The 57,671-nt window shown below is 58.8% G+C and carries 51 protein-coding genes and 1 tRNA gene (1 of these 52 only partly in view); 25 read left to right on the top strand and 27 right to left on the bottom strand.

Going from position 1 to position 57,671, the window contains the following annotated elements:
• From rpsF to rnr, 3 genes are all read right to left on the bottom strand, one after another.
• Window positions 1-382: the 5' portion of a 30S ribosomal protein S6 gene (gene rpsF / locus NLU14_RS18780; RefSeq protein WP_275709445.1), read on the bottom strand. The gene continues 41 nt to the left of window position 1, outside the view; the window shows 382 of its 423 coding nt (coding positions 1-382); the start codon lies at window positions 380-382; the stop codon falls past the left edge of the window.
• 182 nt (window positions 383-564) lie between these two features.
• Complete coding sequence (gene rlmB / locus NLU14_RS18775; protein WP_275709443.1) at window positions 565-1,302, bottom strand: 23S rRNA (guanosine(2251)-2'-O)-methyltransferase RlmB; 738 nt, start codon at window positions 1,300-1,302, stop codon at window positions 565-567.
• Between the two features lie 3 nt (window positions 1,303-1,305).
• Window positions 1,306-3,927 carry a ribonuclease R gene (gene rnr / locus NLU14_RS18770; protein WP_275709441.1) on the bottom strand — a complete coding sequence of 874 codons (2,622 nt, stop codon included), beginning with the start codon at window positions 3,925-3,927 and terminating at the stop codon, window positions 1,306-1,308.
• A 273-nt stretch (window positions 3,928-4,200) separates the two neighbouring features.
• Between rnr and NLU14_RS18765 the strand changes: the two genes are divergently transcribed.
• A tRNA-Leu gene (locus NLU14_RS18765) sits at window positions 4,201-4,287 on the top strand.
• 120 nt (window positions 4,288-4,407) lie between these two features.
• Here the strand turns inward: NLU14_RS18765 and NLU14_RS18760 are convergent.
• From NLU14_RS18760 to mpl, 4 genes are all read right to left on the bottom strand, one after another.
• Entirely contained in the window at window positions 4,408-6,261 is a 1,854-nt protein-coding gene (locus tag NLU14_RS18760; protein WP_275709439.1) for a hypothetical protein, read from the bottom strand.
• A gap of 152 nt (window positions 6,262-6,413) precedes the next feature.
• Window positions 6,414-7,559 carry an acyl-CoA dehydrogenase family protein gene (locus tag NLU14_RS18755; RefSeq protein WP_275709438.1) on the bottom strand — a complete coding sequence of 382 codons (1,146 nt, stop codon included), beginning with the start codon at window positions 7,557-7,559 and terminating at the stop codon, window positions 6,414-6,416.
• 116 nt (window positions 7,560-7,675) lie between these two features.
• Entirely contained in the window at window positions 7,676-8,323 is a 648-nt protein-coding gene (locus NLU14_RS18750) for a flavin prenyltransferase UbiX (RefSeq protein ID WP_275709436.1), read from the bottom strand.
• A 38-nt stretch (window positions 8,324-8,361) separates the two neighbouring features.
• Window positions 8,362-9,756, bottom strand: a complete 1,395-nt coding sequence (gene mpl / locus NLU14_RS18745; RefSeq protein ID WP_275709434.1) for a UDP-N-acetylmuramate:L-alanyl-gamma-D-glutamyl-meso-diaminopimelate ligase — start codon at window positions 9,754-9,756, stop codon at window positions 8,362-8,364.
• A 154-nt stretch (window positions 9,757-9,910) separates the two neighbouring features.
• Here mpl and NLU14_RS18740 point away from each other — a divergent pair, with 154 nt between their 5' ends.
• Window positions 9,911-11,173: a 6-phosphofructokinase gene (locus NLU14_RS18740; protein WP_275709432.1), complete on the top strand. Its 1,263-nt coding sequence runs from the start codon at window positions 9,911-9,913 to the stop codon at window positions 11,171-11,173.
• An 83-nt stretch (window positions 11,174-11,256) separates the two neighbouring features.
• On the opposite strand, the gene NLU14_RS18735 is transcribed toward NLU14_RS18740, so the two are convergent.
• On the bottom strand, window positions 11,257-11,508 hold the full coding sequence (locus NLU14_RS18735) for a GrxA family glutaredoxin (RefSeq protein ID WP_275709430.1): 252 nt from the start codon (window positions 11,506-11,508) through the stop codon (window positions 11,257-11,259).
• A gap of 171 nt (window positions 11,509-11,679) precedes the next feature.
• Window positions 11,680-13,806, bottom strand: a complete 2,127-nt coding sequence (locus tag NLU14_RS18730) for a methyl-accepting chemotaxis protein (protein ID WP_275709428.1) — start codon at window positions 13,804-13,806, stop codon at window positions 11,680-11,682.
• A 106-nt stretch (window positions 13,807-13,912) separates the two neighbouring features.
• On the opposite strand from NLU14_RS18730, the gene NLU14_RS18725 reads away from it, so the two are divergent.
• A complete protein-coding gene (locus NLU14_RS18725; protein WP_275709426.1) occupies window positions 13,913-14,353 on the top strand; it encodes a YqaA family protein in 441 nt (146 codons plus the stop codon).
• Here NLU14_RS18725 and NLU14_RS18720 read toward each other — a convergent pair.
• Window positions 14,296-15,738: an ABC1 kinase family protein gene (locus tag NLU14_RS18720; protein ID WP_275709424.1), complete on the bottom strand. Its 1,443-nt coding sequence runs from the start codon at window positions 15,736-15,738 to the stop codon at window positions 14,296-14,298. The two genes, NLU14_RS18725 and NLU14_RS18720, sit on opposite strands and share 58 nt — an antisense overlap.
• Before the next feature lie 260 nt (window positions 15,739-15,998).
• On the opposite strand from NLU14_RS18720, the gene NLU14_RS18715 reads away from it, so the two are divergent.
• Window positions 15,999-17,087 carry a GGDEF domain-containing protein gene (locus NLU14_RS18715; RefSeq protein WP_275709422.1) on the top strand — a complete coding sequence of 363 codons (1,089 nt, stop codon included), beginning with the start codon at window positions 15,999-16,001 and terminating at the stop codon, window positions 17,085-17,087.
• Window positions 17,088-17,124: 37 nt separating this feature from the next.
• On the opposite strand, the gene lipB is transcribed toward NLU14_RS18715, so the two are convergent.
• The 11 genes from lipB to NLU14_RS18660 all read right to left on the bottom strand — a co-directional run bounded on the left by lipB (window position 17,125) and on the right by NLU14_RS18660 (window position 27,141).
• Window positions 17,125-17,763, bottom strand: a complete 639-nt coding sequence (gene lipB / locus NLU14_RS18710) for a lipoyl(octanoyl) transferase LipB (RefSeq protein WP_275709420.1) — start codon at window positions 17,761-17,763, stop codon at window positions 17,125-17,127.
• Window positions 17,764-17,767: 4 nt separating this feature from the next.
• Entirely contained in the window at window positions 17,768-18,037 is a 270-nt protein-coding gene (locus tag NLU14_RS18705) for an HP0495 family protein (RefSeq protein WP_275709418.1), read from the bottom strand.
• 24 nt (window positions 18,038-18,061) lie between these two features.
• A complete protein-coding gene (locus NLU14_RS18700) occupies window positions 18,062-19,228 on the bottom strand; it encodes a D-alanyl-D-alanine carboxypeptidase family protein (RefSeq protein ID WP_275709416.1) in 1,167 nt (388 codons plus the stop codon).
• Between the two features lie 31 nt (window positions 19,229-19,259).
• The gene (locus NLU14_RS18695) at window positions 19,260-20,129 is read right to left on the bottom strand and encodes a septal ring lytic transglycosylase RlpA family protein (RefSeq protein ID WP_275709414.1); all 870 of its coding nucleotides are present in this window, start codon (window positions 20,127-20,129) and stop codon (window positions 19,260-19,262) included.
• A complete protein-coding gene (gene mltB / locus NLU14_RS18690) occupies window positions 20,129-21,157 on the bottom strand; it encodes a lytic murein transglycosylase B (protein ID WP_275709412.1) in 1,029 nt (342 codons plus the stop codon). Before mltB ends, NLU14_RS18695 begins: the two co-directional genes overlap by 1 nt.
• Window positions 21,158-21,307: 150 nt before the next feature.
• Entirely contained in the window at window positions 21,308-22,450 is a 1,143-nt protein-coding gene (gene rodA, locus NLU14_RS18685) for a rod shape-determining protein RodA (RefSeq protein WP_275709410.1), read from the bottom strand.
• Window positions 22,450-24,342 (bottom strand): penicillin-binding protein 2, encoded by a 1,893-nt coding sequence (mrdA, locus tag NLU14_RS18680; protein ID WP_275709408.1) that lies wholly within the window; start codon window positions 24,340-24,342, stop codon window positions 22,450-22,452. Before mrdA ends, rodA begins: the two co-directional genes overlap by 1 nt.
• Before the next feature lie 9 nt (window positions 24,343-24,351).
• Entirely contained in the window at window positions 24,352-24,822 is a 471-nt protein-coding gene (gene rlmH, locus NLU14_RS18675; RefSeq protein WP_275709407.1) for a 23S rRNA (pseudouridine(1915)-N(3))-methyltransferase RlmH, read from the bottom strand.
• Between the two features lie 2 nt (window positions 24,823-24,824).
• Window positions 24,825-25,175 (bottom strand): ribosome silencing factor, encoded by a 351-nt coding sequence (gene rsfS / locus NLU14_RS18670; protein WP_275709405.1) that lies wholly within the window; start codon window positions 25,173-25,175, stop codon window positions 24,825-24,827.
• A gap of 70 nt (window positions 25,176-25,245) precedes the next feature.
• Window positions 25,246-25,896, bottom strand: coding sequence for a nicotinate-nucleotide adenylyltransferase (gene nadD / locus NLU14_RS18665; RefSeq protein ID WP_275709403.1), 651 nt, complete (start codon window positions 25,894-25,896; stop codon window positions 25,246-25,248).
• Between the two features lie 6 nt (window positions 25,897-25,902).
• Complete coding sequence (locus NLU14_RS18660; protein WP_420845077.1) at window positions 25,903-27,141, bottom strand: glutamate-5-semialdehyde dehydrogenase; 1,239 nt, start codon at window positions 27,139-27,141, stop codon at window positions 25,903-25,905.
• 199 nt (window positions 27,142-27,340) lie between these two features.
• Between NLU14_RS18660 and NLU14_RS18655 the strand changes: the two genes are divergently transcribed.
• From NLU14_RS18655 to NLU14_RS18645, 3 genes are read left to right on the top strand one after another with little or no spacing between them, the layout of a single operon-like run.
• Window positions 27,341-28,360, top strand: coding sequence for a GGDEF domain-containing protein (locus NLU14_RS18655; protein WP_275709399.1), 1,020 nt, complete (start codon window positions 27,341-27,343; stop codon window positions 28,358-28,360).
• Window positions 28,357-29,355: a GGDEF domain-containing protein gene (locus NLU14_RS18650; protein ID WP_275709397.1), complete on the top strand. Its 999-nt coding sequence runs from the start codon at window positions 28,357-28,359 to the stop codon at window positions 29,353-29,355. The genes NLU14_RS18655 and NLU14_RS18650 overlap by 4 nt, the downstream gene beginning before the upstream one ends.
• Window positions 29,352-30,842 (top strand): bifunctional DedA family/phosphatase PAP2 family protein, encoded by a 1,491-nt coding sequence (locus NLU14_RS18645; RefSeq protein ID WP_275709395.1) that lies wholly within the window; start codon window positions 29,352-29,354, stop codon window positions 30,840-30,842. Before NLU14_RS18650 ends, NLU14_RS18645 begins: the two co-directional genes overlap by 4 nt.
• Here the strand turns inward: NLU14_RS18645 and NLU14_RS18640 are convergent.
• Both NLU14_RS18640 and NLU14_RS18635 read right to left on the bottom strand, forming a co-directional pair.
• Window positions 30,839-31,417: an LON peptidase substrate-binding domain-containing protein gene (locus NLU14_RS18640; protein ID WP_338040808.1), complete on the bottom strand. Its 579-nt coding sequence runs from the start codon at window positions 31,415-31,417 to the stop codon at window positions 30,839-30,841. The two genes, NLU14_RS18645 and NLU14_RS18640, sit on opposite strands and share 4 nt — an antisense overlap.
• 56 nt (window positions 31,418-31,473) lie before the next feature.
• Window positions 31,474-32,730 carry an HDOD domain-containing protein gene (locus NLU14_RS18635; RefSeq protein WP_275709391.1) on the bottom strand — a complete coding sequence of 419 codons (1,257 nt, stop codon included), beginning with the start codon at window positions 32,728-32,730 and terminating at the stop codon, window positions 31,474-31,476.
• Between the two features lie 145 nt (window positions 32,731-32,875).
• Here NLU14_RS18635 and ilvD point away from each other — a divergent pair, with 145 nt between their 5' ends.
• Window positions 32,876-34,711, top strand: coding sequence for a dihydroxy-acid dehydratase (gene ilvD / locus NLU14_RS18630; RefSeq protein ID WP_275709389.1), 1,836 nt, complete (start codon window positions 32,876-32,878; stop codon window positions 34,709-34,711).
• 12 nt (window positions 34,712-34,723) lie between these two features.
• Here ilvD and NLU14_RS18625 read toward each other — a convergent pair whose 3' ends face one another.
• Together NLU14_RS18625 and NLU14_RS18620 are read right to left on the bottom strand one after the other, a co-directional pair.
• Complete coding sequence (locus NLU14_RS18625; protein WP_275709387.1) at window positions 34,724-35,143, bottom strand: peptidoglycan-binding domain-containing protein; 420 nt, start codon at window positions 35,141-35,143, stop codon at window positions 34,724-34,726.
• Window positions 35,144-35,224: 81 nt separating this feature from the next.
• The gene (locus tag NLU14_RS18620) at window positions 35,225-36,340 is read right to left on the bottom strand and encodes an AI-2E family transporter (RefSeq protein WP_275709385.1); all 1,116 of its coding nucleotides are present in this window, start codon (window positions 36,338-36,340) and stop codon (window positions 35,225-35,227) included.
• Between the two features lie 152 nt (window positions 36,341-36,492).
• On the opposite strand from NLU14_RS18620, the gene NLU14_RS18615 reads away from it, so the two are divergent.
• From NLU14_RS18615 to NLU14_RS18605, 3 genes are all read left to right on the top strand, one after another.
• Window positions 36,493-36,837: a hypothetical protein gene (locus NLU14_RS18615; protein ID WP_275709383.1), complete on the top strand. Its 345-nt coding sequence runs from the start codon at window positions 36,493-36,495 to the stop codon at window positions 36,835-36,837.
• Between the two features lie 118 nt (window positions 36,838-36,955).
• The gene (locus NLU14_RS18610) at window positions 36,956-37,204 is read left to right on the top strand and encodes a hypothetical protein (protein ID WP_275709381.1); all 249 of its coding nucleotides are present in this window, start codon (window positions 36,956-36,958) and stop codon (window positions 37,202-37,204) included.
• Window positions 37,205-37,326: 122 nt separating this feature from the next.
• Window positions 37,327-38,226, top strand: a complete 900-nt coding sequence (locus NLU14_RS18605; RefSeq protein WP_275709379.1) for a haloalkane dehalogenase — start codon at window positions 37,327-37,329, stop codon at window positions 38,224-38,226.
• A 31-nt stretch (window positions 38,227-38,257) separates the two neighbouring features.
• Here NLU14_RS18605 and NLU14_RS18600 read toward each other — a convergent pair whose 3' ends face one another.
• Window positions 38,258-38,851 carry a phenylacetic acid degradation protein PaaY gene (locus tag NLU14_RS18600; RefSeq protein WP_275709377.1) on the bottom strand — a complete coding sequence of 198 codons (594 nt, stop codon included), beginning with the start codon at window positions 38,849-38,851 and terminating at the stop codon, window positions 38,258-38,260.
• Window positions 38,852-39,236: 385 nt separating this feature from the next.
• Here NLU14_RS18600 and paaG point away from each other — a divergent pair, with 385 nt between their 5' ends.
• The 11 genes from paaG (at window position 39,237) to paaZ (ending at window position 50,785) form a co-directional block, all read left to right on the top strand.
• Complete coding sequence (gene paaG / locus NLU14_RS18595) at window positions 39,237-40,028, top strand: 2-(1,2-epoxy-1,2-dihydrophenyl)acetyl-CoA isomerase PaaG (protein ID WP_275709375.1); 792 nt, start codon at window positions 39,237-39,239, stop codon at window positions 40,026-40,028.
• Between the two features lie 3 nt (window positions 40,029-40,031).
• Window positions 40,032-41,552, top strand: coding sequence for a 3-hydroxyacyl-CoA dehydrogenase PaaH (paaH, locus tag NLU14_RS18590; protein ID WP_275709373.1), 1,521 nt, complete (start codon window positions 40,032-40,034; stop codon window positions 41,550-41,552).
• Window positions 41,549-41,995 carry a hydroxyphenylacetyl-CoA thioesterase PaaI gene (paaI, locus tag NLU14_RS18585; RefSeq protein ID WP_275709371.1) on the top strand — a complete coding sequence of 149 codons (447 nt, stop codon included), beginning with the start codon at window positions 41,549-41,551 and terminating at the stop codon, window positions 41,993-41,995. Before paaH ends, paaI begins: the two co-directional genes overlap by 4 nt.
• Entirely contained in the window at window positions 41,992-43,239 is a 1,248-nt protein-coding gene (pcaF, locus tag NLU14_RS18580) for a 3-oxoadipyl-CoA thiolase (protein WP_275709369.1), read from the top strand. The genes paaI and pcaF overlap by 4 nt, the downstream gene beginning before the upstream one ends.
• Before the next feature lie 60 nt (window positions 43,240-43,299).
• Window positions 43,300-44,607, top strand: coding sequence for a phenylacetate--CoA ligase PaaK (gene paaK / locus NLU14_RS18575; RefSeq protein WP_275709367.1), 1,308 nt, complete (start codon window positions 43,300-43,302; stop codon window positions 44,605-44,607).
• A gap of 326 nt (window positions 44,608-44,933) precedes the next feature.
• On the top strand, window positions 44,934-45,926 hold the full coding sequence (gene paaA / locus NLU14_RS18570; protein ID WP_275709365.1) for a 1,2-phenylacetyl-CoA epoxidase subunit PaaA: 993 nt from the start codon (window positions 44,934-44,936) through the stop codon (window positions 45,924-45,926).
• A gap of 17 nt (window positions 45,927-45,943) precedes the next feature.
• Window positions 45,944-46,225, top strand: coding sequence for a 1,2-phenylacetyl-CoA epoxidase subunit PaaB (gene paaB / locus NLU14_RS18565; RefSeq protein ID WP_275709363.1), 282 nt, complete (start codon window positions 45,944-45,946; stop codon window positions 46,223-46,225).
• 12 nt (window positions 46,226-46,237) lie between these two features.
• The gene (paaC, locus tag NLU14_RS18560; RefSeq protein WP_275709361.1) at window positions 46,238-47,002 is read left to right on the top strand and encodes a 1,2-phenylacetyl-CoA epoxidase subunit PaaC; all 765 of its coding nucleotides are present in this window, start codon (window positions 46,238-46,240) and stop codon (window positions 47,000-47,002) included.
• Window positions 46,986-47,555, top strand: a complete 570-nt coding sequence (gene paaD, locus NLU14_RS18555) for a 1,2-phenylacetyl-CoA epoxidase subunit PaaD (RefSeq protein ID WP_275709359.1) — start codon at window positions 46,986-46,988, stop codon at window positions 47,553-47,555. The genes paaC and paaD overlap by 17 nt, the downstream gene beginning before the upstream one ends.
• A gap of 13 nt (window positions 47,556-47,568) precedes the next feature.
• Complete coding sequence (gene paaE / locus NLU14_RS18550; protein WP_275709357.1) at window positions 47,569-48,648, top strand: 1,2-phenylacetyl-CoA epoxidase subunit PaaE; 1,080 nt, start codon at window positions 47,569-47,571, stop codon at window positions 48,646-48,648.
• Between the two features lie 91 nt (window positions 48,649-48,739).
• A complete protein-coding gene (paaZ, locus tag NLU14_RS18545; RefSeq protein ID WP_275709355.1) occupies window positions 48,740-50,785 on the top strand; it encodes a phenylacetic acid degradation bifunctional protein PaaZ in 2,046 nt (681 codons plus the stop codon).
• Window positions 50,786-50,849: 64 nt separating this feature from the next.
• Here paaZ and NLU14_RS18540 read toward each other — a convergent pair whose 3' ends face one another.
• The gene (locus NLU14_RS18540; RefSeq protein WP_275709353.1) at window positions 50,850-51,329 is read right to left on the bottom strand and encodes an Lrp/AsnC family transcriptional regulator; all 480 of its coding nucleotides are present in this window, start codon (window positions 51,327-51,329) and stop codon (window positions 50,850-50,852) included.
• A 157-nt stretch (window positions 51,330-51,486) separates the two neighbouring features.
• Between NLU14_RS18540 and NLU14_RS18535 the strand changes: the two genes are divergently transcribed.
• The 3 genes from NLU14_RS18535 (at window position 51,487) to NLU14_RS18525 (ending at window position 57,634) form a co-directional block, all read left to right on the top strand.
• The gene (locus tag NLU14_RS18535) at window positions 51,487-55,005 is read left to right on the top strand and encodes an indolepyruvate ferredoxin oxidoreductase family protein (RefSeq protein ID WP_275709351.1); all 3,519 of its coding nucleotides are present in this window, start codon (window positions 51,487-51,489) and stop codon (window positions 55,003-55,005) included.
• Window positions 54,998-56,182 carry an amino acid aminotransferase gene (locus tag NLU14_RS18530; protein ID WP_275709349.1) on the top strand — a complete coding sequence of 395 codons (1,185 nt, stop codon included), beginning with the start codon at window positions 54,998-55,000 and terminating at the stop codon, window positions 56,180-56,182. Before NLU14_RS18535 ends, NLU14_RS18530 begins: the two co-directional genes overlap by 8 nt.
• A 69-nt stretch (window positions 56,183-56,251) precedes the next feature.
• Window positions 56,252-57,634 carry a sodium-dependent transporter gene (locus NLU14_RS18525; protein ID WP_275709347.1) on the top strand — a complete coding sequence of 461 codons (1,383 nt, stop codon included), beginning with the start codon at window positions 56,252-56,254 and terminating at the stop codon, window positions 57,632-57,634.
• Window positions 57,635-57,671: the final 37 nt, after the last annotated feature.

The raw sequence follows: 57,671 nt of genomic DNA, 5'->3' as shown, positions 1-57,671 counted from the left end.
GTGGCTCGTCAGATTCGGCTGAACGACGCGGGCGATCATCACCGCCACGACGGTCTTCACGGGACTCGGAAGCTTTCATCGGGGACAGGTCCGTATCAGCACCATCGCGGCGCAGGATCATGTCGCGGATGATGGCATCGTTGAAACGGAAGTTGTGAGTCAGCTCGTCCATCGCGGTCTGTGAACATTCAACGTTCATCAGTACGTAGTGAGCCTTGTGAATCTTGTTGATCGGGTAAGCCAGGTGACGACGGCCCCAATCTTCCAGGCGATGTACCTTGCCGCCATCTTCATTGATGACACCGGTATAACGCTCGATCATCGCGGGCACCTGCTCGCTCTGATCCGGGTGTACCATAAATACGATTTCGTAGTGACGCATGAGTTCTCCCTACGGTTTAAACAGCCCCCAGCAAACGCACAGATAAAAGACTGGGCCAATGCAGGAAGCAAGGAGGTGGCAGACAAAGCTGCCGGCTTCTTGATGCGAACTGCCCCGATTTCAGGCAATACAGCACCGCCCCCTGAGAAAGGGGGTCACGTATTCTAGGCGTGTGGAGGGTACTATGCAAGCCGCTGACGCAAGGCTTCGTAAAGGCAGACGCCGGTGGCCACCGAAACGTTGAGGCTGTCCACGTGGCCGAGCATGGGTATATTGATCAGTAGGTCGCAATGTTCGCGGGTCAGCCGCCGCATGCCCTTGCCTTCAGCCCCCATTACCAGCGCTACGGGGCCAGTAAAATCAGCCTGATAAACGGTGCTTTCTGCCTCACCAGCAGTACCGATAAGCCAGACGCCATCGTTCTGTATGGTCCGCATGAACCGGGCAAGATTGGTCACCCGCACCAGTGGTACGGTTTCCGCAGCCCCGCAGGCGACCTTGCGCACCGTAGGTGACAACGAAGCGGATTTGTCCTTCGGCACCACCACCGCCTGAACACCGACTGCATCGGCGGTCCGCAGGCAGGCCCCCAGATTATGGGGGTCAGTGACACCGTCCAGAATCAGCAGGAACGGCGGTTTTCCGGAGCCGGCAAGCATCGCCAGGAGATCATCCTCGCTCCACTCGCGGCTTTCAGACACCGCCGCCACAACGCCCTGGTGAACCCCGGAAACCCGCTGATCCAGCTCTTTTCGGTGCACCACTTTCCAGGGCACCCCGAGATCATTCAGTGCATCGGTGACGGTTTTGACGCGGCGATCTTCCCGGCCGGTCTGGATCCATACCTGCTGCAAACGCTCCGGCTCACGCTTGAGAACCGCTTCAACCGCATGCCAGCCAAAAATAAACTCTTCAGACACGGCCTATTTTCCTGACTTGCGGGGCTTTCGTTTTTTGTCACCACCGGATGTCTTACCAGGCGCCTTCTTGCTCTTGCCTTTACCCAGGGCCAGCTTGGCGGCCTCCGCCACCAGTTTGTCCCGGGCCGACATTTCGCCATCGTCCTCGAACGTTGGCGCCGCATTTTCTGGCTTGTCTGATTTACCCTCGGACTTTGGCGCCGAAGAGCCTTTCCTTCGACGCGGTTTCGCAGGGGTATCGCCTGCTTTTTCGCGACCGCCCTTTTCCCGGCCACCGCCTTTGGAGGAACGGCCAGGAGCGGACTTTCCGCCTTTACCCCTGCCCTTGCCTTTATCCCTGGGCTCCCGCTTGGTGATTTCCAGCGCGTCCCGGTCGGCCTGGCGGTGCTGGGGGTCACTCACCAGCTCAAGATCAATCTTGCGGTCTTCCATACCCACACGCACCACCTTCACGCGCACATCGTCACCCAGGCGGAAACTCATTGCGGTACGTTCACCGATAAGGCGATGCTTGGCAGCGTCATGGTGGAAGTAGTCGCCGCTCAGCGTGGACACATGCACAAGGCCTTCTATATAAACCCCGGACAGTTCCACGAAGAAGCCAAAAGGTACGACCGCGGCAATCACACCGTCGTACTCCTCGCCGACGTGATCCTTCAGGTACTCACACTTGAGCCAGGCCATGACATCGCGGGTGGCATCGTCTGCACGCCGTTCGGTCATTGAGCAGTGCTCACCCAACTGATGCATGCGGGGCGTGTCGTAAGGGTAATCCGCAAGGTCCGAGTCCCGCTTCGGCGGAGCCACTACGTCCTTGCTGCCCTCTTCACCGTGAACCACGGATTTGATACCGCGATGCACGATCAGATCCGGATAACGGCGAATCGGCGAGGTGAAGTGGGCATAGCTGGCAAAGCCGAGGCCAAAGTGACCACCTTCATCCGGGCTGTACACCGCCTGGCTGAGAGAACGCAGCATCACGGTCTGGATTACGTTGGCATCCGAACGATCTGAAATACTGGACAACAGCTCCTGGTAATCCGCCGAGGTTGGTTTGTCACCGCCTCCCAACTGCAGACCCAGCTCGCTCAGGAACAGCCGCACTGCGTTAAGCCGTTCTTCCGAGGGACCATCGTGCACACGGTACAGAGACGGCACTTTGTGCTTCTTCAGGAATCGCGCGGTTGCCACGTTGGCAGCCAGCATGCATTCCTCGACAATCTTGTGGGCGTCGTTGCGCTGGACCGGAACGATTTCCTCAATCTTGCGGTTGGCATCGAACACCACCTTGGTTTCCGTGGTTTCGAAATCGATGGCGCCCCGCTCGGTTCTGGCCTTGCGCAGCAACTTGTAGAGGTTGTAAAGGTTATGCAGGTGCGGCAACACATGAGCATACTGCTCCGACAGCCTGTAGCCCGGCTCCGAATCCGGCCGTTCCAGCATGTCGCTGACTTTGTTATACGTCAGCCGTGCGTGGCTGTGCATTACCGCCTGGTAGAAGGTATAGCCACTGACCGCACCCGCAGCGCTGATGGTCATGTCCGCGACCATACATAGCCTGTCTACACCCGGATTCAGAGAACACAACCCGTTGGACAGCTTTTCCGGGAGCATGGGCACTACGTGATCGGGAAAATACACCGAGTTGCCGCGATTTATGGCCTCTTCATCCAGGGGAGTACCAGGGCGCACGTAGTGGGACACATCCGCAATTGCCACCAGCAACCGGTAGCCTCCGCGAGGGCGGGGCTCACAGTAGATAGCATCGTCGAAATCCCGCGCGGTTTCATCGTCGATGGTCACCAGGCGCAGGTTGCGGATATCCACCCGGTTCTGCTTGTCCTTTTCCGTGACTTCCTCGGGAATACCGGCTGCCTGTTCACCCACCGCTGGCGGCCAGCTGTGGGGAATGTCGTAGGAACGGATGGCAACATCGATTTCCATACCCGGCGCCATGTGCTCGCCTAGTACTTCAACCACCTTGCCTGTCGGCTGGGTGCGTACCGTGGGCTGACGCAGGATATCCACCACCACGTACTGGCCATGCCGCGCTTCGTTAATGTGCTCGGCGGGAATCAGCACTTCGTGATTAATGCGGGCGTTCTCCGGGACCACGAAGGAAATGCCGCTCTCCTGGAACAGCCGGCCAACCGTTTGATGGGTGCGGTATTCAAGAACCTCGACAATCACCCCTTCGCGACGCCCCCGGTCATCCACCCGGTCAACCCGGGCGGCCACCCGGTCACCGTGGAAGACCTGCCGCATCTGGCGAGCCGTCAGGAACAGGTCAGAGCCGCCATCATCCGGGATCAGAAAGCCGAAACCGTCTTTGTGCCCGGTTACACGACCGGTCACCAGGTCCGCCTCTTCAATGGGCAGGTAGGCGCCACGGCGGTTGCAAATCAACTGCCCGTCGCGGCACATGGCAATCAACCGGCGGCGCAGGGCCTCAATGCCTTCTTCGGACTGCTGCCCAAGCTCTTCGCACAGGGTTTCGTGAGTGGCCGGCGCGCCCCTTTCCTTCAGGTGCTCGAGAATGAACTCCCGGCTCTGAATCGGGTTGTCGTACTTGCTGGCCTCACGCTGCGCGTGGGGATCATTGTCCGTCTTTTTTCTGGAAACCATTCGTATCCTTATTCTGATTTCCCTGATGGAAATCAATCGTTATATTGCGTTTGCCAAGGAGTATAACGCTGCCGGCCCCCGCCTGCCTAACCGGCCGCCTAAAATAGATACAAAAACGGGCTGTGACGGGCAAAAAAATATTTGACAGCCTTTTTCCGAATGATTAAAGTACGCGCCATCGGTTGACGGCATTGCCCGCGGCCGCAGCAGAAAGTCCGGAAATTCAACGAAGTAAAGCTGTTGAGTCCCCACCGGGAAGACTGCAAATCACCTGCCGAGGTGGTGAAATTGGTAGACACGCTAGCTTCAGGTGCTAGTGGGGGCAACCCCGTGGAGGTTCAAGTCCTCTCCTCGGCACCACTTCCTCCCCCAGGAAGTGTTACGAATCCGAAACCTTTTATACGCACAAGTCGCAATAATTCTGTGACTGCAGCCTGCTGATCCCCCGGTTTTACCCGAGGAACCAGTCACCCTGCGCCATTACTCCACCAACCCCGACAAATACTCTGAAAGCCGCTGGTAGCTGTAGTTCACGCGGGCGTACGCCGCCGAGGGCGTTCTTTCGAATTCCCGGCCACAGGCTCTGCCGCCGCCATGACGATTCAGGTAGGCAACGCTGATGAGGTTGGGCTGATCCTCTACGAATTCACTGGAATTTTCGAACGGATAGTAAAATGCCCAGTCAAATCCCTCAGTGTTGCTGACACCCGGAGTGGATGCCATCGCCTCATCCACGAAGCCAAACCGAAGCGGCCGGAACCGGTCATTGCGATTGTCGAACTCCAACGCCAGCGAATTGAAACCGTCTGCCGGCACGATACTGCCGGATACCGTGTAGGACTGCTGAGCAGAGACGACCAGCGCTGCATCGGCATCGTCCGGATCAATGTCTCCCTCACAGGACTGAATGCTGTCGGTGAGCGCCATGGTTTCCTGTTCAACCCCATCAACGGAGCGGGTGTAGCCGAAAAAGGCGTCATTCCCGAACTGATCGTCGGGTTCCAGCACTTCGGTTTTGTCCCCTGATGTCGCGGTCAGGGACTGGACCTGTGCGTCCGCCATGGTCCACTCGTAACTGATAGCCGCAGGGGCCCCCAATGCCGATGATGAAGCCAGGCCCGGATGACAGGTGGTGGTGGTTTCAAATGTCGCCGTGCGGCTCTGCCAGTCGAACACCAGTCTCTCATCAGGCCCTTCAGCCTCGTAGTAGTTGGCGCTCTGCTGTGAGAGCGAGATCGACGGCATCCACTGAATGTTGGTGCCAGCAATCTTGCCACGGACATTGATCAGCCGGGCCATTTCCCTCATTGAAGGCGTCATGCAGCCATTCGCCGTAACAGACGTTAGCCGGCCGTCTTCCGAGTAGTCGAACATCAGTTCCGCAGATACGCTGAGGTTGGACATGGTCGCCGGCAACTGGCTTCCCTCGCCCCGCGCCAGAACCGTCTGGCGCTCCAGGATAACCGGGTCGTCCAGTTCAACCGGCACTTCCGGCAACGGCAGCTCATCGATATTGATGTTCTCGTAGTTCCCCTGGGACGCGGCCTCATCGACAACCCGAACCACGGCCAGGGCATTGCGGGCGAAGGAAACACCCAGCAGGTACACCGCCTCCTCGCTCAGGTAGCGTTCGCGGCCATCCCCGTTGCGAAGCATGTCGCTGTACTGTTCGGGAAACTGGCTGGCCATGAAGCGCGCAAAGGCGCGGGCATAGGCGTGGGCACGATGATCACCTGACCGAACGTAGTCACTGACCATATTCACGTTGCCCAGCGCTTCCGCCAACTCATTACTGGCCACCAGCAAATCCTGCAAACCGATCAGTCGGCGCTGGCGGACCAGATGACTCAGCGGCGTCACATTGCGCACGCCCGGTAGCGCACTGAGCATGTAGGCTTCTTCCAGCACCACGTCACCCATGCGGGTCTGCTCCATTGTCTGGCCCGGAAGCACAACGGCAAACAGGGGAAAATCCCTGGGGTCGATGTCCGGGGAGATGGAAGGGTCCTGTACCAGTTCAGTGATGTCCAGCGAGAAGACGCCGTCCTCTCCGGTCATGGCGGTGGGCTCCCCTCCCTGAAGGGTAACCTCGGTGCCAGCGCTGTTCTCGAAAGTCATGGGCCCCGGCGTGTACTGGCTGTCGCCGTCCATATCCAGCCAAACACGGGCGTTGCGCAAATAGCCGTCGATCACCCGACCGGTATAGGGCCTGGGCTCACCGTAGTCTCCGGCGTCGAAATCCCGGCCATCAATCGGTGACTCGTCAGACTCCTCGCCGCATCCGGCCAGGGCGAGGGTGAACAGGGCAACTGAAATGGGGAGCAGGCGTTTCATTGCGGCAACCATTATCCTTGTTAGAGGTTGTGCCGCTACTTTAGGGGATGTCGCCGGGGGGAACCTTGATAGGTTTGGCAATTTGTAAACTTAGGTAACAAAACGCGCCGGCGGAGACGTTCCGGCGGCGCGCCGATACGTTACATCAGGCTCTAGAACGAGCGTGCCACGATCTCTTTCATGATCTCGTTGGTGCCGGCGTAGATGCGCTGAACCCTGGAATCCGCCCAGGCACGGGCAATGGGGTATTCCCACATGTAGCCGTAACCACCATGGAGCTGGACGCACTCATCCATGACTTTGCACTGCAGGTCGGTGGTGTGCTGCTTCAGCATCGCCGCGGTCGGGATATCCAGTTTCTTCTCCAGGTGGAGTTCCAGGCAGCGGTCACAGAAAACCCGGGCAGCGGTGATCTCTGCTTTCATCTCCGCCATCTTGAAGCGGGTGTTCTGGAACGCGATCACCGGTTTACCGAACGCCTTGCGCTCCTTCACGTAATCCAGTGTCCACTGCCAGGCGGCTTCCGCTGCAGCGACAGCAGTCAGGCCCACCTGCAGCCGCTCGGCCGGCAGTTCCGCCATGAGCTGGAAAAAGCCCTGGCCTTCCATTGAGCCCAACAGCTTGTCGGCCGGCACCTTGACGTCCTGGAAGAATAGCTCGGAGGTATCCTGGGCCTTCATGCCCACCTTGTTCAGGTTCTGTCCTTTCTCGAAGCCTTCCCAGGCGCTTTCCACCAACAACAGGCTGGTGCCCTTGGCGCCCTCTTTCGGGTCGGTCTTCGCCACCACAATCACCAGGTCCGCCAACTGGCCGTTGGTAATGAACGTCTTGGAGCCATTAAGCACATAATGATCGCCCGCCTCGTTTTTCACGGCGGTGGTTTTAACACCCTGGAGATCGGAGCCGGCGCCCGGCTCGGTCATGGCGATGGCACCGATCATCTCGCCGGTCGCCAGTTTCGGCAGGTAATACTGCTTCTGCGTTTCGGAGCCGTAATTGAGGATGTAGGGAGCGACGATATCGGAATGCAGGGTCCAGCCGATACCGGACAGGCCGGCCCGGGAGACCTCTTCCATTATCACGGCACTGTAGCGAAAATCCGCCCCCACCCCACCGTATTCTTCCGGCATGGTCGGGCACAGGAACCCGAGCTCGCCGGCCTTCAGCCAGAGTTCCCGGCTGACCTGGCCATCCTTTTCCCATTGTTCGTGGTAGGGCGCCGCTTCCTGCTGAAGAAACTTGCGGACGGAATCCCGGAAACCGTCAAGGTCGGCATCGAAGAGTGTGCGTGGAATCATGGTAAACCTCGGTGAATGACTGTCTTGTGGTTGTCGTTCACCAAGTCTCGGGGGAGCGGCGATTTCGCTCAATGATGAAAAGCATCAATCGGGCTGGCCAAAACCATCGCCGGGAATCAGTCCGGCTGCTTTGCCCGGAGGCGCTCCTCGCCCCAGCGCGGCATCAGGTCCTGGGGCAGGCCCAGGTGATCCAGCAAGCGTGCAACGATGAAATCCACCAGGTCATTGACGGATTTCGGCTGGTGATAGAAGCCGGGGCTGGCCGGCATGATGACGGCTCCCATACGGGTCAGGCGCAACATGTTTTCCAGGTGCACTTCCGAGTATGGCGCTTCCCGCGGCACCAGTATCAATTGTCGCCGCTCTTTCAGGGCCACATCGCCGGCACGCTCGATCAGGTTATTGCTCGCTCCCGTCGCAAGGGCGGAAAGAGTACCGGTGCTGCATGGGCAAATCACCAACGGGGCTTTCTCACCAGAGCCCGAGGCCGGCGGTGAGAACCAGTCCTCCCGCCCGAACACCAGTACCTGCCCTGCCCTGGCGCCCGCATAGCTGGCAAGCGCGTCCTGCATGGCCCCAGTATTGCCCGGCAGCTTGAGATCGGTTTCCGTGGCAATCACCACCTGGGCGGCCTTGCTGACCATCACATGCACCCGGCAATCGGCTGCCACCAGGCACTGCAGCAGGCGAAGGCCGTACTGGGCGCCGGAAGCGCCGGTAAAGGCCAGATTGATCACACGCCGGTTGTCTGGTGCTGCTGTCATGCGGATGTTTCCTGCTCGGTTTATGGGCAAACGCGTTGTCAGCCGGTTCTACGTTCAAGTTTCGCAATCAGCTTCTGATGGATACCGCCAAATCCGCCATTGCTCATGATGACAATATGGCAGGGGCCGGACACCTGTTCCAGAACCCGGTCGATCAGCGCTTCCACGGTCGACTCAACACAGTGACGTTCCGGCGCTTCCGCTGCGGCGTTATGGCCTTCAATGAGGGCCGGCAACCAGTCCATCTGGTTCAGGTTGGCCCAGAATACCCTGTCTGCCGCCGCCGCGCTGGGTAGCAGGGTCTGCTGGTGAACCCCTTGTTGCATGGTGTTGGAACGGGGCTCGATCAGGGCGAGGATGGGCTCCTCCCCCACCTTGTTGCGCAGGCCTTCAAGGGTGGTGGCGATGGCGGTCGGGTGGTGGGCGAAATCGTCGTAGACGCGCACACCGTCAATCTCCGCCAGTAGCTCCATCCGCCGCTTGACCCCAGAAAACCGGCACAGTGCCGCTACCGCATGATCCGGGGTGACACCTACGTGGCGGGCGGCGGCAATGGCCGCGAGGGCATTGCGAACATTATGCAGACCGGTTTGGGGCCAGCTGACCGCGGCCACGGGTTGCTCGCGATGAACCACCATAAAACGGCTGCCATCCTCCGCCAGCAATTCCGCCCGCCAGTCAGCGATATAAGGCACTTCGCTGCCCACAGAGGTAGCCTGGACGCTACTCCAGCAACCCAATTCCAGAGCCCGGTCAAGATGGGTGTCCAGGGCCGGGCGCACGATCAGACCACGGGAAGGTACGGTTCTGACCAGGTGATGGAACTGGCGCTCAATGGCTTCCACGTTGTCGAAAATATCCGCGTGATCGAATTCAAGGTTGTTGAGAATCAGGGTGTGGGGCCGGTAGTGAATGAACTTGGAGCGTTTGTCGAAGAAAGCGCTGTCGTACTCGTCCGCCTCGATGACGAAGAAATCGCTGTTGCCCAGCCTGGCAGAAACCGGGAAATCATTGGGTACCCCACCCACCAGGTAGCCGGCCTCAAAGCCCGCCTGTTCCAGGATCCACAGCAGCATGGCCGTGGTGGTGGTCTTGCCGTGGGTGCCCGCTACCGCCAGCACCCAGCGATGGCGCAGCACTTCGCGGGCCAGCCACTCCGGGCCGGACATGTAGTCGATGTTCTGGTTCAGGACGGCTTCCACTTCCGGGTTCCCCCGGGACATGGCATTACCCACAAGCACCAGGTCCGGCTGCGGCCTGAGGTTATCAGAATGGTAACCTTCCATTAAGCCAATACCCTGGGCTTCCAGTTGCGTACTCATGGGTGGATACACACCCTGATCAGAGCCGGTTACGGTGTGCCCCAGTTCCCTGGCCAATACGGCCAGGCTGCCCATGAAGGTGCCGCAGATTCCCAGGATATGAATATGCATTCGGTTGTCGACCTCTTGGATGAAACCTGCAAAGCGTCCCGTATAGAATGCGGGCCGTCAAGCGTTGCTTACGACGTTTGATGTCATGAAAAAAAACAGCGATTGGCGTATCATCTGCCGCATTCGATGAAACTGCAGGAGGCACCAGCCGGAAATGGCCACCAGAAACGCATTCTATGCCCAGTCAGGCGGTGTGACCGCCGTCATTAACGCCAGCGCCTGCGGGGTCATTCAGACCGCCCGCAAGCACCCGGACCAGATCGGAAAGGTGTATGCCGGGCGCAACGGTATTATCGGCGCGCTCAAAGAAGAGCTGATCGATACCAGCCTGGAAAGTGATGAGGATATCCAGGCGCTGATTCACACCCCTGGGGGAGCGTTTGGCTCCTGCCGCCACAAGCTGAAGAACTTTTCCGAGAACAAGCGGGAATACGAGCGCCTGATCGAGGTGTTCCGGGCCCACGACATCGGCTATTTCTTCTACAACGGCGGCGGCGACTCCCAGGATACCGCCTATAAAGTATCGCAGCTTGCCGAGAAAATGGGCTATCCGATTACCTGCATCGGCGTTCCCAAGACCGTGGACAACGACCTGCCCTTCACCGACTGCTGCCCTGGCTTTGGCTCGGTGGCCAAGTACATTGCCACCTCCACCCTGGAAGCCAGCCTGGACATCCGTTCCATGTGCGACACCTCCACCAAGGTGTTCATCCTGGAAGTGATGGGGCGCCACGCCGGCTGGATTGCCGCGTCCGGCGGCCTTGCAGGCAAGGGTGAAGGCGAACCGCCCCATATCATCCTGTTTCCGGAAGTGCCGTTCGAGCGGGAACGGTTCCTTGAGCGGGTGGATTTCTGCGTCAAGGAGTACGGCTATTGTGTGGTGGTTGCCTCGGAAGGTGCCCAGTATGAAGATGGCCGCTTCCTGGCCGATGCCGGCGCCAAGGACGCCTTCGGCCATACCCAGCTCGGTGGCGTCGCCCCGGCCCTGGCCAATATGGTGCGCCAGGCCCTGGGCCACAAATACCACTGGGCCGTGGCGGACTATCTTCAGCGCAGTGCACGCCATATCGCCTCCGCCACGGATGTGGAACAGGCCTACTCAGTTGGCAAGGTGGCGGTGGAAATGGCCCTGGCCGGCAAGCAGGCATTGATGCCCACCATTGTCCGCGAGCAGTCACGTCCGTATCGCTGGCACATTGGTGAAGCACCGTTGAGCGAGGTCGCCAACCAGGAAAAGAAAATGCCGATCCACTATATATCCGATGACGGCTACGGCATCACACAGGACTGCCGCGACTACCTGGAGCCGTTGATCTATGGCGAGAGCTTCCCGCCGTTCGATGATGGCCTGCCGCGGGTTGCCAAGCTGAAGAATAGGCTGGTGGAGAAGAAACTGAAGGCCGACTTCCAGTTCTGATCCATCGACCTAAACCCCCGCCCACAAAAAAGGCGCCACCGGGTTCACCGCTGGCGCCTTTTTCATGTTTATGCGGAGCCGTACTATCGTGCGGCGGCCTCTGACAGCTGCACGAAATGGGAGAAGTGATCAAATCCGCCAACGTGCTCCTGGCCTACAAAAATCTGTGGCACCGTGTGCACCGGCTTGCCAATGGTCTTCTCCAGATCCGCCTTGCTGATGCCTTCCTCGGTCATGTCCACATAGCGGTAAGGAATGTCCTTGATCTCACACAACTGCCTTGCACGCATGCAAAAACCGCAGGAATTACGTCCATAGATAGTGACATGATCCATAAAATGACTCCTGTTCATAACTCTGGGCGGGCCGGATCATCGCAGCCGTCGATATAACTGCTGCAATGGTGGCACGCTCACTGAAAAAATAAAATTAATGAACTGAATGGCTCCGATAGCCTGGAGCGATTTAACCAGCACTATCGGATGTCACAATGCCATTTCCGGCGATCAGGTTTTCAGGCGGTTCAGTTCCGAGTCCAGAACTTTTACCTGCTCGTCCAGTGTTCGCCCGCTGCCGCTGACCCTTTGAGCCAGTGCCCGCAGATCATTGGCGGCATCGCCAATGCGGGTCAGGTTGCGATTGATCTCCTCACTGACGGAGCTTTGCTCTTCCGCCGCCGTTGCCACGTGAGTGACGTGTTCAACGATGGTACCGATACGTTCCACCACCGAAGCCAGGGAGTGGTCGGCCTCGCGGGTTCCCTCAACGGCCCGGGTGGCCCGGTCGACACCACCCTTGATAACGGTCACCGCACCGCCCACGTCGTTTTGCAGGCCATCGATCATCTGGCTGATTTCATCGGTGGACTCACGGGTACGGGAAGCGAGCGTTCTGACCTCATCAGCCACCACCGCGAAGCCACGGCCCTGTTCTCCGGCCCGTGCGGCCTCAATCGCAGCGTTCAACGCCAGCAGGTTGGTCTGCTCCGCGATGCCCCGGATAACTTCAATGATCCGATTAATGTCCTCACTGCGGGTTGCTACCTGACCAATGGCGGTGCTGGCTTCATCCATGTCACTTGCCAGTGCGCTTACGCCATCCACGGCAGACGTCAGTGTGTCCTGGGTAAAGCGGATGCCGTCCTGGGCCATCTGGGCGTTTTCAGCCGCCTCACTGGCAAATCCGGCCACTTCACCGGCGGCGGCCGACATTTCGTTCATGGCGGTGACCACGCTCTCGATGTCCTGATGCTGGCTTTCGGTCTGCTTGTCGGTTTCCTTGGCAATATTGTCGACATCCGCCGCCTGTTGGCTGACCTTGGCATTGACGTCTTTCAGGTCATTGATCATTTCCCGCAGCCGGCCCAGGAATTGGTTGAACCCGCCAGCCAGTTCGATCAGCTCGGAGTGGGTATCAATAGCCAGTTCGCTGGTCAGGTCCCCTTCGGCACTGGCCAGATTTTTCATGCGGTCACGGATTTCGTTCAGCGGTTTGGTCACCGAGCGCACCAGCACAATCAGGATCAGGATAGCGATGACCGATACCAGAACACCCACCATGGTCTGCCGCCCGGCGGTGGCGTTCACTTCACTGGACAACAGGCCAGTGATCTCGGCGACATCGGCCAGCGCCGTCTCACGGGGCAGCTCGATCAGCAGCGACCACTCGGTATCCGGCAACGAGATCTCAATGGGGTAGGAAACCGCCAGGGTTTCGCCGTCGTCGTAGGTACCGTCGCCACGATGCAGGGAAGTGTACTCCCCGGCCCGCTCTGGCAAGGCTTCCGACAGTGGCCGGCCCAGGTGTTCGCTGTAGTGGCTGGATGCGGCAATGAGCCCCTTGTTGCTCAACAGCGTGACCCTGGAGGCACCGTCATAGAGCTGGCTGCTGACGTTCACGATCGCTTTCTGGAGCGTCGACAGGTTGAGATCCACGCCGACCACGCCCGCAAACTCGTTGCCGTCCAGGATGGGAACAACCAGGCTGGTCATCAGTTCGGAATAGCCCTCCTCAATTTCGTAATCGTACGGCTCCATAATGCAGGGCTTTTTGGTCTCCATGGAACACAGGTACCATTCCGCCTCGCGAATACCGAACTCGTTCCGGTCGTCAAGGTACTTGGTGGCGGGGTCCTCGGTACGGCTGAAGACCACGTCGCCTTCCGGCGAACGGTAGTAATAGATTTCCAGGGTACCTTCATCACTACTGTGCTCTTCAACGCCCCCCGTGAAGTAGCGGTCCTGGCTATCATAGGCGTCAGGCTCGAACTGGGCATAGATCGAGCTCAGGCTTTCCTGCTCTTCCAGAACCGCCCCCACCGTTTCCTGGAGCGCGACCCGGCTAATCCGGCCTGAACTGTCGGTCTGTATATTCCGGGTGATGACGTTGCTAACGACTTCAGGCGTCCGGTACGCTGTCGCGAACATGCCACTGACCACTTCACCGTACTTCCCGGCGGTCGCATCCAGTCGGTCAATAGCGAGACTGCGCACGGTGTCGCGGGTTTCGGAGGTAATTCGCTGCTCCATCTCCCCCAGCGACAGCTGGGCGGTCACAACAATGCTGATGCCCATAATCAGCAGGAGCGTAATTACCAGGGCGTAGAGCTTGAAGCGCAGTGACAGTTTTTTCATTGATACAGCAACCTGTCTTGGTACGGGGGTTTATTCTCAGCGTAGTGCCCTGCAGACACCGCTGCCATTCGAGCCTGACCGGAATTCATCTCACGAGGAGCATGCATTGGCCTATCTTACCCTCTTCATGACGGCACTGGCTGCTGCAACGATATTGCCGGCGTATTCCGAAATACTGCTTGGAGGAATGGTCACGCAGGGCTACTCGCTTTGGTTGATATGGTTCTGGGCGACGGCGGGAAACACCGCAGGCTCGGTTATCAATGGGGTTATCGGCAGGCAGGTGGATCGCTTTAAGCATAAACGCTGGTTTCCGGTCTCCGAAATCCAGTTGGAAAAAGCCCGCACCCGTTTCAATCGTTACGGGCAGTGGTCACTACTTCTGGGCTGGCTGCCCCTGGGTGGCGACGCGTTGACCCTGGTCGGCGGTATCATGCGCGTTCCCTGGCTCAACTTCGTGGTACTGGTAGCCATTGGCAAGGGGCTACGTTATGGCTTGGTGATCTGGCTGGTGCTGGAAGCATCCGGCGTTCCCGGATCGCCATAGAGGTATTCCCGGAGCAAGTCCTCGCCGTTGAATTCCGCATTGAGCACGGCGATAAAGGTATAGACCCCTATTAGCTTGCGGTTGAGGAACACAAACTCCTTGGGCGGCACCTTGAAATAACGGCTGATGGCGGACCGCGCGGCCTGGCGCGCCACCCTTGAGGGCAGATCGCTCTGCTTCCAGCGGTACTGGCCGTTATCATTCACTGCGTAGTCGGGCCACTCACTACGGTCCCCGGACAGTGGCTCCAGCACTGACATGCAAACCCTACCGAACTTTTCCAGCACATCGTCGGGCCAGTCCCGGCTCATGAAGCGTAAGCGAATGCCGCCATCTATCACGGCGGACAAATCACCCTCATAGGAGGCGCGTATCATCTGGATAACCGGGTCCAGAAATTTTGCGGAATAGGCCTGTACCGCGCCGAAGTCCAACAGCACGATCTGATCAGCCTTGCTGTCTGAACCTTCCTCGCCGGCCATTCGGATCCGATAGTTGCCAAAATTGGGATCCGTCTGGATTTCGCCCCAGATGAAAAGCTCACGGAAGAACAGCTCCAGCGCTGCGCGGCCCAGCTCACTGCGACGCTCGAGAGAAAGCTCCCGGACCGCAACGGAACTCACGGAATGGCCAGGCTCGTAGGTGGAGGCAATGACATGGGCTGTGCAGTATTCGTCCAGAACCCGGGGCACAACAAAGCGCGGGTCGTCCAGCAGCAGCTGACGGAAGTTCTCGGTGGTGCGGGCCTCAAGGGCGTAATCCACCTCCCGGTGCATCATCTCCCGGACCTCTTCCAGCCAGTCGTTGAATTCCGGGCCGAAGGACACCAGGCGTGCAATCTTCAGCAGATGAGCCACGGCGTTCAGATCACTGTCGACAGCTTCATCAACGCCGGGGTACTGAACCTTCAACACCAGTTCCAGCCCGTCGCTGCGCCGGCGTGCCCGATGCACCTGCCCCAGGGAGGCTGCGCCAATCGGGTCAGGGTCCACCTCCAGCTCTGCCAGCCGGTCGGCACCGAGCTCATTCTTGAGCACCCGCTCAATAGATGGCCACTCCAACCAGGTGGTCTGATCTTCCAGGGTATGCAGCGCTTCGGTTACTTCCTCGGGCAGGAAGTGCTCACCATAAAGGGCCATGACCTGCCCGATTTTGACAACACTGCCCTTGAGCTTGCCTAGCTCATCCACCAGGAACTCGGCCTGACTGGATAGCATGGCGCGATGCCTGGCCTCACGTTTGTCCTTGCTGCTGAACCAGTTGGTCGCCATGTGCGAGGCCATGCGGGTGCCTGCGAAAAGACCCGCCCTGGTCAGGGTAAGCCGGCGCTCAAAGCTTCCGGTCTTGATACGTGCAACGGATGTGCTTCTGGGTCTGGATGCCATCAAAAACCTGCCCGGCTCTGTAAGTGTTGGCTCTATCAGCCTCTAGCACCATTATACGGATACCCCGGCCATCAAACCTAACCGACGCGCCCTCATAACGATGATCTTGGGGCCAATGCAAACCGCCCCTCTGCTGTTTACTCCTGTCATTCGATAATAGTTTTACGTTTTTACACAGTTCCCATGATCAAAGATGTTTAGTATGAAGATGTGGACGACAGGCGCCACAACAACGATCCAAAAACAACAAGATCCCGACAATGATACAGACCACCAGCAGACCATCCGACACCAAGCTGTCCCAGTTCCGTGTAAAGGGTGAAATTCCGGTTCCGATGCTGATCGGCCGCCTGACCCTGGCTGCTGTCCCCATTCTTTTGTTATTCGCCTGGCGCTCCCTGGACCGGGGGCTGCCCGGCTCCGCCACGATACTGATCGTCTTTGCCATGCTGCTCAGTGTCAATGGTATTGTCTATCTGATCAGCCACAACAGCACGCTGCAACGCCGTGGCTTTATTACCATGATTACGGTGCTGTTTACCTATCTTGCCATCAATGCGGTGGAGGACGGTTCTGCGATAATCTGGCTGTTTGCCTATCCTCCCATCATTTTCTACATCAGTGAGGCAAAAGTCGGCGTTATTGCCTGTGCCGGTGGCCTTGCAGCGGTCGCAGTACTGTTCAGTCCGCTCGGGGACATGGCGTTCGATTCCCCTTACAGCACCAGCTTTCGCCTTACCATGCTCGCGGTGCTGGGTTTTGAGATGTCCACCTGTTATGTCCTCGACCAGAGCCGACGACGCAGCAAGCTTGGCCTGCTGAAACTCGCTGCCGAGTTCGAATACGCCGCCAAACACGACGCCCTGACAGGGCTGGCCAACCGGCGTGAAGCCCATGAGCAGTTGGAGGCGGAGTACCAGCGCTATATGCGCAACTCCCGTGTTTTCTCGGTATTGCTGATGGATATCGACCTGTTCAAGTCAGTCAACGACAGCTATGGCCACCAGGTAGGCGACGAAACCATTGTGATGGTAGCCAGGACATTACAGGAGCAGAGTCGGAAGGTGGATACGCTGTCGCGATGGGGTGGGGAGGAATACCTTGTGCTCCTTCCAGAGACAGACACCCCTGAAGCTGTCCAGACCGCCAACCGGATACGTCAGACAATCGCATCAACCCCCATCAAGGCCCAGGGCCGGAGCATCAACGCTACCATCAGTGTCGGCGTGGCCACTATCCACGGGGCCGAGTCCGTGGACCGCCTGCTACAACGGGCCGACGAAGCCCTTTACCGGGCAAAGACCATGGGGCGCAACAAGGTATGTGATTTCGAGGGGAACTTCAGCTAGGGGCTCGTTGGGCCGGGATGTCCGCCATCACCAGTAATCACCACCCCGAGACCCGGCGGACGGCACCACCGGCAAGGCCGGCTATCAATTCGTCCGACAGGGTCGAGGCAAGGTCGGCAACCGTTGCCCCGGGGACGAAGTCACTGACCTGACACATGGCCATGCCGGCATAACCGCAGGGATTGATACGGCGAAACGGCTCCATATCCATGGCGACATTCAACGCCAGACCGTGGAACGAACAACCCCGCCTTACCCGCAGACCCAGCGACGCAATCTTCGCCTCTTCCACGTAAACGCCCGGTGCATCCGGACGCGGGGCAGCACTGACCCCCAGGCCAGCAAGTGTGCGAACGATGGCCTGCTCAATAACATCAACCAGCGAACGAATGCCCAGCCGATGGCGGGTCAGGTCTATCATCAGGTAGACCACAAGCTGGCCAGGACCGTGGTAGGTTACCTGTCCGCCACGGTCCACCTGGATCACCGGGATATCACCGGGGGCCAGTATGTGCTCGGCCTTCCCGGCTTGCCCCTGGGTGTAGACCCGTGGATGCTCCAGTAGCCAGAGTTCGTCCGGTGTGGAGGCGTCCCTGGACGCTGTAAACGACTTCATCGCTTCCCAGGTTTCCAGGTAGGGCTCCTCGCCCAGGGTACGCACAATGAGTTCGTCCATCAGGTCACAGCACCATGTGAACCCGGCCGCTGGCCTTGAGCTCCTCGAACAGGGCCTTCAATTGCGGTTCGCCAGTGGCGATGATTTTCAGGTTCACCGAGGCAAACCGACCACCGCGGCTGTCCTTCACCGTTACGTCGTCGTCCGTCAGGCCCGGCGCATGCTGCTCCACCACGCCCACCACGAACTCGACGAAGTCCGGGGCGGCATCCCCGATAACCTTGATCACGTAGTCGCAGGGGAACTCGATCTTGGGTGCTTTTGGTTCGCTCATCCCGGTTTTATCTCCTCTGCGCCCTTACTCAAATAACTGAACGAAGAATAGCTTCACGGCGTCCCAGATTCGCTTGAAGAAGCCACCCTCGGGAACATCACTGAGCGCCAGCGCTGGTTGATCAACCACCACATCGTCTCCCAGCATCACTTTTACCCGGCCCAACTCATCACCCATGGAGACCGGAGCCTTGATAACAGTGTCCAGTTCAACAGTGGATTCCAGGGAATCCCGGGAGCCTCTGGGGATGGTGACGTAAACATCTTCCGTCAGGCCAACCGACAGGTTGTCACTTTCACCGCCCCAGACCCGTGCTTCCAGCAGTTCCTGCCCGTTACGGAACAGGCGCTCGGTCTGGTAATACCGGAAGCCATAATTGAGCATTTTCTGAACTTCCTGGGCACGGGACGTGGTGCTGTCAGCCCCCATGACCACTGCGATCAGGCGGGTATCATTGCGCTTGGCTGAAGCCACCAGGCAATACCCGGCCTCTTCGGTATGACCCGTTTTCAGGCCATCAACACTGTCATCGCGCCACAACAGGCTGTTGCGGTTCGGCTGCCGGATATTGTTGTAGGTGAAGTGCTTCTGGGCATACAGCGGGTAGTTTTCGGGGTAATCGTTGATAATCGCCTTCGCCAGCAGGGCCAGATCGTAGGCGGTGGAGAAATGATCCGGCGCTGGCAGGCCTGTGGCATTGGCAAAACTGGACTCATTCATGCCCAGTATCTGCGCCTGCTGGTTCATGATGTCGACAAACGCCCCTTCGCTGCCGGCAATGAATTCAGCAAGTGCCACAGAGGCATCGTTCCCCGACTGGATAATCACGCCTTTCAACAAATTCTCGACCGACACCTCCGTTCCTTCCTTGATGAAGGTACGCGACCCCCCGGTCTGCCAGGCGTTGACACTGATGGGCACCATATCAGACAGGGATATCCGTCCCTCGTCCAGCTCCCGCTCCACAATGTAGGCCGTCATCATCTTGGTCAGGCTTGCCGGCGGCAGGCGTTCGTGACTGTTCTCTTCCATAATGATCCGGCCGGAAAGCGGATCCATCAGGATGTAGGAACTCGCCGCAATCTGCGGTGGTGACGGGATCAGGACAGCCTGGGCCGCGACAGGCATTGCCGGCAGCAGGGCCAGGAGCAGTACTGCAGTGAAGGCTCGGAACATGTTGTTTATTGCCATGGGTCCATTCAGTATCAAGTAGGTGACTGGTTTAATGAGTGTCAGTCAACAGTATTGACTGACCAAATCCGTGATTTTCAAGCAGGCTCTGGGCTCTCAGGGCTTCACCCTCATCCCTGAACGGCCCTACCTGAACGCGATGAAAGCGGCCTGAAGCCGTTTCTATTTCCCTTACCCGCATGGGGTTTGCAATGGCCCGCCGGGCCCTGTCCAACAGTGCCTCGGCGGGATTACGCTGACTGAACGAGCCCAGCTGTACGAACAGTGCCTCGTTACCGGACTCCGAATCAGCCAGGCGCTCAGCAGCAACCGGTGCCCCGGCATCAGGGAAGGGTTGGCCGGCAAGGGTCATCGAGCCATCCGGTTGCACCGTGATGGCGGCAACCTCCACCCTGGCAGTGCCCCTGCCCTGATAGCCAAGCTTCTTGGCCGCGGCGTAGGAAAGGTCGATCAGGCGGTCACCGTGGAACGGACCGCGGTCATTGACCCTGACCACCACGGAGCGACCGTTGTCGAGGTTGGTCACCCGGGCATACCCGGGAATCCTCAGGCTCTTGTGCGCCGCTGACATCTCGTACATGTCAAAAACCTCACCGTTTGAGGTTTTGTGACCGTGGAATTTCTCACCATACCAGCTCGCGGTGCCGCGCTGAACATAGCCATCGTTACTGCCCAGTACATGGTACTCCTTGCCCCAGACCCGATAGGGTGACTTGTTCCCGGCCCGGCGGGGCTCCTCATATCTGGGCTTCGCATCGGCAAGGCCGGAAACATCGAAGCCGCCCGGGGGTGCCCGGTCCTGAGAAAGGGTATATCGCGAGGAGTGATCCGGCTCAGGGGATGACGCACACCCTGTGAGGATCAGCGCCCCGAACATCAGCAAAAGGACATGGAATTTCATCACAAGCTGTTACTTACCCCGTCTTTTTCTTCTGCCTGTTTCGCCCGCGCCTCCAGCGCACCGGCCAGTTGGTGCACTGCCATGGCATAGAGATGACTGTGATTGTAGCGGGTTATCACGTAAAAGTTATGGTACGTCAGCCATAGTTCCGGGCCATTTTCGCCAACAAGGCGAACCGCCCGGGCTTTCGCATCACCTGACACATCGGCTTCAGGCGCTATGCCCGCCTGCCGGTAGTCATTGACTGTGAGCTCAGGCTTGAGTTCCCGAGACAGCAATGGAGAAGCCTCTGGCAGGTTGTTGTCTACCCGCTCCGCCACGGGCTCGCCGGCTTGCCAGTGATGGGCGTGGAAATAGTTGGCCACGCTACCGATGGCATCCACCGGGTTGGTGAGGATATCGGCCACGCCATCATTGTCAAAATCAATGGCGTAATGCCTATAGCTACTGGAAATAAACTGGCCGTAGCCCATCGCCCCGGCGTAGGAGCCTGTCACCTCAAGGGGATCAAAGCCCTGCTCACGGGTCATCAACAGATACTGGACAAGTTCGCTGCGAAAAAAGCGGCTCCGGGGCGGATAGTCAAAAGCCAGTGTGGTGAGTGCATCCAGCACCCGATATTTGCCTTTGTAGGTGCCATACCAGGTCTCAACACCAATGATCGCGGCGATGACGGGCGCGGGTACCCCGTACTCACTTTCGGCCCGTTCAAATGCCTTACGATGCTGCCGGAGGAAGTCGACGCCCTGCTCAATGCGTTCCTCCCGCATAAAGATCCGGCGGTATTCAAACCATTCAAGCGTTTTCTCCGCCGGCCGGCTTATGGCATCCAGTATCGAATCCCGGCGCTGGGCACTGGCCAGCATGTCAGTTACATGTCCCGCTTCAAAGCCGTAGCGTTCCGACATTTCGCGAACAAACTCACGGCCTTCAGGTGTTTCAGCGTATTGCCCGGCCGACACCATGGACGGAAGCGAAAGGCATACCATCGCCAACCCGATACCGACCAAAAACCTGACAGCTTTCATGAATCCCCTTAACCGGGTGCGACCGGACATTTCATCAGTACCTCACCGCCACGAACGCGACCGATGACCGCCCCACGTGACGCGGCCAAGATTACCACGCGGGCTGCCCTGGCAACCATTACTCCCCGTCCATGGTTACTGCCTGTTCTATCAGGCACTGATCATTCGCCTGTGGGTATGAACCGACATCAGCACCCCGAAGGCAGCCATCAGGGTTACCCCTGACGTTCCGCCATAGCTCACCAGCGGCAACGGCACGCCCACCACCGGGAGCAGGCCGCTGACCATCCCGACGTTGACAAAAACATAGATAAAGAAAGTCATCGTCAGTGCGCCAGCCAACAGCCGACTGAAGGAGTCCTGGGCGATGGCGGCGATGTAAAGACAGCGCAGGATAATAAGTAGGTAAAGCCCCAGAAGAGTCAGCATGCCCACAAACCCGAACTCTTCTGCCAACACCGCAACGATAAAGTCGGTATGGCTTTCCGGGAGAAACTCAAGGTGGGACTGGGTACCCTGAAGCCAGCCTTTGCCATCAATGCCGCCAGAGCCGATAGCGGTCTTGGACTGGATGATATTCCAGCCAGCGCCGAGCGGATCGCTTTGCGGATCAAGCAGGGTCAGTACGCGCTGTTTCTGGTAATCACGCATGACAAAAAACCACATCAGCGGTGCAGCCACCGACACCATCGCGAAGAAAGCACCGATCAGCTTCCAGCTCATACCGGCAAAAAACACCACGAAAATTCCTGCAGCTCCAACCAGCAAAGAGGTTCCAAGGTCCGGCTGGAGGATAATCATCGCCATGGGTACCAGGACAATCAACAGCGCCACCGCAACGTGCCGGAGCCTGGGGGGCAGGTAATGGCGCGACAGGTACCAGGCAGTCATCATCGGAACCACCAGCTTCATCAATTCCGAGGGCTGGAAGCGCGGCAGCCCGGGAATCGCCAGCCAGCGCTGGGCACCCTTGGCACCCACTCCCACCAGTATTACCGCAATTAGCGACCCAACGCCTGCCGCAAACAGCCAGGGCGCCCACCGCCTGAACACGGCCGGGTCAAGTTGGGCGAAGACGAACATCACCACCAGCGCTATTCCCATGCGGACTCCCTGAGCCTTCACAACGGCAATGTTCCTGTCGGCCCCGCTGTACAGCACCACCAGACCACCCGCGATGAGGGCCAGCAGCAAAAGAAGCAGCACCGGATCGATGTGAAGTACCGACCAGATACCCCTCGGGCCCAACAAGGGGTGGCGCGCTGACTGATTAAACAGGTTCCCGTCTGCCATCAGTTGGAGCCCTCCCCGGATGAGCCGACAACCATGGCCCCATCGTCTTTCTTGAAATCCAGTAACCAGGCGTCAAACAGAGCCCGCGCCACGGGCGCTGCGGTGCCGCTCCCGCTGCCACCGTTCTCCACAATAATGGCCACGGCAATTTGGGGGTCATCCACTGGCGCAAAGCCGACGAACATGGCGTGGTCCCGCAAGCGCTCCCGAATCTCCTCCGCGTCGTACTCTTCGTCCTCGTCCAGACTGAAGACCTGTGCCGTGCCAGTCTTGCCCGCCATGCGATAGGGAGCGCCCCGCGCTGCTCCGCGAGCCGTTCCCTTGCTACCGTGCATGACTTCAGCCATGGACTCCACAACGAACTCCCAGTCGTCCGGGTTCTCAAGCTCGATTGACTGGTGAGTGGCGCTGGGCAGCACCTCGTCAACCGAAAGGTCGCCCTTGATATCTTTCAACAGTCTCGGCTCAGACCAATTACCACGGTTGGCAATAACCGAAGTGGCGGTAGCCAGTTGCAGCGGCGTTGCCAACATGAACCCCTGGCCGATTCCGAGATTTACCGAGTCCCCCGGATACCAGGGCTCATTGTGAACCGCCCTCTTCCAGTCCCTGGACGGCAGCAAGCCACTCAGGGCTCCGGCAACATCCAGGGTGGCATCCTCGCCGAATCCGAATTTGGCAAGATATTGATGCATGGTATCAACGCCCATGGCCACTGCCGCTTCGTAAAAATAAATGTCACAGGATTCCGCCACTGCTGTTTTCAGGTCTACCCATCCGTGACCGCCCCATTTCCAGTCACGCCAACGGCGACCGTTCGGATTCAACTGGAAGTATCCGGGATCCCAGATGGTTTTGTCCCGGGTGACGGCACCGCTGTCCAGAGCCGCAACGGCGAGCATGGGTTTGAGTGTTGAACCTGGGGGGTACTGCCCCCGCAACGCCCGGTTGAACAGCGGCTTATCGGGGCTTTCGCTGAGTGCACGGTACGCTTCAACCCCAATGCCGGTCACAAACTGGTTGGCATCGAAGCCTGGAACACTTGCCAGAGCCAGAATACCGCCAGTGGAAGGCTCGATTGCAATGATGGCCCCACGCCGGCCATCCAGCAGTTGATGTGCCAGACGTTGCAGCCGCAAATCCATGTGCAGTTGGATATCTTCCCCGGGTACCGGATTCTCGCGCTCAAGCACACGCAAGGTCCTGCCGCGCGCGTTGGTTTCCACGTGCTGGTAGCCAACACGCCCGTGCAGGAGCTCTTCATAGAATCGCTCCACACCGGACTTGCCGATATAGTTGGTACCCGCGTAGTTGATCGGATCGATTTGCTGCAGTTCCTGCCGGTTGATGCGTCCCACATACCCGAGGGCATGGGCGGTCAGTTCGCTGTGGGGATAGTAACGGACCAACTCGGCGGACACCTCAACACCAGGCAACTCGTGGCGATGCACCGCCAGGCGCGCGATTTCCTGCTCATTGAGATCATAACGCAGGGGCAACTCCTGGAAGGGGCGGCGGGGTTCGAGCAACCGCCGGCGGAACCGCTCCATGTCCTCATCGGAAATGCTCAGCATGCCCTGGAGCTTGGCAAGGGTCTGTTCCATATCCCCGACACGCTCGGGCACCAGTGTCACACTGAAGACCGGGCGGTTCTCGGCCAGCAACACATCATTGCGATCGTAGACCAGCCCCCGAGGAGGCGCCACCGACTGCACCTGGACACGATTCTTGTCGGACAGGGTGGTGTAGATATCGTGTTCAACAACCTGCAACTGGTACATTCTGGTGATCAGCACACCCAGCAATACAAACACCAGCAACAGCATGACCATGGCACGACTCTGGAAGAGGCGCCGTTCGGCCGCAATGTCTTTGAATTCTCCCCAGGGCATATCGGTTTCCTAGGCCCGGTGATAAGGATGATTACGGGTGACGGACCAGGCCCGGTACAACTGCTCGGCAAGGAGAATGCGCACCAGGGGGTGCGGCAGGGTCAGCGCCGACAATGACCACATCTGGTCGGCCCTGGCCCGGCAGGCGTCCGCAAGGCCATCGGGGCCGCCGACAAGAAAACTGACGTCCTGGCCGTCCTGCTGCCAGCTCTCAAGTTGGCTGGCCAGCTTTTCGGTGGACCAGTTGCGACCGCCGACTTCCAGGGCAATGACTCGGTCACGGGGGCCCAGCGCCGACAGGATGGCGTCCCCCTCGCGCTGCATCAGCCTGGGAATATCCGGGTTCTTGCCACGATGAGCCATCGGAATTTCCACCAGATCAAGGGCCAGTTCCGGCGGCATCCGGCGGGCATACTCGTTATAACCCTGGCTGACCCACTCGGGCATCTTCTGCCCAACACAGATCAGGCGTAACCGCATGGTTATTCGCTACCTGCAACACCCAGATCCGGAGCATCACGCCAGAGGCGCTCAAGATCATAGAATTCGCGAGTGGCCGGCATCATCACATGGACCACCACGTCGCCCAGGTCAACCAGAATCCAGTCGCTGGCGTTGGCGCCTTCCACATTGCTGGCGCGAACACCCTGCTCCTTCGCTTCCGACAACACCGAATCCGCCAGGGATTTTACGTGTCGGTTGGAGGTACCGGAAGCGAGGACCATGTAGTCCGTTACACTGGTCCTTCCCCTGACATCAATAATGCTCACGTCCTGCGCCTTGACGTCCTCAAGCGCACCCACGACCAGTTCTTTCAGTTGCTCTGCCTGCATAATCACCCTGTTGGCCGGGCAGCGGCGAATGCGGCCGCCCGAAAAGTCATATTCAGACGGGATTGTAGCACTAAAAGTTCCCGTCAGGGCAGGCACCATACAGTCCCAGGCGACGAATTTCCTGCCATACGGAATCGGGCAGCAGATAACGGGGAGAATGGCCGGAAAGAATCCTGTCACGAATACCGGTGGCGGAGATATCCAGCATCGGCGGATCCATTTGTAAAATGTGGCCACAGGGCGCGTCATACAACGCATCCACCTGCGCCACGGACCGCTCCTTTAACAGGCGTGCCGGCACGCCGTCAGGTACCAGACCCGGCCCTGGCCTTTGCACCACTATGATGTGTGCCAGCTCAGGAATTCGTTGCCATTCCTGCCAGCGGTCAAAACCGGCAAAGGAATCGGTGCCCAGGACGATGGCCAGCGGTTTGTCGGGGCCAATCTCCCCGCGCAGTTGTCGCAGGGTCTCCGCCGTGTAGGACGCACCGTCTCTGCGCAACTCCCGGTCATCCATGGTCAACCCTGGCTCACCGGCGATGGCCAGCTCCAGCAATGCCACACGCTGTTCGCTCGTGGCACCCGGAACGTCCCTGTGAGGAGGCACATGGCAGGGCATGAGCGCTATTTCCGCGACACCCAGCCGCTCCCGGAGTTCTACCGCAAGCCGCAAGTGGCCATGATGAATCGGGTCGAAGGTACCGCCGTAGATCACATGCATGCAGGGTCAGGTCCGGATGTGGCCATCGCCGAACACCACGTATTTCTGTGATGTCAGGCCTTCAAGGCCGACGGGGCCCCGGGCGTGTATCTTGTCCGTGGAAATACCGATTTCGGCACCGAGGCCATATTCGAAGCCGTCAGCAAACCGGGTTGACGCGTTGACCATGACGGAACTGGAATCCACTTCGATAAGGAAGCGACGGGCCCGGGTGTAGTTCTCCGTGATGATGCTGTCAGTATGCTGGGAACTGTAGCGGTTGATATGCTCAATCGCTCCATCAAGCCCGTCAACCACACGCACCGCCAGGATTGGGGCCAGGTATTCCGTGCCCCAGTCTTCTTCCGTGGCGCGACCAACGCCAGGCAGAATATCAATGGTCTGTGGGCACCCCCTGAGTTCAACCCCTTTCTCCCGGAAGGCATCCGCCAGCAGCGGCAGGATGTCAGCAGCGACTTCCTGGTCCACCAGCAGGGTTTCCATGGTGTTACAGGTGCCATAACGCTGGGTCTTGGAATTCACCGCCACCGCCAGCGCCTTCTCAGGGTCCGCGTGGCTGTCAATGTACACGTGACAGATTCCGTCCAGGTGCTTGATGACCGGCACACGGGCATCCCGGCTAATACGCTCAATCAGGCCCTTGCCGCCACGGGGCACAATCACATCCACGAACTGTGGCATGGCAATCAGTTCGCCCACGGCAGCCCTGTCGGTGGTTTTAATGACCTGCACCGCATTCCCGGGAAGGCCCGCCTCCGCCAGTCCTTGCGCCAGACAGGCCGCGATGGCCTGGTTAGAGTGAATGGCTTCCGAGCCACCCCGCAGAATGGTGGCATTACCGGATTTGAGGCACAGGCTGGCAGCCTCAACGGTGACGTTGGGCCGGGATTCGTAAATGATGCCCACAACACCCAGTGGCACTCTCATACGCCCGACCTGTATGCCGGAAGGGCGATAGGTCATGTCGGTAATCTCGCCGATGGGGTCCGGTAGTGACGCCACCTGGCTCAGCCCTTCAATCATGGCGTCAATACGTGCCGGCGTCAGCTCCAGCCGGTCCAGCATCGCCGCATCCAGGCCATTTGTGCGGCCACTTTCCAGATCCCGGGCGTTCGCTGCGGCGAGCTCACTGCGCGCGGCATCCAGTGCTTCCGCTGTTGCCAGCAGCGCCTGGTTACGAACTGCGGTTGTGGAGCGGGCCACCGCCGTGGCGGCTTGCCGTGCCTGCTGCCCAACGCCAGCCATATAAGCTGCAATATCCATCCGATTACCCTTAGATTTTAATACCGATTGTGCGAATCAGAGCCTAACTTTACCTTTCCCGTTTCAAGTACGCATCCCAAGCGATTATTATACCGCCCTGACACTGTTTATTACGCGGGTCATTGAACAGAACCTGCTGTATGCTTTGATAACACGGACGCCCCGGGAGAGGACGGATACTATGGCCCAGATGGCCGAAAAATTCCTGTTGAGCCGCCTGTCGAGAACAGGGTTCCTGATCCTGATCGCCATTGCAGTATTTGCGGTAATCCAGGCTGAAGTCCTTACCGCTGTTACCGCCATTGTTGCGGCGGCACTGGTCTTCAGCGGCAACACCTTTCATCCCGGCCGCTCCCGACAACCCTGGCCGGCGATCCATCGCCTGCTGTTTATGGCGCTGCTCCTGCTCCTGGTCACCAGCCTGTGGACCGGCCCCTGGAGCCTGACCCACTGGCTTTATGTGGTGCCGCTTGTCGGTTTTGCTCTGCTGCCGGTTTCCTGGGCAGCGGCAATAACCGTGCTCTGCACTGTACTGGCGGTGTCTGCCACCCACTGGTCCGCCGGCCTGCCCGAACGTCACCAAATGCTCAGTGCCCTGCTACTGACGGCCATGCTCTCGGGCCTGCTGGTCTTCCTCAGGGAGTACAAATCCCGGCAACTGGCCCCCCTGCGCCGCACCGACGAGCTGACCCAGGCCGCCAGCCGGGAGTACCTGTCTGCCGACCTGCACAAGGAAATCCAGCGCAGTGAACGGGAAGGCATCGACATGTCGGTGATCATGATCGGCCTGGATACACACCTGAGCGACAGTGACCCGGACGCGGACATTCGCTCCATACTGCCACGGATTGGCCGTTACCTGCACTCCCAGCTACGGGATTTCGACACCTACTACCGGGCAGCCGACCTGCAGTTCCTTATCATCCTGCCTGGCATTCCCACGGCAGAGGCCGCATTACTTGCGGAGACTATCCGCAGGGGATTACGCACCCTGCTGGCATCCCACCACTTGGATCTGACCGTGAGCGCCGGTATTGCCGGCCTGAATATCGGCGATGATGCAGACAGCCTTCAGCAATCCGCTGCCAACGCACTTCGGCGGGCGCAGCAACAAGGTGGCAATCGGGCGCAATCCTACAGCACCTGGACTCACAACTCGCCACCATCCCGAACCGAAGGCAGCGGGGGAGCAGCGTTATGACCGAGACCCGCCTGAGAAGCTTTACACACCTGGCCGGCTACGCGTTCGCCAGCCTGTTTATCGCCAGCCTGGCGTTCCAGAACCTTCGTTACGGCTTCTATGAATTGTTCTTCCTGGCTGCCGGAATGGCATTGCTGACCGTAGCGGGTGCGGGCTATACATTTATATGTCGACGCCGCCAGTTGTCCGCGCCCGGCCACCTGATCATCCTCACAGCGCTGAACAGTGGCCTTGTAGCGGCCATGTACGCCCTTGATCCCGCTGGCATCAGTCACTGGGTGATGCCCCTGGTCGTATTGAACCTGCTGATCCTGCCGCTGCGACAGGGGCTGATCCTTTCTTTGCTGTTGTTGATCGCACTGGCATTTTTTCTGCTGCTGTCGCACCCCATGACCTACGCCATTACCATCAGTTCGGGCGTATTTGCCCTGATTGCGGTGGCTGCACTCTACATCTGGCACTACGACCATATGGCACAATCGGCAGAAGACCTTGCCATTACCGACCCGGTGACCGGCGCCCACAACGCCCGCTTTCTGGATGAAACCCTGCAGAAGGAAATCTCCCGTGCCATCGCCATGTCCCATTCGCTGTCAGTGATCTCCCTTGCCATCGATTACGCGGACGAAGCAGAGGATCTTCACGGCCAGGCTGGAATGCAACGACTGTTACGGGACCTGACACAGCACCTGTTTGGCGTTATCCGTGCCGGCGACACCCTTTATACACTCGAAGATGGGGAGTTTTTCCTGATCCTGCCCTTCACCCCGGAAGAGGGCGTGCGCGTCATCGCCGAACGGATTCGCCGAACCATTGCGGAGCAGAACTGGCCCCTGGCCGGCAAGGTGACTGTCAGCCTTGGCTGCACAACCCGCGCCAATACCGACACCCGCACGGCAGACCTGCGCAAACGGGTACGCCAGGCACTGAACGAAGCCCGCAAACGGGGCGCCGATTCGGTCTGGTACAGCCAGGGAGATGTTCGTCAGCCATGACATCAGAGTGGCTACAGGCACTGACTCAATGGCTCGGCACTAATCCCGGATGGCTTTCAGCAGCCCTGTTCCTCACTGCGTTTCTCGAATCCCTCGCGCTCGCAGGCATCCTGATTCCCGGCGTTGCCATCCTGTTTGCGGTGGCGGTGCTGGCAGGGCAGGTATCGCTGCCGATTGGCGAAGTCCTGCTATGGGCCGCCGCCGGGGCCGTTGCCGGCGACGGCATCAGTTTTGCCCTCGGCAGGCTGTTCCAGGGGCGCCTGGACAAGCTATGGCCTTTGAACCATTTCCCGGGCTTTGTCGCCAAGGGCGAGGTTTTCTTCCGGCGCCACGGCGGCAAGAGCGTTGTCATCGGGCGATTTGTGGGCCCTATCCGACCCATCATTCCACTGGTCGCAGGCGCATTTCTGATGCCCTGGCGGCGTTTCCTGGCCTTCAACCTGTCATCCGCCGCTGCCTGGGCTCCGGTTTATGTGCTGCCGGGCTATCTCGTGGGTAGCGCCCTCGCCAGCGATATCGAACCACCGGCTCATTTCTACCCCGTTATTGCCATCAGTGCCGGGATATTAATGCTGATCTATCTGGTGCTCTTTCGCTTCCAGTTGGGACTGGGGCACAGCAGCCAGTTGTACCGGTGGCTGGCGCGCCTGACTACCCGTTACCATGCCACTCATCGTTTCTGGCGCCTTTATACCAGCCAGCGCCCCGCCCAGGCGGGCGAATTCCCGCTGCCTTCGTTATCACTGGCATTGGGAGCAGGCGCATTGTTCATGATCTGGAGCCAACTGGCCACCGCCACTCAGATACTGACTCCATTTGACGATCTTGCCCTGCGCTGGTTCGCGCAGTTGAGAAATCCGTTGCTGGACCCGGTAATGATCCTGCTGACACTCCTGGGTGACCCGCCGGTACTACTGGCAGCCGCTGCACTGGGCACACTGGCTCTTTGTTTTCGTGGTTATTACGCCGCTGCGCTTCACGTGCTGGGAGCTGCCGTGCTCACCACCCTGCTGGTATGGGGGCTAAAGTCCCTGACCGCGGTACCTCGGCCGGATATTGTCCTGGGTCCTCCTGCCTCAGGGGCCTTCCCAAGCGGCCACGCCACCGGTTTTACCGTTTTCTCAGCACTGGTAGCCAGCTTTATAGCACGGGAAAGCAGGCACCATCGGCGCTGGCGGCATTACCTGATTTTCAGCATCCCGATTGTCCTGGGGGCGCTAAGCCGACTTTACCTTGGGGTCCATTGGTTTACCGATGTTGTGGCAGGGGTACTGCTCGGGCTATCCATTTGCGGGCTGGTTCGGGCCAGCTACAGCCGCTACGACAACATCCCACTGGCGCGAAACGCCACGCTGCTGGTTGCAGCGGGGGGTTGGGCAGCCTTCGCCGTCTGGTATGTGATCGCACACTGGACCGAAGCAATTCGGCTATACGCCCCGGCTGCTTCGCAGGCAATGTTTTTCAGCCCTGTTCCGCTTACTGCTTAGTTCTGTTCCAGAGCCTCAAGCAAGCCCAGCAGGCGTTCCAGACGCTCCAGGGGGGCCTGGAGCTCTACCAGTCGCTGCTTTTCCTGCTTGTCCAGAGGCAACAGCTCGGTTAATCGCCAGCCAACATCCCTCGCATCGTCATAGTCCACATCCATGCCCAGTTCACGGATAACCGGGTGGCGGAAGAGAGCTTTCAATACCGAGGGCAGTTCCGCGAAACGCTCTGGAACAGGTAATTCTTCTTCCGCCAGCAGGCATTCCACATCCCCCACATTCAGGCCATCCGACTGCTGCCAGCTGCGCACTACCGTGACCTTGTCCTGGCCTTCAACCGTAATGCCCAGCAAGCCGTTATCCATCTGCTGGAAGTCGATAATGCGAACATAAGTACCTATATCGTAGAAAGCCGCAGATTTGACGGTTTCCAGGCCTTCCCTGAGCAGGACAACCACGAAACCCCGGTCTTCCTTGAGGCAACGGGTCAGCATATCGATGTATCTGGGCTCGAACAGTTGCAGGGGAATCCGTCCCCCGGGCAGTACAACAGAGTTCAGCGGGAAAAGAGGTACATTCATTGTTGGTATTGCCACCAGTATACAGGCTCCGGAAGACTGACTACCCTGTCATATCCTCAGTGAATTGAAAGCAGACGATGGACTTCGTCCACCCTCGCGCGGGCCTCCGTCAGCAATTGCAGGCTTCGGGACGCGTTCAGCTCAAGCTCGCCCAGCCTGCGATAGGCAGGCACCTCGTCAAACGGGGGCAGGGAACTGTTCTGGCTGGACCCAATCATCGCATGTAACTGCGCGACAATCACAATATCCACCAGTTGAGGGGCGGTCTCACGGCTTTCATGCCTCCAGTCCTCCGCATGCCGCGTTGCCTCAAGGAAGTTGGCCGGAAACGACCAGCTTTCCAGAATGGCGGTGCCCACATCCGCCCTGAGTTCGCTGATGGCATGCTCAAGGTTGGCCTGATCAGCAAACAGGTTGACGTGATGCTCTGCCTGGACCAGCACCGGCACCACACCGATATCGTGCAATAATCCCGCGAGCAGGGCCTCCTCCGGGTTGATGGCAGTGGCACTGTCCGCAAGTACCCAGCACAGCGCCGCTACCTCGCGGGAATGGCGCCAGAGCTTGTCCATCTCCTTCTGCAACGAAGCCTGCCTGGTCTTAAACACTTCGCGCATGGAAAACACCGTGACCAACTGGCGCGTGGTGCGCATGCCCAGCCTGACCACCGCTTCGCGAACATTACGGACGTCGCTAAACCCCCGATACAAGGGGCTGTTGCAGGCACGCACCAGCTTGGCGGCCATCGCCGGGTCCGCGGAAATGGCGCTGGCCACGTGGTCTGCGGTGGAATCCTCGCGGTCTACGGTCCGGCGTACTTTCCAGGCCACATCCGGCACACTGGGCAGGGTAAGCTGGTTGGAACGCAGTTCCGCGTAGAATTCCATCAGCAGATGGTGTTCTTCGCTGCCGTCGTCACCAAGGCCGTCCCCTGAATCCATTTCCACCTGCGGCACGGGGGCCGCCCGCAGCAACTGGTTAAGTATGTCCTGCTGGATGACCAGAAACTCGCTCGCCTTGATCGCCGTCACGTTGTACATGCGGGGCTGAAGGCGGGCAATGGGGTTGAGGGCTTTGTCGGTGTCGGCGTCTATGGTGGACTTGCGGCCGTCAATGGACTCCAGCTCTACACTTCCGGCAATCAGGAAAATATCCAGGCCATCCCGGACACCACGCTCCACCACCTGCTGACCCGGGCCATGGGTTCTTCTCTCTGCCCGACTTGCGAGCAAAACCAGCTGGTCGTCCGTCAGCCGGTTCAGGGGCTGAAACTGTTTGAGACGACGCAGGGGCAGGCTTTCCTGGGCGGCCATAGGACTACTCCTTGATCAATTGTTCATTAACTCTGTTACACATTGTAAGCGCGGATTGCCAAAACAACCATGCGATCAAGGGGTAATCTGGTATCCTCATGCCTTCCACTTTTTGACCCAGTTGCAGCAGAGAGACCAGACAACCATGCCCCAGTATCGTTCGCGGACATCCACCGCAGGCCGTAATATGGCTGGCGCACGCGCACTTTGGCGCGCCACCGGCATGAAGAATGAAGACTTCGGTAAACCCATCATTGCCGTAGCCAACTCCTTTACCCAGTTCGTACCCGGCCATGTCCACCTCAAGGACCTGGGCCAGTTGGTGTGCCGCGAAATCGAGGCCGCCGGCGGTGTAGCCAAGGAATTCAACACCATTGCCGTGGACGATGGCATAGCCATGGGCCACGACGGCATGCTGTATTCCCTGCCTTCCCGTGAAATCATCGCCGATTCCGTGGAATACATGGTGAACGCCCACTGTGCCGACGCACTGGTGTGCATTTCCAACTGCGACAAGATCACCCCGGGCATGCTGATGGCCGCCATGCGCCTGAATATTCCCACCATTTTCGTATCCGGCGGCCCCATGGAAGCCGGCAAGACCAAGCTGTCTGAGCACAAGCTGGATCTGGTCGACGCCATGGTGATTGCGGCCGACCCCAACGCCGATGACGAAACAGTCGCGGAATACGAGCGTAGCGCCTGCCCCACCTGCGGCTCATGCTCCGGCATGTTTACCGCCAACTCCATGAACTGCCTGACCGAAGCCATAGGCCTGGCGTTGCCCGGTAATGGCTCGATGCTGGCCACCCACGCCGATCGCGAAGCACTGTTCCTGAAGGCCGGAAGACAGATTGTAGAGAATGCCCGCCGCTATTACGAAGACGACGACGCCAGCGTGCTGCCACTGAGCATCGCCTCCATGGAAGCGTTCGAGAACGCCATGGTGATGGACATCGCCATGGGCGGATCCACCAACACCATCCTGCACCTGCTGGCAGCAGCCCAGGAAGGTGGCGTTCCGTTCACCTTGAGCGAGATTGACCAGTTGTCCCGCCGGGTACCGCAGCTTTGCAAGGTAGCCCCGAACTCCCCGAAATATCACATGGAGGACGTTCACCGCGCCGGCGGCATCATGGGCATCCTTGGTGAACTGGAGCGAGGAGGCCTGATCAATACCGACTTGCCTACCGTACACAGCAAAACCATGCGGGAAGCCCTGAAAACCTGGGACATCATGCGGGAACCGACACCGGAAGTAGTGGAATTCTACAAGGCCGGCCCCGCCGGCATTCCCACCCAGACAGCTTTCAGCCAGAGCACCCGCTGGCCCTCCCTCGATGGCGACCGCGAAACCGGGTGTATCCGCTCAGTTGAACACGCCTATTCGTCGGAGGGCGGGCTGGCCGTGCTCTTCGGCAACATCGCCCTGGACGGCTGTGTCGTCAAGACCGCCGGCGTGGACGAAAGCATCTACGTGTTTGAAGGTAAGGCACGGGTATTCGAGAGCCAGGATACCGCTGTGGAAGGCATCCTCAACGACGAAGTAAAGCCGGGCGAAGTGGTTATTATCCGCTACGAAGGCCCCCGGGGCGGGCCCGGTATGCAGGAAATGCTCTACCCCACCAGCTATTTGAAATCCAAGGGCCTGGGCAAGGAATGCGCCCTGCTGACCGACGGCCGCTTTTCTGGCGGCACCTCCGGCCTGTCCATCGGCCACGCCTCCCCCGAGGCAGCGGCTGGTGGCGCCATTGGCCTGATTGAGAATGGCGACCTGATCCGCATCGACATTCCCAACCGCTCCATCAACGTGGAGATAGACCAGAACGAGTTGGACCGTCGTCGTGAAGCGAGAAATGAGAAAGGCTGGAAGCCGGAGCTGGCAAGACCGCGCAAGGTATCAGCCGCACTGAAGGCCTATGCATTGCTGGCAACCAGCGCCGACAAGGGTGCCGTCAGGAACCTGAAAATGCTCGACTGAACGAGTCGGCCCCTAGAAAAAGGACCAGCCACCGTCGTCGTCTTCCTCAATATCGTCTTCTTCTGCCTGCGCTTCCGCCTCTTCAGGCTCAGCGGCGCTGCTGGAAGTGCTCGAGCTCTGTGACGCTTCGGTATTGCCGGAAGAGCCAGCTGCAGCGACCTGGACCGGCACCATTCCCAGCGCTTCCTTGGTCGCGTCATCCAGAACACCAGAAGCGTTCAGCCCCTGTTCCTTCTGAAAGGCGATCAGTGCCGAGCGGGTGGCCTCGTCCATTTGCGGGCTGACATTATTGATGTCATAACCCGCACCATAAAGAGCGTTCTTGAGCGCCACTGTGTCGTTCGCTGCTGCATGGGGAACTACCGCCAGGGCCAGTGCGCCAGCCATGATCGCTGTTGCCATGCGAGTGCGAATGTTTGTTTGCCTAGCCATGATCTACTCCAGTTACCTGTCGTTTTTTATTGTGCCGCCTGTCCCTACAGGGTGGACATTACGACTAAAGACTAACACATTTCAAACACCGCCGGGCCGGTCGGATTGTTGCGATTCTGTAGCCGAGGTAGGCAGATTGTCTGGGCTTACCTCGTGCTTTTCCCCGAACTCCCGAATGAAAATACCCCAGAAAGCCATGAACAGGGCCGCCACCAATGGCCCCATCACAAACCCATTGATCCCGAACATAACAATCCCGCCGAGGGTGGAAAGCAGCACAATGTAATCAGGCAACTTGGTATCCCGACCCACAAACACCGGCCTCAGCAGGTTATCCGCCAGCCCTATGACGACCACCCCGAAGGCGGTCAGCACAATGGCCGACACCATTTCCCCGGTAGCCGCCAGGTAGAGCGCCGCAGGCACCCACACCAGTGCCGCCCCAACCGCGGGGAGCAGTGAGACGATGGCCATCACCACCCCCCACAGAAGTGCACCCTGGATACCCAGAAACCAGAAAATTCCGCCGCCAAGCGCACCCTGGATGATGGCAATCAACAGGTTACCCTTGACCGTCGCCCGTGTGACCTCGGCAAACTTGGCGAACAACAGGCGCTCTCGCTCATCCCCGAGCGGCAATGCCCGGATCAGCAGATCCACCAGCTGGCTGCCATCACGGAGCAGGAAGAACGACAGGTACACCATTAGCGCCAGGCCCAGAAAAAACTGGAACGTATTCTGGCCAAAACCCAGGGCCTGTTTCGCCAGGAACTGGCTGCCACCCACGAACGCATTGACCACCCGGTCCCTCACGCCTTCAAAATCCATCCCGAACTGGGCAAAGAAGGACTCGATGGCAGGAAACGACTGGTTGACCCTGTCGATGTATTCGCCGGGCCGTAGTTGCCCTTCCTGTATTCGCTGGTAAAGCGACAATCCCTCGGCCACCAGCGAGGTCACCAGCGCCAGCACGGGTATGACGACGATCACCATGCAGATAAGCAGCGTCAGCAATGCAATGATATTGGGGCGGTCACCCAGCCGTCGCGCCAGGCGTTCACGAACCGGGTGGAAAATCAGTGCAATGGCCACCGCCCAGAAAATCGGGCCGAAGAAAGGTTTCATCAGCAGGACGAACGCGAGGGAAACCCCGACCAGCATGGCCAGAAAAGTGTGTGTCTCAAGTTTTCCGTACATATATGCGATTCCCTGAACCTGTTTGGGGCATTGTTGCGGGTTGTTGGGTTGCGGATCTGAATGGGCCTAGACTACCACGCCGCCGTGGCCAGTCTAGCGGCTTTCAGGTTATAGTGGACGGTTATTGGTCATTCGTTAAACAGGTCACGACGTTGGATAACGAAGAGTTTGATGTTGAAACGGCACTGGATGCTGCGGCCGCGCTGCATCGGGTACTGGCAGCCAGGACCCACCGCCGCAAGGTGATGGGCCAGGAAGTGCTGGTGCCGGGCCAACTAGGCGAAGCCCTGCAGCTGCCCCAGATCATCCGGCGCCTGCAGAGCAAGCAACTGCGTCAGCGCGAGCAAGGCCTGGACGACTTCCAGGACCTGTGGCCGACGCTGTCTCCCGCAACCCGTGAGAAGGTCCTCAACCGCATCGGCTGGTATGACCCGAAATCACTGGACTGGGAAGACAAGCGCTCAAACCGTCGCCCGATCGCGGACTCTGACCGCTAGAACTGGCCGGGAACAGTGAGCTTCGACGGTACTCTCTTCGTATTTTTGCTTTAATTTCCGTAATGCTGACTTTTAATTGTCACAGTTCGCCCTTAGCTTGGGTGTATTGGAGGTTTTTATGCAAAAGACAGAATATTACAGTGCCATCGCATCGGAAGGCAGCGCGGTACCCACTTTGCTGTGCGGGCATTGCCGCTCAACCCTTTCCCGTGGACGCATCTTCCGTAACGGTGAGCAGAATGCCTATGGTATCCAATGCCACACCCTGGCCCTGTGTTCAGCGGACGACTGCGGCGCGCTGAACTGCTGTGACGCAGCGCTGGCGCGGCTTGACGACCCGGAAGATCTGTTCAGCAAGGCGTCCTGATTCAAACAGTCAACGCACTGTTACGTAAACCAAACACACAAATTTTCCATCTGATTTATCCTGATTCGTGAAGGCTGCGGTAACACCAGCCACGCAACCACTCAGTCAGGACAGTCGATGGCATGCGTATTCTGAGAACCGATGAAGCCCGCTTCGCAGGTCTTCCGGACTACCCTTTTTCCCCTCACTATCTGGACGTTGAGCCAGGCCTGAGAATGCACTACGTGGACGAAGGCCCGAAGGAAGCGGCGCCGGTCTTAATGCTGCACGGGGAACCCTCCTGGTCGTATCTCTACCGGCACATGATTCCATTGGTGGCAGGGGCCGGGCATAGGGTATTGGCGCCGGACCTGATCGGGTTTGGCAAGTCCGACAAGCCCTCCAGTGTTGGCGATTACAGTTACGAACGCCACATGGCCTGGCTGTCCCAATGGCTCAAGGCCCTGGGCCTGAAGAACATCACACTGGTTTGCCAGAACTGGGGCTCGCTGCTGGGCCTGCGACTGGCGGCTGAACATCCGCAGCTTTTCCGCAGGATTATTGTGGGTAACGGCATGCTGCCCACCGGGGATACACCGGTACCGGCGGTATTCACGCTATGGAAAACCTTTGCCACCCACAGCCCCTGGTTCCCGGTAGGCAGGATTGTCCAGTTGGGAACAGAGAGAGCCCTGAGCAAAGCCGAGATCGCGGCCTACGAGGCGCCGTTCCCGTCCGCCGAATTCAAGGCCGGCGCCCGTGCCTTTCCAAAGCTGGTGCCGGTATCCGCCGAAGACCCGGCAAGCGAAGCCAACAAGGCCGCCTGGCGAGTCCTGGAAACATGGAAAAAACCCTTCATTACCTGCTTCAGTAGCGGCGACCCCATAACCCGCGGCGGAGACCGTTACATGCAACGCCGCATTCCCGGCGCCCTTGGACAGCCGCACATTACGTTGCGCGGCGGCCACTTTCTGCAGGAAGATTCCCCGGACGACTTTGCCCGCATCATCATCGACGCGTGCAAATCCGAAATGGCGGCCTGATGCCGCCACTGGTAATGGACACTAGCCTGAATCAAGCTTGATGCTTGGGTTGGTAGCTCCCCGCATCAACCCTTGGGCGGTCACTGTCCGCCTCAGCAAGTGGCCGACACTCCTCCAGGCTTGCATGGCAGCGCAGAGTCAGCCTCTTGTACTCTTCAGTGCCCTTGGCTTTCCAAGCGACCTCACTATCACTTAACGTCCGCACCACTTTCGCCGGTGTACCTACAATCAAAGACGCAGGCTCACACTGGAAGCCAGCCTTGACCAAAGCACAGGCGCCAACGATAGATCGGGGAGCGATTACCGCTTCATCCATTACCACGGCATTCATACCGACCATCGCGTCCTGCCCAACAATGCAACCGTGGAGAATTGCGCCATGCCCCACATGGCCATTTTTCTCAATCACCGTATCCATGCCAGGAAATGCATGCATCACGCAATTATCCTGAATATTCGAACCTTCCTTGAGTACAACTCGGCCAAAATCACCACGCAGAGAGGCAGCCGGCCCCACGTAGCAGTCGGGACCGATCCACACATCCCCAATCAGAATCGCTGTTGGGTGAACGTATGCGGACGGATGAACAACAGGCTGAACGCCTTCAATACTGTAACTCGGCATGCTTCGCTCCTTCATCAACGTTCGAAACTTGAAAGAAATTTCTGATTCACTTTACGATCTACATTATCGATTTTTGGATATCATTTCGCAAAAATACAGATAAATACTCAACAAAACACTCATAAAAACTCCCTGAATGCTGCCTTTTAACAGGTTATTTTTGTTTATTTTCATTCGCTTATATAATTACCGCCAAAACCTGTCAACGTGATACATAATCCAGTAATACCAAACCTTGACCAGTATCAATTAATAGATATACTGATTTGGAAATCAGACCAGGCACAACCGGAACATCACTTTATAGCGATTTGGATGCTGGCCGGCAGATCTTGTTTAGACAAAAACAAAGCCACATCGGATTGCTTATGTATAGGATAACGCCATGACTCAGCCCAGCATTCTTCTCGACATCGATCAGGGTGTGGCCCTGCTTACCCTGAACCGTCCCGACAGCCTGAACAGCTTCAATGTCGAAATGCACGAACGCATGCGCGACGCCATCAGCACCGTTCGCAAGGACGAGTCTGTCCGCGTACTGGTCATTACCGGCTCTGGTCGGGGTTTTTGTGCGGGACAGGATCTCTCTGACCGCAGCGTATCCCCGGACCAGGAAACGCCCGACCTGGGCGCCTCCCTTGAGAACTACTACAACCCGATGTTGCGAAGCCTGCGTGATTTACCAATGCCGGTTCTGTGCGCAGTTAACGGCGTTGCTGCCGGAGCCGGTGCCAACATTGCTCTCGCCTGCGATATTACTCTGGCGGCCCGTTCTGCCAACTTTGTACAGGCGTTCTGCAAGCTGGGACTGATTCCTGACTCCGGCGGCACCTGGACCTTGCCGCGAGTAGCAGGCATGGCACGCGCCAAAGGTATGGCCTTGCTGGGTGACAAGATCAGCGCAGAGCAGGCCGAAAGCTGGGGCATGATCTGGCGCTGCGTTGATAACGAGGCGCTGATGGAAGAGACCATGAAGCTGGCAAGGCACTTTGCCACCCAACCCACTAAAGGCCTCGCCCTGATCAAGCGTGCGCTGCACGCCAGTGCCAGCAACACCTTTGAAGAGCAGATCAACCTTGAGCGTGATCTACAGCGCCTGGCGGGACGGTCCGAGGACTACCGTGAAGGCGTTGCCGCCTTCATGGAAAAACGCACGCCGACCTTCAAGGGAAAGTAAATAATGCAGGCACTTGCTACCCAGACCACGATTGCCGTTATCGGCGCCGGCGCCATGGGCTCCGGCATCGCCCAGGTGGCCGCCCAGGCGGGTCACAAGGTATACCTTCACGACCAACGCGACGGGGCAGCCGCAGCAGGCCGGGATGGCGTCGCAAAGCAGCTCCAGCGCCGGGTGGACAAGGGCAGGATGGAGCAGCAAACCGTCGATGCCATTGTCGGTCGCATTCAGCCGGTCAGCGCGCTTTCGGAAATCGCCGAGAGCGGCATGGTCATTGAGGCCATTATTGAAGACCTCAATATCAAGCGCACACTGCTGGCGGAGCTCGAAGAACTGTGCAGCAATGAAACTATCCTTGCCACCAACACCTCATCCATCTCCGTGACCGCTCTGGGAGCCAGGCTCCGCTGTCCGGAGCGCCTGGTCGGCATGCACTTTTTCAACCCCGCCCCCCTGATGGCGCTGGTGGAAGTGGTAAAAGGCCTGGCCACCGACAAAAACGTGGCAGAGATTGTTTATGCTACCGCGACAAACTGGGGCAAAAAGCCGGTGTTCGCCACTTCGACGCCAGGCTTCATTGTTAATCGCGTGGCACGGCCGTTTTATGCCGAAAGCCTGCGACTGCTCCAGGAAGGCGCCGCCGATCCGGCGACCCTGGACGCCATCATTCGTGAGGCGGGCAATTTCCGGATGGGGCCGTTTGAACTGACCGACCTGATAGGCCACGACGTCAACTACGCAGTGACCAATTCGGTATTCAACGCCTATTACCAGGACACCCGCTTTCTTCCCTCTCTGATCCAGAAAGAACTGGTCGAAGCTGGGCGGCTCGGCCGCAAGAGCGGTCACGGTTTTTACCGCTACGCCGAAGACAGTAAGCGCCCGGAGCCAGGCACCGAGCCTGCCTGCCAAAGCAACGACACCCAACTGATCGTTGAAGGCGAGATGGGGCCCGCCGCCCAACTGGTTGATCGCTTCCGCGACGCCGGCCTCGAAATCGTTGAACGGGACGGTCCGGGGCAACTCCGGTTCGGAGAGGCGGTACTGGCCCTCACCGATGGCCGTATGGCGACGGAGCGCGCCCGCGCGGAAGGCTCTCCCAATCTGGCGCTGTTTGACCTTGCATTCGACTTCAGCAAGGCAACCAGGCTGGCGATTTGTGTCGCCGACCAGGCCTCCGACAAGGCGTGTTCCGATGCCTGTGCTTTACTTCAGAAAGCGGGTATCGCCGTGAGCCTGGTTGAAGATCGCCCCGGCATTGTGGTCATGCGTACGGTCGCCATGCTGGCGAACGAGGCAGCCGACGCCGAACTGCACGGTGTGGCAACAAAAGAGGACATCGACCTCGCCATGAAGGCCGGCCTGAACTACCCGGAGGGTCCGCTGAGCTGGAGCGACCGGCTTGGCAATGGCCGGGTATTTCAGGTTCTCACCAACATTCAGAACAGTTATGGCGAAGACCGATACCGGCCGGCCCTTCTGCTCCGGAAAAACCATTATGCCGAAAAGGGGTTCTACGCATGACCGAAACCGATCCGCAACAACTGGCCGAACGCTGTGCGGAAGCCATGTTTGCCCGGGATCGGGCAAGCCAGAAGCTTGGCATGAAAATCGAATCCATCGCCCCCGGCCGGGCCGTGCTGAGCATGATGGTGACCGACGACATGATCCAGGGCCATGGCTCGTGTCATGGCGGCTACCTTTTTACCCTCGCCGATTCCGCCTTTGCTTTTAGCTGCAACACTTATGACAAAGCGACCGTCGCCTCCGGATGCAGCATCGACTACATGTCTGGCGCCAAGGCTGGCGATGTACTGACCGCAACCGCCGAGGAGCAATCCCGGGGCGGCCGAACGGGCGTCTACGACATCACTTTAACCAATCAGGATGGCCGTACCGTTGCCCTGTTCCGGGGAAAATCCTACCAGGTCCGCGGCCCCGTCATTCATTCGGAGGAACACTCATGAGCGCAGATAATCGCTTGCAAGACGCCTACATTGTTGACGCCATTCGCACCCCGATTGGCCGCTATGGCGGCGCCCTGGCAGCCGTCCGCGCCGACGACCTCGGGGCCATCCCGATGAAAGCCCTGATGGAAAGAAACCCGGACCTGGACTGGTCAAAAATTGACGATGTCCTCTACGGCTGCGCCAATCAGGCTGGCGAAGACAATCGTGACGTTGCCCGTATGTCGTCGCTGCTGGCCGGCCTTCCGGTCGACGTTCCCGGTAGCACAATCAACCGCCTCTGCGGCTCCGGCATGGACGCCGTAGGAAGCGCGGCACGAGCCATCCGCACCGGCGAAGCCGGCCTGATGCTGGCGGGCGGCGTGGAATCCATGTCCCGGGCACCTTTCGTCATGGGCAAGTCGGAAACCCCGTTCAGCCGCAAAGCAGAAATTTTTGATACCACGATTGGCTGGCGCTTTGTCAATCCGGTACTGAAAAGGCAGTACGGTATTGATTCCATGCCGGAGACGGCAGAAAACGTGGCCGCCGACTTCGGCATTGCCCGGGATGACCAGGACGCCTTCGCGCTGCGCAGCCAACAGCGGACCGCGGCAGCCCAGAAGGCCGGGCGACTTGCCACCGAGATTACCCCGGTGACCATCCCCCGCCGCAAGCAGGATCCGCTGGTGGTGGATACTGACGAGCACCCCCGGGAAACCAGTCTTGAGAAGCTGGCCACGCTACCCACGCCGTTCCGCGAAAACGGTACCGTGACCGCGGGCAATGCCTCCGGTGTGAACGATGGCGCCTGCGCCCTGCTACTGGCTGGGGCCGGCGCTCTCAAACAGTACAACCTCAAGCCCCGCGCCCGGGTGGTTGCCATGTCGACTGCCGGCGTTGAGCCACGGATCATGGGCTTTGGGCCTGCTCCGGCAACCCGCAAGGTACTGGCTACCGCCGGCCTTGAGCTGGCTGATATGGACGTGATTGAACTGAACGAAGCCTTTGCCGCACAGGCCCTCGCCGTCACCCGCGACCTCGGGCTGCCGGACGACGCCGAGCACGTAAACCCGAACGGTGGCGCCATTGCCCTTGGCCACCCGCTGGGCATGAGTGGTGCCCGACTGGTGACTACAGCCCTGAACGAACTGGAGCGCCGCCACGCTGCCGGACAGAAAGCCCGTTATGCGCTCTGCACCATGTGCATCGGCGTGGGCCAGGGCATTGCCATCATCATTGAACGGACGGATGCGGTGGCCTGACTCCACGGTCCGGGCCAGAACACAGACCATTACCCGACAAGAACAACGCAGGACAGAATCATGAGCCTACCACTTCAGAAGATTGGCAAACTCGACCGGATGGAGACCGCCAGTATTGACGAACTCCGCCACGAACAGCTTCAGCGCCTGCGCTGGAGCCTGATTCACGCGTACACCAACGTGCCGTTCTACCGTAAGGCGTTTGACGATATCGGGCTAAAACCGATGGACATCAACTCCCTGGATGACCTTACGAAGGTGCCGTTCACCACCAAGGCCGACCTGCGTGACAACTACCCGTTTGGCATGTTCGCCACACCCATGTCAGATGTGGTGCGGGTGCACGCTTCCAGCGGAACCACCGGAAAGCCCACTGTGGTCGGCTATACCCAGAGTGACATCAACACCTGGGCTGACGTTGTCGCCCGCTCCATCCGGGCCGGTGGCGGTTCCCGTGGAGACAAGGTGCATGTTGCCTATGGCTACGGCCTGTTCACTGGAGGCCTCGGCGCACATTACGGGGCTGAACGCCTTGGCTGTACGGTCATCCCCATGTCCGGCGGCCAGACCGAGAAACAGGTCCAACTGATCAAGGACTTCGAGCCCGACATCATCATGGTGACACCGTCCTACATGCTGAACATCGCTGACGAGATGGATCGCCAAGGCATTGATCCACACAAGCTGCCGCTGCGCCTGGGCATTTTTGGGGCAGAGCCGTGGACCAACGCCATGCGGGCCGAGATTGAAGAGCGGCTCGGTATCCAGGCCCTGGATATCTATGGCCTGTCCGAGGTGATGGGCCCCGGGGTCGGAATGGAATGTGTCGAAACCAAGGACGGCCCCACCATCTGGGAAGACCATTTCTATCCGGAAATCATCAACCCGGAGACCGGCGAAGTGTTGCCAGATGGGGAATACGGTGAACTGGTCTTCACCTCCCTGACCAAGGTGGCCCTGCCAATCCTGCGCTACCGCACCCGGGATCTCACCCGCCTGCTGCCGGGTACCGCCAGGCCCATGCGTCGGATCGACAAAATTACAGGCCGCAGTGACGACATGCTGATTATCCGTGGCGTAAACGTGTTCCCGAGCCAGATCGAAGAACAGGTGCTGAAATGTGAGGCACTGGCACCCCACTACGAAATTGAGGTTTATAAGGAAGGCAACCTGGACTGCGTGGATATTCGCGCCGAACTCAAACCCGGCATTTCCAGCGAAGAGGTTCGTGCCAGGTCCGCCAAGGAACTGGCTCACCATATCAAGTCCTACATCGGTATCAGCACCCGTGTTGAGGTGATGGAAACTAACCGCCTGGCTCGCTCGGAAGGCAAGGCCAAGCGCGTGTTTGATCGCCGCAATAAATAAGTCTGGACGACTTGCAGGGGGGGGGGGCGGCCCGCAGTCATTGCCACCGCTCCCCCTTGACAGCCGCCCTCCCCACCATCATCGATTTAGCTTTACTTTTCGGCCACAAATCTCAATAGCATTTTTTCACGTATCATAACTTTTATTATTAAAATCATATATATAAGTTATGTTGACCAATTATTATGGCATGACATGACACACAAAGACTGCACTTGATATTTATTCAGTATCATATAATATGGTGTTATTCGCCCTCTGGTGCTACTTGAGGGTGCCAGTGTTCACGGAGCTACAGAACAACAAGCCCGATCCGGAGGTATTCTATGTACGCCCAGCTCGTTGAAACCGGCGCCAAGCGCCTGAAGACCCTGGAAGAGATGTCGCCTGAAGAGCGCGAGTTTCAGGAAAAGGTCGACGCCGAAACCAAAATCGAACCCAAGAACTGGATGCCTGAGGGCTACCGCAAGACCCTGGTTCGCCAGATCTCCCAGCACGCCCACTCCGAAGTGGTCGGCATGCTGCCGGAAGGCAACTGGGTTACCCGGGCTCCCACCCTGAAACGCAAGCTTCAACTGATGGCCAAGATCCAGGACGAGGCGGGTCATGGCCTGTACCTCTACAGCGCCATGGAAACTCTCGGCGCTGACCGCGATGAAGAGATTGAGAAGCTGCATCAGGGTAAGGCCAAGTATTCCAGTATCTTCAACTATCCGACTCTTAACTGGGCCGATATGGGTGCAGTGGGCTGGCTGGTGGATGGCGCTGCGATCGTGAACCAGGTTGTGCTCCAGCGTACCTCCTATGGTCCTTACTCCCGCGCGATGGTCCGCATTTGCAAGGAAGAGAGCTTCCACCAGCGCCAGGGTTACCAGATTCTTCTGGACATGATGCGCGAAGGCACTGACGAGCAGAAAGCCATGGTGCAGGACGCGATCAACCGTCTGTGGTGGCCAGCCCTGATGATGTTCGGCCCCCATGATGACGAATCGCCTAACTCACAGCAGTCCATGGCATGGAAGATCAAGCGCAAAACCAACGACGAACTCCGCCAGATGTTCATTGACCAGACGGTTCCGCAGCTCGAATTCCTGGGATGCACGGCGCCGGACCCGGACCTGAAACGGAACGAAAAAACCGGCCACTACGATTTCGGTGAAATCAACTGGCAGGAATTCTACGACGTTCTCAAGGGCAACGGCCCTTGCAACCGCGAGCGCATCAACACTCGCAAGAAAGCAATTGACGAGGGCGGATGGGTTCGCGAAGCGGCCGTCGCCTACGCCAGAAAACAAAAACAGCGCACCCAAGCCGCTTGATACCGGAGGAATACAACATGTCTGAATGGCGCCTTTACGAAGTTTTTGTACGGTCCAAGCACGGCCTGAATCACAAACACGTGGGCAGCGTGCACGCCTCTGATGCCGAGATGGCCATGGAAAATGCCCGCGACCTGTACACACGCCGTAGCGAAGGCGTGAGCATCTGGGTTGTGCCCTCCGACACCATCACGGCCTCCGCTTCCGACGAAAAAGAAGTTCTTTTCGACCCGTCGGAAGACAAGATTTACCGGCACGCTTCCTTTTACGAGCTGCCCGATGAAGTCGGACACATGTAAGGAGCTGTTCCAATGACACAAGCAGAAGCATTACAGGAATACCTGCTGCGCCTGGCAGATTCCGACATGATCCTGGGCCAGCGCCTGTGCGAGTTGTGCGGCAAGGCCCCGGCCCTTGAGGAAGAAATGGCACTGATGAACGTTGCCCTTGACCTCGTCGGCCAGGCCCGTAACTGGTACGAGTACGCAGCCGAGCTGATTGATGATGGCCGCGATGCCGACAAGCTGGCGTTCCGCCGCGATGCCCATCATTACCGCAACCTGCTGCTCACCGAGCAGCCCAATGAGGATTACGCGGTCACTATGGGTCGGCAGTTCTTCTTTGACGTGTGGCATTACTTCACACTCAAGAGCCTGACCGAATCCAGCGATGAGCACATTGCCGGTATTGCTGCCAAGGCCCTGAAAGAAGCCACTTATCATCTGCGTCGATCTTCAGAGTGGGTCAAGCGTCTGGGCGATGGCACCGAGGAGAGCCATCGCCGCATGCAGGACGCCGTGGATATCCTCTGGCGCTTTACCGGCGAACTGATCACCCCGGACGACACGGATCGTGTCATGGCCGAGGCGGGCATTGGCCCGGACCCCGACCAGCTTGCGCAAGACTGGCGCGGTATGGTCAAGGAAGTGCTTACCAAGGCCACCCTGACACCGGGCGCCGAAGACGCCTGGATGTACATGGGCGGCAAGCATGGCGAGCACACCGAACACCTCGGTTTCATTCTGGCGGAAATGCAGTTCCTGCAGAGGGCCTATCCCGATGCCACAACCTGGTGATTCAGACAGCCGGTCAGCCGTCGATATCCTGATTGCCAGTGATCGGGTGCCGGCAAACGCCCGCCCCGATCTGCTGACAGAGGATGACATCTGGGCACTTCTCGAAGAGATAAAAGATCCTGAAGTGCCGGCGGTAAGCGTCGTGGAGCTCGGAATTGTCCGCACTGTAAGGTGGGATGGGAACGAGCTGTCCATTGATGTAACCCCGACCTACTCCGGCTGCCCTGCTACCGAGTTGATTGAAGAGCTGATTACCGAAGCCCTGCGAGCTGCGGGCTTCCGGGATCCCAGAATCAATCAGGTGCTGACCCCTGCCTGGACCACCGACTGGATCACAGACGAAGGCAAAGAGAAGCTTCGGGCATTCGGAATCGCCCCGCCCGAGGGTAGCTCCAGCAAAATGAGCCTGCTCGGGGAACCTGAAGTCATTGCCTGCCCGCACTGCGGCAGCAAAGACACTGAGCGGATCAGCGAATTCGGATCCACCGCCTGCAAAGCCCTTTATCGTTGCAAGGAATGCCTCGAGCCCTTCGACTATTTCAAATGCATCTAGAGCCGATACGATCATGAACAAATTCTACTCACTGACCCTCAAAGAGGTCAGACCTGAAACAAGAAACGCCGTATCACTTGCTTTTGATCTGCCAGAAGACCTGGCGGACAAGTTCAGCTACAAGCAGGGCCAGCACCTGATTGTCAGAACCAAACTGGACGGCGAGGAAGTGCGCCGCTCCTATTCGATCTGCCGCAGTGTCAACGACCAGGAGCTGCGCATCGCTGTGAAGCAGGTGCCCGGCGGCCGTTTCTCTACCTTTGCCAACGAGCAGCTGAAACCCGGCGAAACGCTGGAAGTTATGCCGCCCCAGGGTCATTTCTCCATTGACCTGGATCCCGAGCGGAAAGGCAATTACCTGGCGGTTGCAGCGGGCAGTGGCATCACCCCGATACTGTCGATCGTCAAGACTACCCTGGAAACCGAACCCAAGAGCGAGGTAACGCTGTTCTATGGCAACAAGGCCACCAGCAGCACCATGTTCAGGGATGAGCTCCAGGACCTGAAGAACGAATACATGGCCCGCCTGAACCTGGTTTACATCTTTACCCGTGAAGAGCAGGACATTGACCTTTACAACGGGCGAATTGACCACGACAAGTGCGACGCCCTGTTTGATCACTGGATCAACGCCAGGGAGCTCACCGCGGCCTTCATCTGTGGCCCCCAGCTAATGACAGAGGACGTGCGGGACTCCCTGCTTCGCCATGGCATGGAGAAAAGCAGGGTCCATTTTGAGCTCTTCACGCCAGCCGGTGGTGCGCCCCAGGCCCGCAAGGACAGAGCCCCGTCTCAGGTAGATCCGAAGTCGGTTAGCGAAATCACTGTTATCGCCGATGGCCGCACCCTGACTTTTCCGCTGGTTCGTGACACCAAGAGCATCCTGGAGGCCGGCAACGAAGAAGGTGCGGATTTGCCTTTCTCCTGCAAAGCCGGCGTCTGCTCCACTTGCCGCGCGAAAGTTGTGGAAGGCGAAGTGGAAATGGACCAGAACTTTGCTCTGGAAGATTACGAGGTGGACGCCGGCTATGTGCTCTCCTGCCAGTGCTATCCGATCAGCGACAAGGTGGTTCTGGACTACGACGAGATGTAGTTCCCGGCCAGCCAACAAGCAAGACACCAGCAAGGCAAGTTCCGCGTAACCGGGACTTGCCTTGGCATTTCAGAAACGAATGGAGTTTCCCATGTCAGTCCTGAAAAGTTTCATTGCCGGCCAGTGGGTCGGCGACAAGGCCGCCAAGGCTCTGCCCAGCGCCGTTAACGGCCAAATCGTGGCACACACTCACGACGACACACTCGATTTCAAGAAAGCCGTAGAGTATGGCCGCAAGGTCGGTGGTAAAAACCTGATGGCCATGGATTTCCAGGAGCGTGCCTTGGCCCTGAAGGCCATGGCCATGTACCTCCAGGAACACAAGAAAGAACTTTACGCCCTGTCGATGCATACCGGGTCCAGCAAAGGCGACAACGGCATCGATATTGATGGCGGGTTCGGCACCCTGTTCTCCTACGCCAGCATGGGCCGTCGCGAACTGCCTTCCGGCAATGTGGTGCACGAAGGACCGGTAACGCCTCTCGGCAAGAACAACCACTTCGCCGGTACCCATATCCTGGTGCCTAGGGGCGGCGTGGCTGTCCACATTGACGCCTATAACTTCCCGGTGTGGGGTATGCTGGAGAAGTTCGCACCCACTTTCCTGGCAGGTATGCCGTCCATTGTGAAGCCGGCCACCTCCACCTGCTACGTTACCGAGTTGGCTGTTCGTCTGATGCAGGAATCCGGTGCCCTGCCCGAAGGCAGCCTGCAGCTGATCATCGGCAGCACCGGCGACCTTTTCGACCACCTTGAAGAGCAGGACGTGGTTACCTTCACCGGCTCGGCAGCCACCGCTCGCAAACTCAGGAATCACCCGAACATCATCAACCGTTCGATTCCGTTCAACGCCGAGGCCGACTCACTGAACAGTGCCATTCTGGCGCCGGACGTGACCCCCGAGCACGAAGAATTCGATATCTTCGTGAAGGAAGTGGGCCGCGAGATGACAGCAAAAGCCGGTCAGAAATGTACCGCCATCCGCCGTGTCCTGGTGCCGAAAAGCCAGGTGGACGCTGTCTGCGACAAGCTCAAGGAGCGGTTGTCGAAAGTTACTGTCGGTGATCCTTCTGTTGAAGGCGTTCGCATGGGCGCTCTGGCTTCCGTTGACCAGCTTGAGGATGTCAAAACCAACATTCAGGAACTGCTGAAAACCAGCGAACTGGTCACCGGTGGTAACGGCGACTTCAAGCCGACCGGCGAAGGCACCGAGAAAGGTGCATTCATCGAGCCGCACCTGCTGCTGTGCCGGAACCCCGAGAATGGCTGTGGCGCGCACGATATCGAGGCCTTTGGCCCCGTGGCGACAGTGATCCCGTACGACACCGTCGAAGACGCAGTGGCTCTGTGTGCACAAGGCCGGGGCTCGCTGGTCACCACCCTGACCACCCGCGATCCCGTCACTGCTGGCAAGATTGCTCCCCTGCTGGCGGCCTTCCACGGCCGCCTGCACCTGCTGGATGCAGAAGCCGCGAAGGAATCGACGGGCCACGGTTCCCCCTTGCCCATGCTCAAGCACGGCGGCCCGGGCCGCGCGGGTGGTGGCGAAGAGCTCGGCGGCATCCGAGCGGTTCATCACTACCTGCAGAGAACCGCGATCCAGGGCTCTCCATCAATGCTGGCTGCGGTCACCCGCGAGTATGTGCGTGGTGCCGATCTGATTGAAACAGAGGTGCATCCGTTCCGTCGCCACTTTGAAGACCTGCAGATCAACGAATCCCTGCTGACGCACCGGCGCACGGTCACCGAGGCGGACATCGTCAACTTCGGCTGCCTGTCCGGCGATCACTTCTACATGCACTTTGATGAAATTGCGGCGCGGGACTCCCAGTTCGGCAAGCGCATTGCCCATGGCTACTTTGTGCTTTCCGCCGCGGCTGGTCTGTTCGTTTATCCGGGCGAAGGTCCGGTTCTGGCGAACTACGGTCTGGATACCCTGCGCTTTATCGAGCCGGTGGCCCCGGGAGACACCATCCGGGCGCGACTGACATGCAAGCGCAAGATCGATCAGGGTCGTACCTCTCCGGACGGGCACCCGCAAGGTGTGGTGGTCTGGGATGTTCAGGTTCACAACCAGAACGACGAAATGGTTGCAAGCTACGACATCCTGACACTGGTTGCCAAAAAGCCCGAGTAACACCGGGCTACCGCACTTGCCCCCGCCCTGCGGGGGATACGCTATGGTGCGCCCCGTTGAGGCCTCATACCAGACCATCCACCGGGATGGTCTCGGTATTCTTGATCTCCCGCAATGCAAAGTTTGAATTCACTTGTGCAATGCCCTGCAAAGTGAAGATTTTTTCGTTCAGAAAGCGGTCATAGCTGGCCATATCCGGCACGATAACCCTCAGTACGAAATCGGCATTCCCGGTAACCGCAAAACACTGGAGTACCTCAGGGTAGCTGCTGACCTGCTGTTCAATCTCTGCGGTGCTGTCGATATTGTGTCGTTGCAATGACAGGTTAACCAGCACGCACAAGCCTTGACCGATGCGCTCCGGATCCAATCGTGCGCTGTATCCCTGAATGACCCCGCTCTCCTCCAGAGCCCGTACCCGCCGCCAACAGGCCGCTGGCGATAACCCCACCTGTTCCGCCAGTAACTGGTTACTGATGCGCCCGTCCTGTTGAAGCATGGACAAGATCCGTCGGTCCAGCTTGTCTAGATTAACCTGTTTCATTTTGTAACACCTGGTTTTTATCAAAGGTTCTTTCGCAATATTGTCTTTTATCAAACTTCCTTTCGCAAATTCCAAAAACCCTCACCTAATAAGCAAGCACCTTTTGCGGACTTCCCTCTAGAATTTTGGTTATAAAATGGACAAAAAGGAGGACGCCATGTCCGCCGATACCCCCCAGCTCGACAACTACAAACTGGAAGACCGCTATCTGCGGGAATCTGGTCGGGTTTTCCTGACCGGCACACAGGCTCTGGTCCGCATACCTCTGATGCAGGCCGCCCTGGATCGTAAACAGGGGCTGAACACGGCGGGCCTGGTCAGTGGTTACCGGGGCTCCCCCCTGGGCGCGTACGACCAAGCGCTCTGGCAGGCCCAACCCCTGCTCGATGACAACCGCATCGACTTCGTTCCGGCCATTAATGAAGACTTGGCCGCCACCATCATGCTTGGCACCCAGCAAGTGGAAACGGACGAGGATCGGCAGGTGGATGGTGTGTTCGGCCTCTGGTACGGCAAAGGTCCCGGCGTGGACCGCGCAGGCGATGCACTGAAGCACGGCACCACCTACGGCTCATCTCCCCACGGCGGTGTTCTGGTGGTTGCCGGTGATGACCATGGCTGTGTGTCCTCCTCCATGCCCCACCAGTCCGATGTGGCGTTCATGAGTTTCTTCATGCCCACCATCAACCCGGCCAACATCGCCGAGTACCTGGAATTCGGGCTCTGGGGCTACGCTTTGTCCCGTTACAGTGGCTGCTGGGTGGGTTTCAAGGCCATTTCCGAGACGGTTGAAAGCGCGGCTTCCGTGGAGCTGCCACCGGAACCGGAGTTTGTAACGCCCGATGATTTTACGGCACCCGAAGGCGGTCTCCACTACCGCTGGCCGGACCTGCCCGGGCCCCAGTTGGAAACCCGTATCGAACACAAACTGGCCGCCGTGCAGGCGTTTGCCAGGGCGAACCCGATTGACCGCTGCCTGTACAGTAACCAGCAGGCCCGCTTCGGTATTGTGACCACCGGCAAGGGCCACCTGGATCTGCTCGAAGCCCTCGACCTACTGGGGATTGATGAAGACAAGGCCCGGGACATGGGGCTGGATATCTATAAAATCGGTATGGTCTGGCCTCTGGAGCGCCGCGGCATCCTCAACTTCGTTCATGGCAAGGAAGAAGTCCTGGTCATCGAAGAGAAACGGGGCATCATCGAGAGTCAGATCAAGGAGTACATGTCCGAGCCGGATCGCCCCGGCGAGGTGCTGATTACCGGCAAACAGGATGAACTGGGCCGCCCGCTGATTCCCTACGTCGGTGAGCTGAGCCCGAAACTGGTTGCCGGCTTCCTGGCTGCCCGGCTTGGCCGATTCTTCTCGCTGGACTTCAGCGAACGCATGGCGGAGATCAGCGCCATGTCGAACGCCCAGGACCCGGGTGGTGTAAAGCGGATGCCTTATTTCTGCTCCGGCTGCCCCCACAACACGTCCACCAAAGTTCCCGAGGGCAGCAAGGCTCTGGCGGGTATTGGTTGCCACTTCATGGCGTCCTGGATGGGTCGGGACACGGAATCCCTGATTCAGATGGGGGGTGAAGGGGTCAACTGGATCGGCAAGAGCCGTTATACCGGTAACCCCCATGTGTTCCAGAACCTGGGCGAGGGCACCTATTTCCACTCCGGCTCCATGGCCATCCGCCAGGCCGTAGCGGCAGGCATCAACATTACCTACAAGATTCTGTTCAACGACGCTGTAGCCATGACCGGTGGCCAGCCGGTGGATGGCCAGATCACCGTCCCCATGATTGCCCAGCAGGTGGCCTCCGAGGGCGTTCGCCGTGTCGTGGTGCTAAGCGATGAACCCGAAAAGTACGATGGCCATAGAGATCAGTTCCCGAAGGATGTCACCTTCCACGACCGCTCCGAGCTGGATGGAGTTCAGCGTGAATTGCGGGACATTCCGGGCTGCACCGTGCTGATCTACGACCAGACCTGCGCTGCTGAAAAGCGCCGGCGCCGCAAGCGCAAGCAGTTCCCGGATCCGGCAAAGCGGGCGTTTATCAATCATCACGTCTGTGAGGGTTGTGGCGATTGCTCGGTGCAGTCCAACTGCCTCTCCGTTGTGCCCCGCAAAACCGAGCTGGGCCGTAAGCGCAAGATCGACCAGTCTTCGTGCAACAAGGACTTTTCCTGCGTCAACGGTTTCTGCCCCAGCTTTGTCACCATTGAAGGCGGGCAGCTGCGCAAGTCCCGGGGCATGGACACTGGCTCGATGCTGGCCGGCAAACTGGCCACGATACCCGCTCCGGCACTGCCGGAGATGACCGGTTCCTACGACCTGCTTGTGAGTGGCGTTGGCGGCACGGGCGTGGTCACCGTGGGTCAGTTGATCACCATGGCTGCACACCTGGAATCCCGGGGCGCTTCGGTACTGGATTTCATGGGCTTCGCCCAGAAGGGTGGCACCGTTCTGAGCTATGTGCGCATGGCGCCGTCTCCGGACAAGCTGCACCAGGTTCGGATCAGCAACGGCCAGGCCGATGCGGTTATCGCCTGTGATCTGGTGGTGGCGTCCTCCCAGAAAGCCCTGAGTGTACTGAGGCCGAACCACACCCGGATTGTAGCCAATGAAGCGGAACTGCCTACCGCCGATTACGTGCTCTTCCGCGATGCCGACATGAAAGCCGACAAGCGACTGGGCCTGCTCCGCGATGCGGTCGGTCAGGACCACTTCAATCAGCTCGACGCCAATGGCATCGCCGAGAAGTTGATGGGCGATACCGTGTTCTCAAACGTGATGATGCTCGGCTTTGCCTGGCAGAAAGGGCTGCTGCCCCTGTCTGAAGCGGCCTTGATGAAGGCCATCGAACTCAACGGTGTGGCGATTGATCGCAACAAGGAAGCCTTCGGCTGGGGCCGCGTGGCCGCCGTTGATCTGAGCGCGGTAACGGACCTGCTGGACACCGGCGGCGCGAAGGTTGTCGACGTCCAGTCCGAGTCGACCCTTGATGAGCTGATCGAGACCCGTCATGGCCATCTGGTCAACTACCAGAACCGGCGCTGGGCCGATCAGTACCGGGCCAGTGTTGTCGAAGTCCGGAAGGCCGAGGAAGCCCTGGGACAGACAAACCTGCTCCTGACCCGGGCCGTGGCGCAGCAGCTGTATCGCGTCATGGCCTACAAGGACGAGTACGAAGTGGCGCGGCTGTTTGCGGAAACCGACTTTATGAAAGAAGTGAAGGAAACCTTTGAAGGTGACTTCAAGGTCTATTTCCACCTTGCCCCGCCGCTGCTCAACGGCGAAACCGATGCGCAGGGGCGGCCGAAAAAACGCCGGTTCGGTCCCTGGATGTTCCGGGCCTTCGAGCTGCTGGCGAAATTCCGCAGCCTGCGCGGAACTGTGGTGGATCCGTTCAGTTACTCGGCAGACCGGAAGCTGGATCGCGCAATGCTGAAGGACTATCAGAGCCTCGTCGCCCGCATTGGCCGGGAGCTCGACGCCAGCAACTACGAAACCTTCCTGCAACTGGCAGAACTGCCAGCCGACGTTCGGGGCTACGGGCCGGTACGCGAACAGGCCGCAGAAGCCATCCGGGAAAAACAGACCCAACTGATCAAGGCGCTGGACACTGGCCGCCCCACCCTCATCCGTACCCAACCGGCCGATAAGGAAGCGAACCATGTTTGAAGCCCTCAAGCCCCTGCCACAGGACCCGATCCTGCAATTGATGCAGACATTCCGGGAAGATACCCGGCCGGACAAAGTGGATCTGGGCATCGGTGTTTACAAGGATGACGCCGGCAATACGCCGATCATGGCCGCTGTACATGAAGCCGAACGGCGTCTGCTTGAGGGCGAAACCACCAAGAGCTATGTGGGACCCGCAGGCGCTGCAGGATTCAACAATGCAGTGGCGGAGCTGATCCTGGGAAGTAACAGCCCGCTGATCCGGGAGGGCCGGACATCGGTGGTTCAGACGCCGGGCGGCTGTGGCGCCCTGCGCATGGCGGCGGAGTTTCTGCGCCTGTGCCAACCGGACACCACGGTGTGGGTGAGCACTCCGACCTGGGCCAACCACCTCCCCTTGCTGGGAGGAGCAGGCCTTGCCATCCGAGAATATCCGTACCTCAATCCAGACACGCTGGAGGTAGACTTCGCCGCCATGCTGGGCACCCTCGAAGGGGCTAGAGCAGGTGATGTGGTGTTACTCCACGGCTGCTGCCATAACCCGTCAGGCGCCGACCTGAGCCTGTCGCAATGGCAGGAAGTCACCGGCCTGATTCAGCGGAAGGGTCTGTTACCGTTCGTGGACATGGCCTACCAGGGTCTTGGTGAGGGTCTGGAAGCCGATGCGGCCGGCTTGAGACACCTGGCCGATTCGGTGCCGGAAATGCTGATTGCGGCGTCATGCTCCAAGAACTTTGGCCTGTACCGTGAGCGCACCGGGGCCCTGGCTCTGATCTCCGCCACGGCAACCGTCAACTCGGCGGCCACCAGCCAGCTGCTGAGCATCATCCGCTCCCACTACTCCATGCCCCCGGCCCATGGTGCCGCTATCGTGGAGACCATTCTGGGGGATGACGGGTTGCAAGCCCAATGGCAGGAGGAACTGAGCGGAATGTGCAAGCGCATCCTGCACCTGCGCCACGGCTTTGCAGACGCACTGGCGCCAGTTGGTGATTTCAGTTTTATCGCCCGTCAGCGGGGCATGTTCTCGTTCCTCGGAATCAGCCCTGAGCAGGTGAGCCAGTTACGGGAGGAGCACGGGATCTACATGCTGGAGAGCAGCCGTGTGAATGTTGCCGGGCTGAACGACCGGGTCATGCCACGGGTAGCAGACGCCATACGCGACGTCCTCAAGTAGGCAGCCAGCTCAGACAACCAACCAGACCAGAAACGTCAATCCGACAAAAACAACTAACCGGAGACCCCAATGAGTCAGAATACCCAACCACACCAGCAGGCCAATAACCTCTGGTCTTCACGGATGGCCTTCATCCTTGCTGCTGCGGGCTCGGCAGTCGGCCTCGGGAACATCTGGAAGTTTCCCTACATTACCGGTGAGAACGGCGGTGGCGCTTTCGTCCTTGTCTATCTCGCCTGTATTTTTCTTATTGGCGTGCCGGTCTTGATCGCTGAAACCATGATCGGCCGCCGGGGCGGCCAGAGCCCTGTGGCAACCATGCGTACCCTGACCCAGGCCGAGGGTACGGCCCGGGGCTGGAGAGTCATCGGCTGGAACGGCGTTATCGCGTCCTTCCTGGTGTTATCTTTCTATGCCGTGATCGGCGGATGGGCCCTGGTTTACATTGGCAAGGCCGCTACAGGGCTGTTTACCGGTGCAGACGCCGAGGCCATTGGCGGCCAATTCGGCGGGCTACTCGCAAACCCCTGGGAGTTGTTGCTGTGGCACTCCGTGTTCATGGCGATTGTGGTGTTTATCGTTGGCCGTGGCATTCGCTCAGGGCTTGAGAAAGCCGTGAACATGCTGATGCCGCTGCTGTTTGTGCTGCTGGTTGTCATGGTGCTCTATGCCATGAACAGTGGCAGTTTTGGTCGGGCAGTGAGCTTCATGTTCTCTCCGGATTTCAGCAAGCTGTCCACCGCCGGCGTTCTTACAGCTCTGGGCCATGCTGCCTTTACTCTCAGTATCGGGATTGGCGTGCTTATGGCCTATGGCTCCTACCTGCCGAAGAACATCAATATTGCCAGAACCGCGATGACCATCGCCGTTCTTGATACCAGTGTGGCACTGCTCGCGGGGCTCGCCATCTTTCCGCTGGTGTTTGCCAATGGTCTTGAACCCGGGACAGGCCCCGGCCTGATCTTCGTGACTCTGCCACTGGCTTTCGGTCAGATGAGCGGCGGCGCACTTTTCGGCACCCTCTTCTTTGCCCTGCTACTGGTAGCGGCCATTACCTCCGCTATTTCCATGCTGGAGCCAGTGGTGGAATGGCTGGAAGAACACAAAGGAGTCGGCCGGGCCAAAAGTGCGCTGGGTGGCGGACTGGCAATCTGGTTTATCGGCATCGGTACGGTGCTGTCGTTCAACGTGTGGGAGGACCTGCATCCGCTGGGTTTCATCGCATTCTTTGAAGGTAAGACCGTGTTCGACCTCCTCGACTTCCTGGTCTCCAACCTGATGATGCCCCTGGGCGGACTCACCATTGCACTGTTCGCAGGCTGGGCCATGAAGCGGGAAGGTCTGCCAGCGGACATCGGCCTGCAAGGCGGTGCCTTCAGGGCCTTTATGTTTGTGCTCCGGTATCTGACACCCGCCGGTATCGCGGTAGTGTTCCTTTACAACCTCATCTGACAGAGCCCAAAAGCCCACAGATCGTGAACCGCCAAAG

It is taken from the genome of Marinobacter iranensis (genome assembly GCF_029207565.1).
GTDB lineage: Bacteria > Pseudomonadota > Gammaproteobacteria > Pseudomonadales > Oleiphilaceae > Marinobacter > Marinobacter iranensis.
The sequence above is the reverse complement of the archived record's forward strand: the minus strand, read 5'-3'. Positions and strand labels throughout refer to the sequence as shown.

Bases quoted from the DNA above. Each gene is read 5' to 3' on its own strand.
- NLU14_RS18620 (WP_275709385.1), bottom strand. From the start codon at position 36,340: ATGTACGGAAAACTTGAGACACACACTTTTCTGGCCATGCTGGTCGGG.
- NLU14_RS18700 (WP_275709416.1), bottom strand. From the start codon at position 19,228: ATGGCAATAAACAACATGTTCCGAGCCTTCACTGCAGTACTGCTCCTG.
- mrdA (WP_275709408.1), bottom strand. From the start codon at position 24,342: ATGCCCTGGGGAGAATTCAAAGACATTGCGGCCGAACGGCGCCTCTTC.
- paaZ (WP_275709355.1), top strand. From the start codon at position 48,740: ATGTCAGTCCTGAAAAGTTTCATTGCCGGCCAGTGGGTCGGCGACAAG.
- NLU14_RS18755 (WP_275709438.1), bottom strand. From the start codon at position 7,559: ATGATTCCACGCACACTCTTCGATGCCGACCTTGACGGTTTCCGGGAT.
- pcaF (WP_275709369.1), top strand. From the start codon at position 41,992: ATGAGCGCAGATAATCGCTTGCAAGACGCCTACATTGTTGACGCCATT.
- rodA (WP_275709410.1), bottom strand. From the start codon at position 22,450: ATGGCAGACGGGAACCTGTTTAATCAGTCAGCGCGCCACCCCTTGTTG.
- paaA (WP_275709365.1), top strand. From the start codon at position 44,934: ATGTACGCCCAGCTCGTTGAAACCGGCGCCAAGCGCCTGAAGACCCTG.
- NLU14_RS18650 (WP_275709397.1), top strand. From the start codon at position 28,357: ATGACCGAGACCCGCCTGAGAAGCTTTACACACCTGGCCGGCTACGCG.
- NLU14_RS18660 (WP_420845077.1), bottom strand. From the start codon at position 27,141: ATGGCTGGCGTTGGGCAGCAGGCACGGCAAGCCGCCACGGCGGTGGCC.
- mltB (WP_275709412.1), bottom strand. From the start codon at position 21,157: ATGAAAGCTGTCAGGTTTTTGGTCGGTATCGGGTTGGCGATGGTATGC.
- NLU14_RS18600 (WP_275709377.1), bottom strand. From the start codon at position 38,851: ATGCCGAGTTACAGTATTGAAGGCGTTCAGCCTGTTGTTCATCCGTCC.
- rsfS (WP_275709405.1), bottom strand. From the start codon at position 25,175: ATGCAGGCAGAGCAACTGAAAGAACTGGTCGTGGGTGCGCTTGAGGAC.
- NLU14_RS18530 (WP_275709349.1), top strand. From the start codon at position 54,998: ATGTTTGAAGCCCTCAAGCCCCTGCCACAGGACCCGATCCTGCAATTG.
- paaE (WP_275709357.1), top strand. From the start codon at position 47,569: ATGAACAAATTCTACTCACTGACCCTCAAAGAGGTCAGACCTGAAACA.
- NLU14_RS18740 (WP_275709432.1), top strand. From the start codon at position 9,911: ATGGCCACCAGAAACGCATTCTATGCCCAGTCAGGCGGTGTGACCGCC.
- paaB (WP_275709363.1), top strand. From the start codon at position 45,944: ATGTCTGAATGGCGCCTTTACGAAGTTTTTGTACGGTCCAAGCACGGC.
- NLU14_RS18625 (WP_275709387.1), bottom strand. From the start codon at position 35,143: ATGGCTAGGCAAACAAACATTCGCACTCGCATGGCAACAGCGATCATG.
- lipB (WP_275709420.1), bottom strand. From the start codon at position 17,763: ATGGACGAACTCATTGTGCGTACCCTGGGCGAGGAGCCCTACCTGGAA.
- NLU14_RS18540 (WP_275709353.1), bottom strand. From the start codon at position 51,329: ATGAAACAGGTTAATCTAGACAAGCTGGACCGACGGATCTTGTCCATG.
- rnr (WP_275709441.1), bottom strand. From the start codon at position 3,927: ATGGTTTCCAGAAAAAAGACGGACAATGATCCCCACGCGCAGCGTGAG.
- paaD (WP_275709359.1), top strand. From the start codon at position 46,986: ATGCCACAACCTGGTGATTCAGACAGCCGGTCAGCCGTCGATATCCTG.
- NLU14_RS18730 (WP_275709428.1), bottom strand. From the start codon at position 13,806: ATGAAAAAACTGTCACTGCGCTTCAAGCTCTACGCCCTGGTAATTACG.
- mpl (WP_275709434.1), bottom strand. From the start codon at position 9,756: ATGCATATTCATATCCTGGGAATCTGCGGCACCTTCATGGGCAGCCTG.
- nadD (WP_275709403.1), bottom strand. From the start codon at position 25,896: ATGCATGTGATCTACGGCGGTACCTTCGACCCGATTCATCATGGCCAC.
- NLU14_RS18695 (WP_275709414.1), bottom strand. From the start codon at position 20,129: ATGAAATTCCATGTCCTTTTGCTGATGTTCGGGGCGCTGATCCTCACA.
- rlmH (WP_275709407.1), bottom strand. From the start codon at position 24,822: ATGCGGTTACGCCTGATCTGTGTTGGGCAGAAGATGCCCGAGTGGGTC.
- NLU14_RS18610 (WP_275709381.1), top strand. From the start codon at position 36,956: ATGCAAAAGACAGAATATTACAGTGCCATCGCATCGGAAGGCAGCGCG.
- paaC (WP_275709361.1), top strand. From the start codon at position 46,238: ATGACACAAGCAGAAGCATTACAGGAATACCTGCTGCGCCTGGCAGAT.
- paaG (WP_275709375.1), top strand. From the start codon at position 39,237: ATGACTCAGCCCAGCATTCTTCTCGACATCGATCAGGGTGTGGCCCTG.
- NLU14_RS18645 (WP_275709395.1), top strand. From the start codon at position 29,352: ATGACATCAGAGTGGCTACAGGCACTGACTCAATGGCTCGGCACTAAT.
- NLU14_RS18655 (WP_275709399.1), top strand. From the start codon at position 27,341: ATGGCCCAGATGGCCGAAAAATTCCTGTTGAGCCGCCTGTCGAGAACA.
- NLU14_RS18750 (WP_275709436.1), bottom strand. From the start codon at position 8,323: ATGACAGCAGCACCAGACAACCGGCGTGTGATCAATCTGGCCTTTACC.
- NLU14_RS18720 (WP_275709424.1), bottom strand. From the start codon at position 15,738: ATGGCATCCAGACCCAGAAGCACATCCGTTGCACGTATCAAGACCGGA.
- NLU14_RS18735 (WP_275709430.1), bottom strand. From the start codon at position 11,508: ATGGATCATGTCACTATCTATGGACGTAATTCCTGCGGTTTTTGCATG.
- paaH (WP_275709373.1), top strand. From the start codon at position 40,032: ATGCAGGCACTTGCTACCCAGACCACGATTGCCGTTATCGGCGCCGGC.
- NLU14_RS18760 (WP_275709439.1), bottom strand. From the start codon at position 6,261: ATGAAACGCCTGCTCCCCATTTCAGTTGCCCTGTTCACCCTCGCCCTG.
- NLU14_RS18525 (WP_275709347.1), top strand. From the start codon at position 56,252: ATGAGTCAGAATACCCAACCACACCAGCAGGCCAATAACCTCTGGTCT.
- NLU14_RS18535 (WP_275709351.1), top strand. From the start codon at position 51,487: ATGTCCGCCGATACCCCCCAGCTCGACAACTACAAACTGGAAGACCGC.
- NLU14_RS18705 (WP_275709418.1), bottom strand. From the start codon at position 18,037: ATGAGCGAACCAAAAGCACCCAAGATCGAGTTCCCCTGCGACTACGTG.
- NLU14_RS18640 (WP_338040808.1), bottom strand. From the start codon at position 31,417: ATGAATGTACCTCTTTTCCCGCTGAACTCTGTTGTACTGCCCGGGGGA.
- NLU14_RS18715 (WP_275709422.1), top strand. From the start codon at position 15,999: ATGATACAGACCACCAGCAGACCATCCGACACCAAGCTGTCCCAGTTC.
- NLU14_RS18605 (WP_275709379.1), top strand. From the start codon at position 37,327: ATGCGTATTCTGAGAACCGATGAAGCCCGCTTCGCAGGTCTTCCGGAC.
- NLU14_RS18635 (WP_275709391.1), bottom strand. From the start codon at position 32,730: ATGGCCGCCCAGGAAAGCCTGCCCCTGCGTCGTCTCAAACAGTTTCAG.
- paaI (WP_275709371.1), top strand. From the start codon at position 41,549: ATGACCGAAACCGATCCGCAACAACTGGCCGAACGCTGTGCGGAAGCC.
- paaK (WP_275709367.1), top strand. From the start codon at position 43,300: ATGAGCCTACCACTTCAGAAGATTGGCAAACTCGACCGGATGGAGACC.
- ilvD (WP_275709389.1), top strand. From the start codon at position 32,876: ATGCCCCAGTATCGTTCGCGGACATCCACCGCAGGCCGTAATATGGCT.